General features: G+C 43.0%; 37 protein-coding genes and 1 pseudogene. 24 read left to right on the top strand and 14 right to left on the bottom strand.

The features are described from left to right. Positions 1-679: 679 nt before the first annotated feature. The gene (locus H6H03_RS41815; protein ID WP_390842902.1) at positions 680-2,449 is read left to right on the top strand and encodes an ATP-binding response regulator; all 1,770 of its coding nucleotides are present in this window, start codon (positions 680-682) and stop codon (positions 2,447-2,449) included. A gap of 307 nt (positions 2,450-2,756) precedes the next feature. On the opposite strand, the gene H6H03_RS26575 is transcribed toward H6H03_RS41815, so the two are convergent. Next, on the bottom strand, positions 2,757-3,545 hold the full coding sequence (locus H6H03_RS26575; RefSeq protein WP_190958077.1) for a helix-turn-helix transcriptional regulator: 789 nt from the start codon (positions 3,543-3,545) through the stop codon (positions 2,757-2,759). Positions 3,546-3,665: 120 nt separating this feature from the next. Between H6H03_RS26575 and H6H03_RS26570 the strand changes: the two genes are divergently transcribed. From H6H03_RS26570 to H6H03_RS26550, 5 genes are all read left to right on the top strand, one after another. After that, positions 3,666-4,085 carry a DUF6220 domain-containing protein gene (locus tag H6H03_RS26570; RefSeq protein ID WP_190958053.1) on the top strand — a complete coding sequence of 140 codons (420 nt, stop codon included), beginning with the start codon at positions 3,666-3,668 and terminating at the stop codon, positions 4,083-4,085. Positions 4,086-4,255: 170 nt separating this feature from the next. Continuing rightward, the gene (locus H6H03_RS26565; protein ID WP_190958052.1) at positions 4,256-5,932 is read left to right on the top strand and encodes an eCIS core domain-containing protein; all 1,677 of its coding nucleotides are present in this window, start codon (positions 4,256-4,258) and stop codon (positions 5,930-5,932) included. A 593-nt stretch (positions 5,933-6,525) separates the two neighbouring features. Then, positions 6,526-7,539, top strand: a complete 1,014-nt coding sequence (locus tag H6H03_RS26560) for a formylglycine-generating enzyme family protein (protein ID WP_190958051.1) — start codon at positions 6,526-6,528, stop codon at positions 7,537-7,539. Between the two features lie 3 nt (positions 7,540-7,542). Next, entirely contained in the window at positions 7,543-9,882 is a 2,340-nt protein-coding gene (locus H6H03_RS26555) for an arylsulfatase (protein ID WP_190958050.1), read from the top strand. A gap of 192 nt (positions 9,883-10,074) precedes the next feature. Beyond that, positions 10,075-10,947: a bile acid:sodium symporter family protein gene (locus H6H03_RS26550; protein ID WP_190958049.1), complete on the top strand. Its 873-nt coding sequence runs from the start codon at positions 10,075-10,077 to the stop codon at positions 10,945-10,947. 78 nt (positions 10,948-11,025) lie between these two features. Here H6H03_RS26550 and H6H03_RS26545 read toward each other — a convergent pair whose 3' ends face one another. From H6H03_RS26545 to H6H03_RS26530, 4 genes are all read right to left on the bottom strand, one after another. Further along, complete coding sequence (locus H6H03_RS26545; RefSeq protein ID WP_190958048.1) at positions 11,026-12,225, bottom strand: DUF4159 domain-containing protein; 1,200 nt, start codon at positions 12,223-12,225, stop codon at positions 11,026-11,028. A gap of 79 nt (positions 12,226-12,304) precedes the next feature. Beyond that, the gene (locus H6H03_RS26540; RefSeq protein ID WP_190958047.1) at positions 12,305-13,336 is read right to left on the bottom strand and encodes a phage tail protein; all 1,032 of its coding nucleotides are present in this window, start codon (positions 13,334-13,336) and stop codon (positions 12,305-12,307) included. Between the two features lie 205 nt (positions 13,337-13,541). After that, positions 13,542-15,743 carry a putative baseplate assembly protein gene (locus H6H03_RS26535; protein WP_190958046.1) on the bottom strand — a complete coding sequence of 734 codons (2,202 nt, stop codon included), beginning with the start codon at positions 15,741-15,743 and terminating at the stop codon, positions 13,542-13,544. Positions 15,744-15,839: 96 nt separating this feature from the next. Next, positions 15,840-16,253, bottom strand: coding sequence for a GPW/gp25 family protein (locus tag H6H03_RS26530; RefSeq protein WP_190958045.1), 414 nt, complete (start codon positions 16,251-16,253; stop codon positions 15,840-15,842). A 244-nt stretch (positions 16,254-16,497) separates the two neighbouring features. Here H6H03_RS26530 and H6H03_RS26525 point away from each other — a divergent pair, with 244 nt between their 5' ends. Beyond that, on the top strand, positions 16,498-17,103 hold the full coding sequence (locus tag H6H03_RS26525; protein ID WP_190958044.1) for a PEP-CTERM sorting domain-containing protein: 606 nt from the start codon (positions 16,498-16,500) through the stop codon (positions 17,101-17,103). Between the two features lie 324 nt (positions 17,104-17,427). Here the strand turns inward: H6H03_RS26525 and H6H03_RS26520 are convergent, their stop codons facing one another. The 5 genes from H6H03_RS26520 to H6H03_RS26500 form a co-directional block, all read right to left on the bottom strand. Further along, positions 17,428-19,215: a VgrG-related protein gene (locus tag H6H03_RS26520; protein ID WP_190958043.1), complete on the bottom strand. Its 1,788-nt coding sequence runs from the start codon at positions 19,213-19,215 to the stop codon at positions 17,428-17,430. 237 nt (positions 19,216-19,452) lie between these two features. After that, positions 19,453-20,004: a CIS tube protein gene (locus H6H03_RS26515; protein WP_190958042.1), complete on the bottom strand. Its 552-nt coding sequence runs from the start codon at positions 20,002-20,004 to the stop codon at positions 19,453-19,455. Between the two features lie 33 nt (positions 20,005-20,037). Beyond that, a complete protein-coding gene (locus H6H03_RS26510; RefSeq protein WP_190958041.1) occupies positions 20,038-23,580 on the bottom strand; it encodes a hypothetical protein in 3,543 nt (1,180 codons plus the stop codon). Between the two features lie 23 nt (positions 23,581-23,603). Continuing rightward, positions 23,604-24,128 (bottom strand): phage tail protein, encoded by a 525-nt coding sequence (locus tag H6H03_RS26505; RefSeq protein WP_190958040.1) that lies wholly within the window; start codon positions 24,126-24,128, stop codon positions 23,604-23,606. After that, on the bottom strand, positions 24,128-24,367 hold the full coding sequence (locus H6H03_RS26500; protein ID WP_190958039.1) for a hypothetical protein: 240 nt from the start codon (positions 24,365-24,367) through the stop codon (positions 24,128-24,130). Before H6H03_RS26500 ends, H6H03_RS26505 begins: the two co-directional genes overlap by 1 nt. Before the next feature lie 261 nt (positions 24,368-24,628). On the opposite strand from H6H03_RS26500, the gene H6H03_RS26495 reads away from it, so the two are divergent. Continuing rightward, the gene (locus H6H03_RS26495) at positions 24,629-26,038 is read left to right on the top strand and encodes an eCIS core domain-containing protein (protein ID WP_199339098.1); all 1,410 of its coding nucleotides are present in this window, start codon (positions 24,629-24,631) and stop codon (positions 26,036-26,038) included. A 185-nt stretch (positions 26,039-26,223) separates the two neighbouring features. Here the strand turns inward: H6H03_RS26495 and H6H03_RS40575 are convergent, their stop codons facing one another. Then, positions 26,224-26,421, bottom strand: a complete 198-nt coding sequence (locus H6H03_RS40575; RefSeq protein ID WP_242058002.1) for a hypothetical protein — start codon at positions 26,419-26,421, stop codon at positions 26,224-26,226. Between the two features lie 54 nt (positions 26,422-26,475). On the opposite strand from H6H03_RS40575, the gene H6H03_RS26485 reads away from it, so the two are divergent. The 4 genes from H6H03_RS26485 to nifJ all read left to right on the top strand — a co-directional run bounded on the left by H6H03_RS26485 (position 26,476) and on the right by nifJ (position 38,935). Further along, positions 26,476-32,796 (top strand): eCIS core domain-containing protein, encoded by a 6,321-nt coding sequence (locus H6H03_RS26485; RefSeq protein WP_190958038.1) that lies wholly within the window; start codon positions 26,476-26,478, stop codon positions 32,794-32,796. A gap of 104 nt (positions 32,797-32,900) precedes the next feature. Then, the gene (locus H6H03_RS26480; protein WP_190958037.1) at positions 32,901-33,695 is read left to right on the top strand and encodes a hypothetical protein; all 795 of its coding nucleotides are present in this window, start codon (positions 32,901-32,903) and stop codon (positions 33,693-33,695) included. Between the two features lies 1 nt (position 33,696). Continuing rightward, entirely contained in the window at positions 33,697-34,509 is an 813-nt protein-coding gene (locus H6H03_RS26475; protein ID WP_190958036.1) for a hypothetical protein, read from the top strand. 706 nt (positions 34,510-35,215) lie between these two features. Then, on the top strand, positions 35,216-38,935 hold the full coding sequence (nifJ, locus tag H6H03_RS26470; RefSeq protein ID WP_190958035.1) for a pyruvate:ferredoxin (flavodoxin) oxidoreductase: 3,720 nt from the start codon (positions 35,216-35,218) through the stop codon (positions 38,933-38,935). A gap of 266 nt (positions 38,936-39,201) precedes the next feature. Here nifJ and H6H03_RS26465 read toward each other — a convergent pair whose 3' ends face one another. Then, positions 39,202-39,498 (bottom strand): DUF3288 family protein, encoded by a 297-nt coding sequence (locus H6H03_RS26465; RefSeq protein ID WP_190958034.1) that lies wholly within the window; start codon positions 39,496-39,498, stop codon positions 39,202-39,204. A gap of 385 nt (positions 39,499-39,883) precedes the next feature. Here H6H03_RS26465 and H6H03_RS26460 point away from each other — a divergent pair, with 385 nt between their 5' ends. Further along, the gene (locus H6H03_RS26460) at positions 39,884-42,337 is read left to right on the top strand and encodes an ATP-dependent Clp protease ATP-binding subunit (protein ID WP_190958033.1); all 2,454 of its coding nucleotides are present in this window, start codon (positions 39,884-39,886) and stop codon (positions 42,335-42,337) included. A gap of 290 nt (positions 42,338-42,627) precedes the next feature. Here the strand turns inward: H6H03_RS26460 and H6H03_RS26455 are convergent, their stop codons facing one another. Further along, positions 42,628-44,193: a phytoene desaturase family protein gene (locus H6H03_RS26455; protein WP_190958032.1), complete on the bottom strand. Its 1,566-nt coding sequence runs from the start codon at positions 44,191-44,193 to the stop codon at positions 42,628-42,630. Positions 44,194-44,934: 741 nt separating this feature from the next. Between H6H03_RS26455 and H6H03_RS26450 the strand changes: the two genes are divergently transcribed. The 5 genes from H6H03_RS26450 (at position 44,935) to H6H03_RS26430 (ending at position 48,753) form a co-directional block, all read left to right on the top strand. Then, entirely contained in the window at positions 44,935-45,882 is a 948-nt protein-coding gene (locus H6H03_RS26450) for a DNA polymerase III subunit delta' (protein ID WP_190958031.1), read from the top strand. Positions 45,883-46,413: 531 nt separating this feature from the next. After that, on the top strand, positions 46,414-46,851 hold the full coding sequence (locus H6H03_RS26445) for an RrF2 family transcriptional regulator (RefSeq protein WP_190958030.1): 438 nt from the start codon (positions 46,414-46,416) through the stop codon (positions 46,849-46,851). Positions 46,852-47,088: 237 nt separating this feature from the next. After that, positions 47,089-47,481: a pentapeptide repeat-containing protein gene (locus H6H03_RS26440; RefSeq protein ID WP_190958029.1), complete on the top strand. Its 393-nt coding sequence runs from the start codon at positions 47,089-47,091 to the stop codon at positions 47,479-47,481. Positions 47,482-47,578: 97 nt separating this feature from the next. Next, positions 47,579-48,058: a DUF2243 domain-containing protein gene (locus H6H03_RS26435; protein ID WP_190958028.1), complete on the top strand. Its 480-nt coding sequence runs from the start codon at positions 47,579-47,581 to the stop codon at positions 48,056-48,058. A gap of 92 nt (positions 48,059-48,150) precedes the next feature. After that, positions 48,151-48,753, top strand: a complete 603-nt coding sequence (locus tag H6H03_RS26430) for a DUF4129 domain-containing protein (protein ID WP_190958075.1) — start codon at positions 48,151-48,153, stop codon at positions 48,751-48,753. A 97-nt stretch (positions 48,754-48,850) separates the two neighbouring features. On the opposite strand, the gene H6H03_RS26425 is transcribed toward H6H03_RS26430, so the two are convergent. Next, positions 48,851-49,345, bottom strand: a complete 495-nt coding sequence (locus tag H6H03_RS26425; RefSeq protein ID WP_190958027.1) for a pentapeptide repeat-containing protein — start codon at positions 49,343-49,345, stop codon at positions 48,851-48,853. A 200-nt stretch (positions 49,346-49,545) separates the two neighbouring features. Between H6H03_RS26425 and gcvT the strand changes: the two genes are divergently transcribed. The 6 genes and pseudogenes from gcvT to H6H03_RS26395 form a co-directional block, all read left to right on the top strand. Then, positions 49,546-50,682, top strand: coding sequence for a glycine cleavage system aminomethyltransferase GcvT (gcvT, locus tag H6H03_RS26420; protein WP_190958026.1), 1,137 nt, complete (start codon positions 49,546-49,548; stop codon positions 50,680-50,682). Between the two features lie 203 nt (positions 50,683-50,885). Continuing rightward, on the top strand, positions 50,886-51,275 hold the full coding sequence (gene gcvH / locus H6H03_RS26415) for a glycine cleavage system protein GcvH (RefSeq protein ID WP_190958025.1): 390 nt from the start codon (positions 50,886-50,888) through the stop codon (positions 51,273-51,275). 201 nt (positions 51,276-51,476) lie between these two features. Further along, positions 51,477-54,410 (top strand): aminomethyl-transferring glycine dehydrogenase, encoded by a 2,934-nt coding sequence (gene gcvP / locus H6H03_RS26410; protein ID WP_190958024.1) that lies wholly within the window; start codon positions 51,477-51,479, stop codon positions 54,408-54,410. Positions 54,411-54,779: 369 nt separating this feature from the next. Continuing rightward, a complete protein-coding gene (locus H6H03_RS26405; protein WP_190958023.1) occupies positions 54,780-55,085 on the top strand; it encodes a hypothetical protein in 306 nt (101 codons plus the stop codon). Positions 55,086-55,322: 237 nt separating this feature from the next. Next, positions 55,323-56,885 carry a P-loop NTPase fold protein gene (locus tag H6H03_RS26400; protein WP_190958022.1) on the top strand — a complete coding sequence of 521 codons (1,563 nt, stop codon included), beginning with the start codon at positions 55,323-55,325 and terminating at the stop codon, positions 56,883-56,885. Position 56,886: 1 nt separating this feature from the next. Beyond that, positions 56,887-57,671 (top strand): annotated as a pseudogene (locus H6H03_RS26395) (hypothetical protein); the annotation flags it as partial.

Below are 57,671 nucleotides of genomic sequence, written 5' to 3'. Positions count from 1 at the left end.
ATTAGGGGAAAATATTTCAGGGCTATCACTAGTATTAGATTAATAGGTAGTTATAATCCAATGATTACAGCACACAAATAGCTTGGTGTGCTTTCAGCAAAAGAGCGTGACAAGATCAGATAAAACCAAACTCCCCTCACACTTGGGAGGCGGTTTGCCAAAAAACAGTATAAATGACGACTTGAATGCTGTCGGCGGACGCACGTTGACTCTCAAGTGGCATCTTGTATTACTCGTAGCAGGGGCTTTACTGCCAGTTGTCCTTTTCGCTGTTGTTGTTGTACACAGACTCTCGCTCAACGAGCGTGCGGCATCAGAGCGTCGCTTGGTTCTAGCAGCACGTAATCTTACTCAAGATGTAGAGCGCGAAATCTCTACCACAACCAGGACTCTCCAAGCACTGGCAGCGTCTGAGCGCCTTGACAAAGGTGATTTCAAAGCCTTTTACAATGAGGCATGGCGCACAGTACAAACGCAACCAACTTGGGTAAATGCGATCCTGTTAACGCCAGACGGACAACAAATCGTGAACACCAATTATCCCTTTGGTGTTTCACTACCAAAAGCCAATGAACCTGAAAGTCTACGACGTGTTGTCCAAACACATCAGCCGACAGTAGGCTATCTCGTCCTTGGAGGTTTGAAGCGGAAATTAGCATTCCCTGTCCGCGTTCCAGTAATGCGCTCAAACAAGCTACAGTATGTGCTGACTGCCGTTATGACTCCCCAAGGACTCGCTAGCGTTATCAAGACACAAACACCTGTTGATGGGGAGTGGACACGTACTATTCTTGACGGGCGCGGTGTCGTTGTGGCCCGGACTCGCAATTCTCATCGCTTTGTGGGGAAGCCAGGCACTCCATCTTTTCTAAAACGAATTGCTCAGGCTACCGAGGGTGTCTACCAGGAAATCAATTTGGAGGGAGCGCCAGTCTACGTTGCCTTTAGGCGAGCGAATTTCTCTAACTGGACAACCGCTGTCGTCGTTCCTATTGAGGTCATTGACAGTCCGCCTCGTCGGGCTATGTGGCTTGTCGTTGGCTCTGGCTTGACGTTGCTGCTAATAAGTAGTGTGGGCGCCGCGCTCCTCTCGCACTGGATTTCTCAAAGCATTGCCTCGGCTGCTTGCGCCGCAGAATCCCTCGCTAAAGGTGAATATCCGCGCATCAGTCCCTCACATATTAAGGAAGTAGCCTTATTAGGGGAAGCTTTAAAATTTTCGGCTGGTCTTCTGCAAGAACGCCAGCGAGAGCGGGACGAACACTTAAGGCAGGTTGAAGCAGCGCGGGCTGAAGCAGAGGCGGCTAACCGCCTCAAGGACGAGTTCTTAATTACCGTCTCTCACGAACTGAAAACCCCTCTCAACGGTATCTTAGGCTGGGCCCAGTTGCTACGTGCTGGGAAGCTCGACCAAGAAAAGACACAGCAGGCGATCGCTACCATCGAGCGGAACGCTAAAGCCCAGGCACAACTGGTAAATGACCTCCTCGATACATCGCGGATCGTGAATGGGAAACTCCGCCTGGAACCACAGCTGCTAAACTTAGCCACCGTAATCGTCAGTGCGGCCGATTCGCTACACCACGCCGCCGAAGTTAAAGACATCGATTTACAGCTACAACTTGCCAATGTGGAACCTGTCTTAGGAGATCTAAATCGGCTTCAGCAGGTAGTATGGAACCTCCTCTCGAATGCTGTTAAATTTACGCCCCAAGGTGGGCGGGTTGAAGTGCAGCTTCAGCAGACTAACTCGTTTGTCGAATTGATAGTGCGGGACACTGGTGTGGGTATCAAAGCAGAATTCCTACCACATGTCTTTGAGCGCTTTCGCCAAGCCGACGGCTCAACTACAAGGGAGTTTGGGGGCTTGGGGCTAGGTCTGGCCATCGTCCGTCACTTAGTCGAGCTTCATGGTGGCACGGTGCAGGCCCACAGTGAAGGTAAAGGCAAGGGGGCAACTTTTACTGTTAATCTTCCGGTGGCTGTTCGTCAGCAAAAGATTAGCGCCCTAGCAAAGACACCTGTAGATAGTACCTCTTGGGCGATCGCAAACCTGTACGGGCTTGAGGGTGTAAGAGTGCTTGTGGTTGACGACGAACCCGACGCTAGAGATATTGTCACAGCAGTACTCACGCAGCAGGGAGCAGAAGTACGCGCCTGTAGTTGTGCAGCAGAGGCATTGGCACAAGTGGTCAGCTGGAAACCTGCTCTAATTCTTTGCGACATCGGTATGCCACAAGAGGACGGCTACGATTTTATCCGAAAAGTCAGGGAGTGGGAAATTGAGGTAGGTGGTCACATTCTTGCCGTAGCGGTCACAGCCTTTGCAGGGGAAGAAGATAGGCTCAAGGCGATCGCCTGTGGCTATCAAACACATTTCCCCAAACCAATTGAGCCAAAACAGTTGGTTGCTGTCGTCGCTAGCCTAGTGCAGAAAATTCAGCCGTGAATAGTATAGCTAGAGGCAGGGGGGAAGAGGCAAGAGGCAGGGGGGGCAAGAGGCAGGGGGCAAAAGGCAGGGGGCAAAAGGCAAGAGGCAAGAGGCAAGAGGCAGGGGGCAAAAGGCAAGAGGCAGGGGGCAAAAGGCAAGAGGCAAGAGGCAAGAGGCAAGAGGCAAGAGGCAGGGGGCAAGAGGCAAGAGGCAAAACTATTACCATTCGTAGTATTCACGCTTGTCATTATGTCCTAACCTATGTGGCTACGGCTATAAATTTGGTTGTGGACAGCAGTAAATCACTTCGGTAAAGATATTTTGGCTACTGGTTGGTGTCTAGCATCAAGTTAGATGAAGATAGCTTTGCAACTGGAAAATGATGTTGTGTCGCGCCAATCTGTGCAGTCATTTCTGTACGAGACGAAACGTTTAATTTACGGAACATGCGCTTCAAGGCTTGCTTGACAGAATTTTCAGTAATCCAAAGTTCTTTTCCGATTTCTGCATTGGTTCGCCCCAATGCAACTAAGTCGGCAATTTGCCGTTCGCGAGGCGTTAAGCGTTGGCGTAGCGTCTGTGAAAGAGAATCGGTGGCAAACGGGTAGTACTGTTGTGTTGAAGCTGCGCTCTGCGTCAATCGCAGGGTGGTCGTCCAAACCGATAAGTGTAGACAGACGGCACTCAAATCCGCAAGATTTTGACTGTCAAAAGCAGGCATCGACTTGTCACGCGTGCAGCCCACCGCACCTACTAATTGACTGCGATCGATAATTGGCCCTGCCATCACATGCCAATGGTCAGGACGGGGACAAAGGATTGCCCAAGCTTTCGGCGAGGTGACTAATCCTTCGTGAACCGGAGTATGACGCTCGGCGATATAACGGGCTACAGGATTACGTTCGATCGACAATGCAACATTCAGGATACTTTGCAGCTTGCGATTCTCCAAAGGAGAGGCTGCGCCAACGCCGAAAAGTTGGTCGAAAAAAAAGATTCCCGATCGCTTGGCGGCAAAATACTCGCTCAGCTTTGGTGCGAAGTGCGAACGCATTTCGGATTCATCGTTGACGCGATCGATAGCTTCAAATAAATGCTGTAACGAAATTGTCATCATAGCGAAAAGAGTACTCGATCGAGGACTAGGCGCGACAGGGTGTAATTCCTAGTATAGGGATAGATTTCAGAGTCACCGCTACACCGTTATGTAGTCTCATATAGGCAGTTTGACATAATGATAAACGCAGAAATAGATCGTGCTTTCCCACAATGGATGCAGATTGGTTTTTATGTAACTTCAATTGTTTTTAATCTCTGCTTGATAGCTCAGATATTAACCGTTGGGGTTGCCTACTTCAACGATCCTGGCTGGTGGACGGTGCATATTTGGCTTGTGCGAGGGTACAGTGGACTGTCGTTAGTCCTGCTGGGCGGGTCGTTGAGCCTTCCATTCTCCGGCAAAATTCGTTCCCTCGCCACAAGTCTGCCCGTGCTGCTTGGACTCCAGTTTTGCAGCATTCATCTGGTGACTCCACTTCACTTAGAGGTGCTTCATCCGCTGATTGGATTCACGTTATTCTATGTTTCTTCAACCCTTGTCCATCGCGTATCGCGTGAGGTGTTTAACAAGTCAGATGTTGTAACTAAACCATAGGAGCAGTTTATGTCCTATACAGGCCGAACTACTTAGATCGTAGAAATGAAGCTCCGTAAAGATACATTAAATAAAATTGCCAAATCAGATAATTTATACTTACGTCGATAGCGGTGTAATTAGACAAATTGTATGATCGACTCAAACAATATTTATGGGGGAAAGGTGAGATGAGCGATCGTAAAACTGGCCGGCGAAAAACAGCTACATCGACTTCTACAAATCCGTCGCTTGTCTCACCAGGTATTCCAACATTGGCAAACCCAACGCGCGGTTTTGGTGTAGAAACAAATAAAGTTCAGCGTCCAATAATATCAACAGACCTTGAAGAAGAAGATTTGCTTGATGAGGAATCCTCAGAAGCAACATTTACTCAACAGCCTCTAAATCACGACATTAGCAAAATATCGTTGCATTCACAGGATACATTTAGTAACCAGCCGGGAGAATCTCACCAGCAGCAAGTAGGTATGATGGCTGCACCTGCCGTTCAGCAAAAGGTAACACCAGAACCAGTGGAAACCAAGCAGGCTTCTAACTACCCTATGCAACAAAAGCCGATTCAGCGAGATGGCATGAATATTCCTGGCGGCGCAACCATAGAGACAGTCAACGGAAACACAAGTGCTGTAATCTCTTTATTAGATCAAAAAGCGATAATAGCTCTAGATAATATGCCGGGAGCAAGACCACCAGATTTTAGTCGCTACATTGACAGAATAGATCAAGTACTCTCCGACACTAGCTTATCAGACACAAACATACCCATCGATTTCGTAGAAACCACCGGAGTCAACGTCTACTGGAGAGGGTATATCCGCTTTAGGTTAGGTGAACCGCAACCTCTTTCAGGAGGTGGAAGTGCAGGCACTACTCGCGGCTTCGGTGGTAGTACCACCTCCAGTACAGAAACATCAACCTCAACCACAGATTCCGCTAAAGCAACGGCTAGTGGCGGTAGTACAAGTGGTACGAAATCTGGAGACCCTACAAAAGGTGGCGAAACTTCTACTGGCGGTTCTGGGTCTGTGGGAGGTGAAGCATCAACTACAACTAGCCGTAGTGATAAATTCACTGATGGTACAACCAGCAGTAGAGGCGGAACAACAAACATGACTAATAACATGCAACGCTTTATGGCGCCGCTAATTGCTGAAATATCTTTAAATCCCGAACTAGATGTTCAAGGTAGTGACTATGTAAATCCATTGAAGTGGGGTATGTTTATTGGTGAGGGTATCAGACCGATGAAGAGAGTAAGTGGTACTGTGAGTTGCGGCAATGTCACTTATTATACTTCTAATGGAATCACCCCAACACCAACGCCAACTCCAGCAGCACCTCCAGCACAACGTAAGGGTTGGATGGAAAATCAACTAGGAATTACCGAGCAGTCTCAGGCTAATTTTAGCAACGCGGCGGCTGCTAACAATGTTAATCCACTTCAATTAAGTAATTCTGGTAGTACTCCATTACCCCCAGATGTAGCTGTTGCTGCACAACAACATCATGCAGTTAGCCTGGATAAAGTACACCTCGTACAAGGAGGACAGGCTGATGCTTACTGTGACTCTATGAGTGCAGCGGCATTTACTACGCCAAGTCATGAGGGGGGAACTAATATTTTTATGCATTCCCAGGTTCCTTTAGATTCACCCCAAGGTCAACATACACTTTCGCACGAAGTTTCACATGCAGTACAGCAAATGCATGGTGAAACTGCTGAACTCGATGGTCTTGGCGGTAATCAGTCCCGCCGTGATGCACTGGAGAAAAGTGCTGATTCCCATGCAGATATAATTGTTAACAAAAGTGCTCAACTTCAAAAATTGAAACAATCGGAATGATATTCTTCTATAGCAATCCGATTTGATTCCTGAAATAACTTGCGTGGTGCGCCAAGCGTAGCGCAAGCACGATAAGCAGGTAATAGGCAATAGGCAATAGTAAAAAAGGCAGGTCAACGGGTACTGACTTTTTTCAAAAATCAAATACTAGTCCTATAGCTTGTTAATTAGCCCTCAAAACTTCTTGAGTTTTGAGGGCTATCTTATGACGTTTAACAAAGTTCTTGACTTATTTTTGTCTAAGAGGTAGTTTATCAATATTGTTTTAAATACGTTATGTCTACCGATTTACAGTATTTTAGCTTGATAAAGCCAAAATTGCGTATGAATCAGAGTCTTAGTGGTGGAAAATATCTAAATTTTTCACTTGATTGTTATCTATAAATTATTGTTATTAAAGGTCAATATTTTTTGGTTTTGAATCAATAGATAGTAAATATTTGAGCAGAAGTTATTTTTAATTTTTATGTGTTTGATTGACAGTAAATACCACCTGATGCAAGTGGTTTAAAAGCTTGTATTAATTTTGCATGTTGTTGATGAAAATCATAGCCCAAGCCAGGCATCGCCCGACCAAGGGGGTATTTTTTAACATGTCGAAGTCAGGAAAAAGTTTTTTAAGATTATTGTTCGCTACGGCAGTGGCGATCGCACTTTTATTCATCATTCCTCCTGCCTTTGCTGCTAGTGTAAATCCCTGTCCCCAAGGAATGGTAATGATTCCAGCAGGGACATTCACAATGGGGTCAGATAATTCTGGTTTTTTAGAAGAGCGATCGGCTTTTGATGTCACAGTTAGTTCCTTTTGTATCGATAAATATGAAGTTACGAATGCACAATTTACGGTATTTGTCAAAGCAACAGGATATGTAACAGTTGCAGAGCGCCCTTTATCCAAAGAACAGTTTTCCAACTTACCAGACGAGCAGAGATTACCGGGTTCCTTGGTGTTTGAGATGGCAAAACCAGGAGCGAAGCAACTGAGTTGGTGGCATTGGAAGACTGGGGCGAATTGGCAACATCCCTTCGGCCCAGAAAGTGCGATCGCTGGTAAAGAAAACTACCCAGTTGTTCATATTGCCTATGAAGATGCCGTAGCCTACGCCCGATGGGCAGGAAAATCGTTACCCAGCGAAGCCCAGTGGGAATACGCCGCCCGTGGTGGGTTAGACGGGGCAACTTATACATGGGGCGATCGCTACTCTGAAAAAAAAGCCAACACCTGGCAAGGAATTTTTCCCTTTTTCAACACTAAAAGCGATGGTTACGTAGGTATCGCCCCCGTTGGTTCCTTTCCACCCAACGGTTATGGTCTTTACGACATGGCAGGTAATGTCTGGGAATTGACTTCAGATTTGTTTGGGGTAGGGCATGACCACAAAAACCATAGTGTCGATCCCAGAGGGCCAGAACTCAGCTTTGACCCTAACAAACCCACAGAAAACATCCTACACACCATCAAAGGAGGCTCTTACCTCTGTGCTACTAACTATTGCAGCCGCTTCCGCCCTGCTGCGCGAGAATCTCAAGCCCCCGACACTGGAACTGGCCATATCGGATTTCGCTTAGTTAAGAGCTTGAATCAAGTCCAACCAATTACCAATTAGTTTATGTTGCATTTACTTTGGCGATCGCTCATTGTATCTCTGGTTATTACCATACTGACGGTTACTAGCCCTGCCCTTGCAGCCACATCGAAAGTTTTACCCATTCCCCAACCAGAATTCAAGGGCAAAATTGGCATCACCTACAAAGACTCAAAACCAGATTTTCCCCAACCAATAACCGCCCCAGCTAAAGCCCCCAACGTTCTGCTAGTGATACTAGATGATGTTGGCTTCGGACAAGCCAGTACCTTTGGCGGCCCGGTGGAAACTCCTCACTTGACTCGCCTAGCCGAAACAGGATTGCGTTACAACCAATTCCACACCACAGCCCTTTGCTCGCCTACCAGGGCAGCACTATTAACAGGACGCAATCACCATTCAGTGAATACAGGAGTCGTTGAGGAATTAGCTACAGGTTATCCTGGCTACACAACAATTTTGCCCAAGAGTGCTGCCACCGTTGCCGAAGTGCTGCGGCAAAATGGGTATAATACTGCTGCTTTCGGTAAATGGCACAACACACCAGACTATGAAACCAGTGCTGCCGGGCCCTTCGATCGCTGGCCTACAGGATTAGGATTTGAGTACTTTTACGGTTTCTTGGGTGGCGATACTAACCAGTGGAGTCCGGCGTTGGTAGAAAATACTAAACGAGTTGAGAAACCAGCCAATAACCCCGATTACCACCTGACACCCGACTTAGTAGACCATGCGATCGCCTGGATTCGCAACCAACAATCCATCGCTCCTGACAAACCCTTTTTCACCTATCTCGCCACCGGAGCCACCCATGCACCCCACCACGCCCCCAAAGCTTGGATTGACAAGTACAAAGGTAAATTTGACCAAGGGTGGGATAAATTGCGCGAAGAAATCTTTGCCCGTCAAAAACAACTGGGTGTGATTCCTGCCAATGCCCAACTCACACCCCGCCCCCAAGAACTACCAGCTTGGGATTCCCTTTCGGTAGAGCAAAAGAAACTCTCTGCCCACATGGCAGAAGTATTTGCCGGATTTCTCGCCCACACAGATTATGAAATTGGGCGGTTAATTGATGCAGTTGCCCAACTCGGCGAACTAGACAACACCCTAGTCATCTACGTTGTGGGAGATAACGGTGCCAGTGCAGAAGGCGGTTTAACAGGTACCGTCAACGAGTTGAAATTCTTCAACGGTGTACCCGAAAATTTCCCACAACTGCTTGCTTCCTATGATGACTTGGGCAGTCCCAAGACATTCAACCATTTTCCAGCGGCTTGGGCATGGGCAGTTAACACTCCCTTCCAATGGACAAAGCAAATCGCCTCTCACTTTGGTGGAACTCGCAACCCCTTGGTAATTTCTTGGGGTGAAGGCATTAAAGACCGAGGTGGAATCCGCAGCCAATTCCATCACGTAATTGATATTGCACCCACCATTTTAGAAGTAACTGGAATTACTGCCCCTAAAGAAGTGAATGGGGTCAAGCAACAACAAATCGAAGGTACTAGCCTAGTTTATAGCTTCGATAACCCTGATGCTCCCTCCACCCGTGAAACCCAGTACTTCGAGATGTTGGGCAACCGAGCCATTTACGATCGCGGCTGGGTAGCAGCAGCTCGTCATGGTCGCTTGCCTTGGGAACGTACTGTAAAAGGTGACTTTGATACAGATGCGTGGGAACTGTACAACATTGCAGAAGATTTCAGCGAAGCGAATAACTTGGCTCAAGAAAATCCAGACAAGCTAGAAAAACTACAAAAGCTATTTTTCAAAGAAGCCCGTAACCACCAAGTCTTACCATTAGACGATCGCGTTATAGACCGATTTGATGTCAAAATTCGCCCCAGCGTCACCGCCGGGCGCACAAACTTTACTTATTATCCTGGTGTATTTGGCATCCCAGAAGGTAGCGCCCCAAACCTGAAAAACAGATCCTTCAGCATCACAGCTAACGTAGAAATTCCTGAAACTGGGGCAGAAGGTATCCTCTTAACCCAAGGCGGACGTTTTGCCGGTTGGAGCTTTTTCCTTGAAGATGGCAAACCCACTTATATCTACAACTATGCCAATGCCGTGCGCTACATCATTCAATCCCCCGAAAAACTGCCTGCGGGGAAATCAACATTACGGTTCGACTTTGATTATGACGGTGGCAGCGTAGGTGCAGGCGGAACCGGCAAATTATTCATCAACCAACAGCAGGTAGCCGAAGGTCGAATCGAAAAAACCATTGCTTATCGTTTAGCCCTAGATGAAACCTTTGATGTGGGTAGAGACACAGGTACTCCGGTCGTTGACACCTACCAAGTACCCTTCGCCTTCACCGGCAACTTACAGCAAGTCAGCCTTGAGTTGAAGTAATGGGGACTGGGGATTAGGGACTGGGGACTGGGAACAGGGGAGTGTGGGGAGATTATAAAAAAGCTTTTCACCCTTTCCACTCTTCCCACCCCGGACACACTCCTAATGCCCCCCAATCCTTAATCCCCAATCCCCAATCCCCAGTCCCCAGTCCCCAGTCCCCATGCCCAATGCCCCATTCCTATTAAAATCATGAATGAAATTTTGCCAGTAATCGACAAATTAGCGCTTCTCACATTCATTGTTTTCACTATGTTGGGTGCGGGTTTACGCCTAACCGTACAAGAGATTTGGGAACCACTGCGTAACCGCCGCCTCGTTATCTTGTCTCTGCTGACAAATTTTGTACTAGTACCGCTTTTTGTCTATCTGCTGCTGCAAGTAGTACATCTAAGTGAACCCCTTAGAGATGGTTTACTAATTATGGCAGTGGCATCAGGGCCGCCAGCTTTACCAAAACTTGCTCATATAGTCAAGGGCAATATTGCTTTTTCTGTGGGGTTAATGATGTTGCTGATGTTGGGCACAATCGTTTATATGCCGATTGTATTGCCGTTAGTGGTAGAAGGGGTGCAAATCAACTCTTGGGAGATTGCAAAACCGTTGTTATTAATGATGGTTAGCCCATTGATAATTGGGCTATTTATTAAAGCCAAATTTGGAGCGATCGCTGCAAATCTTCAACCGATTTTATTCAAATTATCTAATGCTGGATTACTTTTAGGTCTAGTAGTTAGATTGGTAGTTCATACTAACGATATCATTGCCTTATTAAAAACAGGTGCAATCTTTGTTTGTGCTGTATTTATTCTCTTCTCTTTTACCGTAGGTTATCTTTTAGGCGGCCCTGGTGTTGATACCCAAAGAGTGTTAGGAGTCGGAACGGCTCAACGCAATTTTGCCGCAGCATTATTAGTGGGTACAAGCAATTTTGAAGATCCCAGCGTGGTGAGCATCATTATGGTGACGAGTATATTAATGATGATTACAGTTCTCATTATTGGGCCAAGGTTTATAGAAATAGACCAACCAACCAATGCAGATATAAAACAGGTAAAGGTTTAATATTACTCCCTTCCCGCCATAAGATTACCTATCTCTTCCTTTGCGTTCTTTGCGTCCTTTGCGGTTCGTTAAAAATATTTACCACTGACCGGAATTATCTTCTTGTTGTAAGCCAATTAACTGTCGTCGCTTCCAAGCATAGTGAAGAATATTAATTCCCAGTTCTTGAGCTGTACGAATGGTTAATCGGGGTAAACTCAAATCTCTATCCAATCCCCAAGCAGTTGCTAAATCACCAATTACTAAAATAATTCCTCCGCCCATTAAGAGTTTAATCTGCTGTTGATTAACCAATGGCAGCGCAGCAAATAAAAAAGGTTTTGTTCTTAAAGGATGACTACGTTGCAATTCTTCTAAAGGTCTTAAAGGACTCTCTAATTGTTGTGCTAATGCTTGAGTACTTTCAATCAAAGCGCTAGCATTTGTTGGTGCATCAACTAGAAGTACGCCACCTAAATTTAAGTAATTTTTGAGGGATTCAAATTCGAGACTATTTAAAGATATGGCTTGTCCGCCAGTGAGATAAAGTAGGTCATAATCTTGAATATTTTCTGATAAAGAAACCTGTCCTGTTTCGTCAGCTCCTCGCAAATTGGGATATAAGGGTTCTACTGCTTGTAACAAGTATGAAAGGCTGAAAAAATTACGCGCACATTCTGGATCGCTATGATTCGCCTGTGCCATCGCTACAAGTGCTTGGGGACGCATTTGTGCTTGGCGGCGATAACGCAAATCAATGTTGTTATATCCAGGGAAAAAGGCATCCGCAGGTTGGGTAATGTCAGTATGTCCTGGTTGGAGGAGGATGCGACATATTTCGATTTCTGAACTGATTGGCGTCGAGTTTCTTTGGTCAATTCGATACGTTTCTTGAACAATATCTCTTTGCTGTGCGCGTCGCAATTCGTCAGGGTCTACATAGCTGACTACTAAGTAGACCATGATTGGTTCTGATGTTGCTACTTCTATATCAATGGGAAAGTCATAGGAGGTGGGTACAACAATTAAATTACCTGCTAAATCAATGGCGATACCGGGTTGAATTTGTACCCAACGTCCATCTCGATATCTAGCTTCTACTTGGCTTGGTGCAGGAATATGTCGCACACCTAAACCGCAGACAATTCCTGGTTGATTTAAACTTTGATATTGGGCATTTTGCCGCAGACGATGATAATCGTGGGCTGCTCGCCAGCGTTCGGCATTGATTAGTAATCCGTCTGTGGCTTGCAGGCGTTCAAAGGATTTTATTGGTGGGGGGGGGAAGGGGTGGGACATAATAATTCAAAATTCAAAATTAAGAAAAGCTCACGCAAAGGCGCAAAGGCGCAAAGAGAATATTGAGTTTTTATAGTTTTTAATTAGGAGGATTTTCGATGGTTAGTTCGTAGGTGCAAAAAGCTGGTTTTTCTTGTTCAATTATTCTTTGAATTAGTTGTTCGTTGATGATGCCGCTAGAAATGTTAGAACGCAAGCGAACTACAAAATGATATGGTTGTCCACCTGCTAAAACTGCACTTCCGAGTTGTGCGTCTCCGATAATGAAACTGGGGCCGAAAGGTTCTGTAATACTAATATGTTTATCTGCTTCATTGGGTAAATGTTCGTCTAGAGGTAAGCCTGTATAAAGATGTAAGTAAAGACGTAATCCTTTACGAGTTCCTCGCCAGCGATAAAGTTCTACTGCACGACGAATTAAACGGCGCTGTTGCTGGAGATCCCAGACGGAATCGACTTGCCAAGCAACCCAATGAGCCATAAAGGGTAGTAGTGCTTGCGGTGCTGTCAGGGGGTCGAGGTTTGCCCACATGACGTTATAACTATCAATTATTGGTTGAAAAGCTTGCTCAAATATTTTCATGAAGCGACCAATAAAGTCTACTTCACGATATAAAATTGGCAAGAATTCCATGTAGGCTGTGTAGGGACGGATGTATAAATCGAAATATTCGCTTCTGTGGATTTGTTCGTTGTCTGTGCCTTGGTCGATGTGTAGAGTAACTAGGCTACGAAAATTAAGAGTTAGTTTATCTTTTTTTCCTGGTTTTATGGCTTCCCGATCTTCAAAAAATGTTTCAGGAATAGAAAAGTAGAGGACTGCATCCATTTGTCCGCGAGGTGGGATCTCACTACCTTCTGTACCAATTTGGCACCACTCACTCGGAAAGTTTCCCTCAACGCTGAAGTTTACCCGCAAAGGACGCGCTTCTAAGTTTTGCACTTGGACAACCATTTCACTTGGGTGTCCAGGATGCAATAGTAAACTACGTCCTGCTGCATCCACGTTTTCCTCATTGGCAAAGGTTAAGCCTCCCACAGGTAAAGCTTCGGGAATTTGCATTGGGGTTAATTGAATCCGTACACCCGGACTAAAGCGACTTTGAACCATAGGATTGGGGAGGTGGGGAGAAAATAACTACTAATTCGTAATTCGTAATTCGTAATTCGTAATTAATGGTACAAGCCTACGCCACTTGCTTCATTTGGACAGCACCAAGAACGCAGTGGCTCATTTATTGATGGAGATAAAAGATATAATTCCTAATTTCTGCGCCCCCGACTTTAGTCGTGGGGTAATAATTACGAATTACGAATTACCGATTAATGATTTGGATGTCGTGACTTGAACGCAGATTTGTATCAGCCCAAGAACATATCAAACCTTCTGGGCCTGGGTCAACTAATTGTTCTGGTGATGATTGTCGTCTCCAAATTTCTCCTTGTTTGCGGATGGGAAAGAGTAAAACGGGGCCTAAATGACGCACGCCTGGGGTTTGTTGCAGTAAGGCGACAATATCTGATGTATAAACGGGTCGCCCAAATGGCCAACCTTGGCCGTCGAGTCCTCCGGTTAATGGATTTAGATATTTATACAGCACTACTCTTAAATTGCGGCGAATTTCTTCTCTGGCGTAAGGGTTGTCGTAGGTGGGTTCTAGGGCAATTTCTGTTTGGACGGAAACACCTACGTAATTTGGTTCTTGGAGTTCTATTTGTACTCCTAATAAGCGCCTTTCGTCTAAGTAACTCAAGATTTGGTCTTGCAGTGCGCGACTCAGACCAAATTCTTCTGGTGTCATGCCGTCACCTTGAGCGATCGCATCTGTGTTTGCAAATGGCACTATCACTAAACTAACTATACCTGCTTGTCTGCGTGAATTTGCTGATAAACATCGGACGCGGGCGATCGCTCCTCTGCCTGCTTGTTGGGTTAAAACTTCAAAATCTTCGGCGGTAACGGCGCGATCGCGGGTGCGGAGAATGCGCGGTGCTTTCATCACAGCTTGTTCTAGTGACTCGGCGTCCGCACCATTCATTGCTGGTATCAGGTTGATTACGCTGTCAATGTATGGATATGCAGACTTTAAAAACTGAATTGCGCCAGCTTGTACATTGCCCTCTCTACCGCCTCCTGTGCGATATGCTACTATTCTAATCTCTGCGCCACGGGGAGGAATGGCCCCATACTGATGTTGAGACTGTCTGTTTTCTAGAGTACTGAGTTGCACAGATGTGTCGTCTAACCGTGGTTGTTGAATCTTGCTTCGCACTTGTGTTTGCTGTTTGAGTTGGCTGGGTTCCCGAATCAACGGGCCAAATTGCACTTCGCCTGTAAGGGAATCAATGGTGTAATGAAAGTGATGCGGCGCAGAATCAGCAAAATCTCTCACCTCAGTCCATCTTTGAGGCAAACCATTGGCAGGGGTGACTAAAATATACTCGTTTTCTTTGCGGTCTAAAATTGGCGAGCTTTGTAACTGGAAACTCTGACCGGGTGTACCATCGCTAATTCCCAAGCGCTCATCGAGAATCAGCGTACTGTGACTGGCCCTGACTGTACCGCCAATTGACCGTACCGCTAAACCAATAATTCGTGGCGGACGATTGTAACCTGATTGATTGGTTTCTGTGATGTTAAAACTACAACGTAGCCAGCGACCCCGGTAAGAAGTAAAGTTAGCTACAGGCCAAATTTGCGGGAGATGCAAACGCACCTCTCCACCTTGAGCCGGGTTTCCACCTTGTTGAGCCATTTCATAAAAACTGAAACCGCGAGTTTTATCATCTGATTCTTTTAATAAAACTGGTTGCCAATTTTCTCCATCCCAAGCTTCCCATTTGCGGGGTGGTTGATTGGGGTTAATGCCAGCGGGGGTAGCCGCAGCTCCTTGGAAAACAATTTCTAAGACATTAGCATCTAAAGGATCGTCAGAATTAATCACTAAATAAAAACAGTTACCAGGCTGGGGTTCCTCTTCAAAAATTGCCTGTTCGTTACCTGTCCAGTAACCGTCAGATTGACGAGTCCAGGAACTTGTGACTCTCTCTCGTAGAGATTGGGGAATATCTTCGGTGGTTTGGGCAGTTAAAAAGTGCTGTATCCGAGGTTTGCCGATGACTAGCGGCAAATCTGTGCTAAAAGTAATAGATTCTGTGGTTTCAGTTTGAATAGTTGAGGCTTCTAATCCTGCTGGAATAGTATAAGCTTCGGGTAGTTCAGCGCTTAAATAAAAAGTTAATTCTGTGTATGCTGGGGCGGGAGGCTGGAGACGAATGCCCAGTAATTCTAGAAACGCTACATAATTTTTTCGGGGTACTTGGTTAAATCTGAGCAACATTTGGTCAGTTAACCAAGCAAATAGCTCAATTAGCGTAATTCCTGGGTCGCTAAGATTGTGGTCTGTCCATTCGGGACAGTAGCGGGGAATACGCATTATACATTCATCCACTAAGTCATCGAAAGCGCGATCGTCTAAGTTGGAAGAAGGTAATTTTGGTAAAAAGTCAAAGTTCATACCAATTTAAAAAAAGAATGTGACAGATTCAATAATTCGTAATTCGTAATTCGTAATTCGTAATTAAATTTCTTAATTTTTAATTTTGAATTGATATCACGATTCCTCCCCAGCTGAAACCAAATAAAAAGGATAAACAAAGCTGTAAATATCGTGACCTTCTTTGAGTCGATAATTAATGGTGATATCTACTCTGCCGCGCACAGGGTCGGGTTCGGTGAGAACTTCCTCGACAATAATGCGTGGTTCCCAAACTTCTAAAGCTTCCAAAACATAAATCCGAATTCGCAGCAGAGTATCGGTATTCAAAGGTGCAAACGCCAACTCTGATAAGCGCGAACCAAAAGTAGGGCGATAAACGCGTTCGCCTACTCCAGTGCGGAGGATAATCCAAATAGATTCTTTAACTTTTTGTTCTTCACGGCTAAGCTGTATTCCACCTTGCACATTCAAGCGCAATGGGTAAGCCCAACCTGTTCCCAAATAGGCTCGCTCACGACCATAAACCATATCTGGCACTTAGACAGCTGTGACAATGTATATCTTCAAAGATATCGGCACAAAGGGGTAAAGCCTATTCGCCAAAGGTCGAGGATAGGGGAAATATACACGAAATTCTAGTAGGGACGTAGCACTGCTACGTCTCTACTATGTGTTTAATGGTAAACTGCCATTGGTTTTGCGTTTGCTGTACCTTAACTCAACTTCCAAGATCTGCGATCGCCTTTGGTGTGCTGTAATACTAACAACCTCTATGAAAAATTTAGCTCTACTATCTGCCACAGCTATTGCCGCTACATCTGGATTAGTTTTCGGGACAATACAAGCTGCCTCTGCTTTAAATTGGAACTGGAATTATTCTGGTATTGGCATAACGGCTGGCGGTACTTTCACCACTAATGACACTCCCGACGATTTGGGTTTTTATCAGATTTTGGGAATTACTGGTACGCGAAATGGTGAAACAATTACTGGCCTTCAAACTACCGGAACTCCAATACCAGGAAACGAACCTTTTGAGGTTGACAATTTAATAAGTCTTAATGCTCAGCAGTTAACGGGTGATGGTTTCGGCTATTCTACTTCTGGGGGAAATTTTTCTAGTCCATTTTTCGCTAGTTTTTTGCCGATACCAAGTTATTTAGAGGTTTTTTCTGCACCGCCATTTGTACCAGGTTCTATAAATTTCGGGCCGGAAGATAGTGAGTTAGCTATTAGTTTTTCTGCAACTATAGTTACCGTCCCTGAACCTGCTTCTATTGTTAGTTTACTCGTCTTCGGTACTTTGGGTGTTGCTTCAGCATTCAAGGGTAAGAAATCATCCAAATTCATTGACAAGAATCTCGAAAAAGTGATTTAGCTAGTAGCAACTGTCTAGGTGCAAAAGATAATTTACCGAAGAAAGGCAGAAGGCAGAGGGCAGAAGGCAGAGGGCAGAAGGAAGAAAATATAATTTTTGCCCTCTGCCAAAAGGGTTTAAAGCCCCTAAATTTATTTATGAAAAAAAGAAAAAATATGTATTTTATCGAGTAGGCGCAAGAAATACTACGTCCCTATTGAATCCCCTAAATTTATTTATGGGGTTTCCCTTCTGCCTTCTGCCTCCTGCCTTCTGCCTTCTCAATAAATTTTATGACTATCGTGTAAACTCAGCCGAGAGGTGGTTATATTTTTTTCGCAAGCCTTAATTCAGGCGAATTATCGCGCCTTTGACTGTAATATTACCGTTGGCGCTAATGTCTATATTGCCATTCGCTTGTAATGAAAGATTCAGCGTTGATTTAACTGAAACAGATTTACTTGCATCGTTCATTTCGATTGAATGACCGCCTGTGGTTTCGATGGAAATAGATTTACTTCTATCGTCCATTTTGATTGTATGACCGCCTGCGGTTTTAATTTCGATATGGCGATCGCTATCATTAAGATACATTTTGTGACCGGCTTTAGTTTCTACACGAATACCTGTTTTACTGCTGGCTTTGTCTTCTTCAACGAACTGTAAAACATGACCAACACGAGTTTTAATAGTGCGTAATCTGACACCACCAGTAACTGAGTCATCTACTTTTTCAGGTGGTGCGTCTTTACCATTCCATACACCGCCAATGACGTAGGGACGGTGAATATCGCCATGTTCAAAACCGACTAATACTTCATCGTTGACTTCTGGTAAACAGTCGAAACCTCTGTTTGGCCCTGCTCCCAAAGCTACAACTCTCGCCCAGTCGCTTTCATGTTCTTCGCTCATGGTGGGGAACTTGACTTTTACTCTACCCCATTTTTCTGGATCTTTGTTATTAGTCACAATTCCGACTAATAAAGTCTCAGATGGCTGTAAATGTTTTTTTGTCGATAGAGTTGTGAATAAGTTACCAGCACGTAAGCCGCGGACGCTAAAATCAGTTTCATAAACTCGCCCGTTGTAGAAATGGCGTGTTTCTGTGACATAATATTGACCACTGTAGCGATCGCCTAATTCTTGAAGACGAATCACCCGCCTCGGTCGAATCTCAGGATTTCCAAATGCTTTCGCATCTGCATAAACAAATTCTCCTCCCAATTCATCACACAAAGCCTGAGCCATCACATCTGCTTGTTTTTTAGTAGCAACAGGTTTATCTACAACAATCATTTTGGGAGATTTAAGATTGCGAAATGCAGTACTGGTACTACTTCCTAGCTTATTACCTGTCTGAGTAATTTGCTTTTCTTTGTTGGCTGTTGAGCTAATCAATCGTTTTTGGGTATAGTCCCAACCGCGTACTTCCACAGAACTTACTTGTTCAGCACTAGTGACACGAGTACTAAATTTACTAATATCAACTAGCCATTTCAAATCTAAAGACGCCTGACTTTCTGGCTTGCAAAAATTTATCTTGTCTTCTGTAATAAATAAATCAAAACCAATACGCGCAGCCCTTTCTTGCAAAAACTCCATATTGGTTTGATTTTCTTGAAATACATACTTGTGGACTTCGCCACTTTCGTCTATTTTTCCAATATTTATACCTACTTCTTTAGCTATTTTTTTGACTATTTTGCTATCAGTTGTATTTAAAAAAGAGCGATTATAACGGCCTCTGTGAAGACGATGAGAAAAATCATAGCCACGAACAATTATATTAGCTTCAGATTTTTCATTGAAGTGAACTTCCAGTCCTGTAACCTCACCTTCAACAAGGATTTTTGTTTTTTCATTTCTAAAATTTTGATCTTGAGTAGTACTCGATTTAAAACCTAACGTTACTTTCTTCCCAATTTGAAAAACCTGTTCGTGCCGCCAAGGTTGATTTTGTTGACGGTCAGATGTGGGAATATAGCTATTATGTATTACTAAGGTAAACATTGCTGGCAAATGCATACTTTCTTCCACAGTCATTTGCAGCAAATCTTTGAGTAATTCAGGAGATGCAGGTTGACCTTCTATCTTAACTAAAGGGTCACTTAAATAAAGGTTAGCGTTAGGCATAAGCTTCAATTTTGAATATTAAATATTGTACTGAAATGGATTAAATTTGTAGGATCTATAATTCTGAATTCTGAATTCTGAATAAATTTAGTGAATTGCTATAATCATATTTCAAACATTATCATGTTTTTGATTTCGACTCCTAACTCCTAACTCCTAACTCCTAACTCCTAACTCCTAACTCCTAACTCCCAACTCCCAACTCCCAACTCCTAACTCCCAACTCCCAACTCCCAACTACGTTTTTGCCACCTTCGGATCTGCTTTGCGGTCTTTCCCTTTAGATTGAGATTCTTTTCCCCCAGGAAGGTTATTTTTATCAACTTCTTGCAAGTCTATATCTACCATTGCTCTAACTGGTGTACCATCACTTAGAAACATATTTAATGTATAAGTTAATTTCGTAATTACACAATAAAAATACTCATTTCCCCATGTTAATATGTAAACAGGTGGACGTTTATCACGCGCTCCTTTAATTGTTTCTACGCCTTTTTTAATCTTATCTACATACTTTTTCATCACCGATTCTTTAGTTTCATAAGTATCAAATAACAACTGTTTGAGTGAAAATGTATAAGGTTTAACTCCAGAAAAGTTAACCTTTGGTAATAGTTCCGTACCTCTATTACCATCATTGCTTTTCCACTCAACAGACCGACTAAAACTAATTTCTGTAGGATTAAACATCAATTCAATATCGTCAGATTCACCGTTATAAGCTACAAGTTTTGCTTTTTCAAGTTGTGGTTTTCGCTTTTGAGTAACAATAATTGCTGGGGTTGCCATTTGATGATTTCTCCTCAATTTATTAAATAAAATTTACCAAGATAAACGACCTAAATAACCACCATGACGTTCTCGTTCAATTTCTAAACGTTGGCGTAATCTACTATAAATTTCACGTGCTAAAGCTTCAAGATCAGCCGTATCATCTTTGTTCTCTTCTTCACGTTTTGCAGAAGTGCTTTCTACTGTTTCGCTTAATGATTCTGTGTTTACAGACGCGGGTGCAGTGACTTCTCCGCCTTCAGCGAAACCTCTAGGTGCAGCACGGTGTTTAGCAAAACTTTGTGAGGATTCTGATGATGGATAAACATCAGAAAATTCGGAATTTTGACTATTAGATTTTCCACCGCTAAAGAAGCTTGTGAATTCATCTTCATCATTATTGCCATTGAATAATTCTTGCACATTTGACCATTGAGAAGGTGTATCTGACCATTGGGAAGGTGTATTAGCGGTAGAATTTGCTTTTCTAAAAATTAAGGGAGGTGATGAATATTGGGGTGAAGTAACAGGTGAGTCAGTCGTTTTGTTTTCAACAGTATTAAGCTGTGGGGAATTGAGTACAGAAAGTTTCTGTTTTCCAACATTGAACCCTAAGGAAGAAGGAATTAAAGAATTAGATTCTTGAGGTTTGAGTTGTAATGAAGTATCTGTAAAAGAATCGACTTTAGTCGAATGTGGAGAAGTTGTTTTTTGTGATTCTTTGGCGTTGGGTATCTCTAAACTTGGAAGAATAATATTGTCTGGTGTCCCACCGCTATTGATGTGCTGTAGTAGAGGTAGATTTTTCTGTGCATCCCTGGTATTGATGACAAATTCACCAGGTGTCAGCATTGCAGGTACGGTATCTGACGGTGCTATGTGCTGATTATTTTCAAGGTGAGAGTCTCTTACTTGACCACCAGTAGCATAACCTTTAGGTGCTGGTAAATTTTCAATGGTGGTGTTTTGTTCAAATTGAGGTGGTGTGCTTAACTGATTTGGTGGAAAAGTTGGTTTTTCTGGGATATCTTGGTACTCTGAGGTATCAATTTCAGAGTTTTCAGAATTGGCGATCGCACCTAACAATTCTGACTCTAATATTTGTTCATTATCACCTATTTTTCGGAAAATACTCGATGTTTCCCCAACATTTGATGACACATCCCTCACTTTTGGTACTTCATCAATTTCAGGCGATATGTTGTTAATTTTTGGTGATTCAATAATTTCAGGCGATACGTTGCTAACTATTGGTGTTTCATCAATCTCAGGTAATACATTGCTAACTTTTTGTGTTTCACCAATCTCAGGCGATACGTTGCTAACTATTGGTGTTTCATCAATCTCAGGTAATACATTGCTAACTTTTTGTGTTTCACCAATCTCAGGCGATACGTTGTTAACTATTGGTGTTTCATCAATCTCAGGTAATACATTGCTAACTTTTTGTGTTTCACCAATCTCAGGCGATATGTTGTTAACTATTGGTGATTCATTAATTTTAGAAGATTCGTTGCTAACTTTTTGTGTTTCACCAATCTCAGGCGATACGTTGCTAACTACTGGTGTTTCACTAATTTCATGTACTGCTAAAGAAAGCTGACTTTCTATAGACTCGCTGCTAGGATTTTCCAGATTGTTGTCCCGTTGTAGTGAAATTAAATTTTTTGGGACATCTGAGACATTAACCGCCACAGTAGATTGTGATTCTGAAGTTGCTAACTTTTCATTACTATCAAAATCGCTCAAAAAATTAGATGTAGCTTCAATATAGGCTGAAGTAGGTGTTAATTGAATAGGTGCAGAAGCTAAAGATTCACTCGTAACGCTAGAATCAATTTCTCGTTCTAGTGCAATAGGATTTTTTTTGACATCTGAGACAGGCGGTAGGTTAGCACTGCTGTCCGTTACTGCGGGATTTTCAACGCTAGATGAAGTAATTACAGAATCATCAATGATAAAATTACTTGAGTCAAAATTAGTAATATAATTTTCTGAAATTAAATCTTGCTCAATGGCTGGAATTGACTCCAAATTATTACTTGTATTTAGTAATTCTTGTTGATTTGATTGATGATTGGATTTTACTAATATTTCTTGTTTTGGGATTACATTTCTTAGAGAACTGGTGTCTTTCTTTTGAACTTTAGAAGACAATTCATCTGTTTCAATAACTTGTTGTTGTGGCGTTGTGCTAACTGAGATATCTGGGATATCGGCTTTTTGTGATAATTGAGTAGTTTCAATAACTTGTTGTTGTGGCGTTGGGCTAACTGAGATATCTGGGATATCAGCTTTTTGTGATAATTGAGTAGTTTCAATAACTTGTTGTTGTGGCGTTGGGCTAACTGAGATATCTGGGATATTAGCTTTTTGTGATAATTGAGTAGTTTCAATAACTTGTTGTTGTGGAGTTGTGCTAACTGAGATATCTGGGATATCAACTTCAAATTTTTGTGAGGATTGAGTAGTTTCAATATTTTGTTGTCGTGGCGTTGGATTTACTTCTGATGTTTCAGCGACTAGTTGTTGATTGTTGGTAATATTATTAGACGGGCTAAATGTTTTTTCAACATGATTAGGCAAAGGAAATTCTCTAGGCGAATTATCTGGTAATTGATTTGTGTTTTCGCCTAATTTATTCTTTTGTTGTAAAGGGGGAATTCTTTCTGAAGTAGACGGTTCTGCACTGGAGAAACTAGATGGTAACTCAGAAAATACTTGCGATTCTTCGTTGGCTATATTTCTAAATAAATTTGGCTGTTCTTGAACATTAGACCAAGTAGATGGCGTGGTATTATTAACAGAGTTATTATCAATTGTAATATTATCTAAAGCAGTATCTTGTTGTGATGTGAGAGGATTATTTTCACTCAGAGGCGTAGAAGCAAAGAGAGGATCGGGAATTTGAGATTTTAATACATGAAATTCATTATTTGTTTGTGAAATCCCCGAATTAGCCTCAGGAAATAAATAATCTTTTGATGGTATAAATACATCTTGATTGGGATTAATAGCAATATTACTTTCATCAACAGCTTGTACAACATTCTTAGCCGCAGATGATTTTGTTGATTTTTTATTTGGAGATTTTGTTTTGGGATTTTGTGCAGATTTATTGGTTTGTTTTGATTTAGATTTAGTTTGACTTTTATTTTTAGTCTGACTTTGCTTTTGCTTTTGAAGATTTATTTCTGGTGAGGCATCATTAATTATATTATTCTCAATGATAGTACGTTGTATTTCTGGAATATCAGTTGTTACTATTTCCGGAGAATTTAAATTATTATCTTCTTCTGAATCGATTGGCTCAAAAGGATCAAAATCAATAAATGGAAATTTAAGATCGATATCTGGATTATCCCAGCTATCCCAACCGATTACTGGTTGTATCGATGGTTCTGCTTCACGAGATAATACAAATTGAGAAGATGTGACTAATGGTGATTTCGTTTGTATTGGGCTGAGAAAATTACTGCGCGAATGCAGAAAATCAGACTCTTTTCTAAATATGAGTTTGTGAGTATTAGATAAAGATGATATTACACCGAGCGGATGAGTATTGTTTGTTAATAGCGGTTTGATGATTTGCATAGTTATAGTTGAAAAATTGCAAATTAACTAGAAACGAAATATCCTGTTTTTTCATTTCGTTCTACAGAATTACCTCCTCCCGTAGTTCTGGCAACTTTTAAGCCTTCATAAGCTAAAGTTAATTCCTCAATAGCAACGGCTTTACCATCGGCTTGGAGTGTCGGTGTTTTCCAAGTTACTGGAATAGCACCAATCAAAGTCCAACTCATCATCGTTTCGCCAGATTGATTAAAAATCAGAATATTAACGTTCCTTCGGGATGTTCTCTTTTGTTCATCAAAAACTGCATTTATCCAATTCCAAAAACCTGGATGGTCGGTAACTCCGCGTTTAAGAGTTATGTCTGCAAATTCTGTATGACCTAAATAAATTCTTTGCTGGTCATTAACGCCACCTTCTTGAAAAATATTTTTCTTAATTTGAACGCTTAAGCCTGTACATTCACTGAAAGATGCAGCAATAGAGCTATCTATTTCTACATAAAAACGATTACTAGTAACATAATTTAATTCGTGAGTAACTTTGCCGTTATTACCATTTCCAGCCATTAAAACCACCTTTGAGAACTATGATTACCGATTCTTTCGCGCTGCGATCGCAAATCATCTTGCAAAAGTTTATACACATGCTCTGCGAGTTCGTTTAGCAACAGTGAATCGTTGAGGTATTTACTCGCAGTTTGAGCTACTTTGCTGGCATCAGAGGTCACTGAAACCCCGGCGTATCCAGCACTACCACCAACGTCTCCATTAAATGTGAAAAAAGTTTGTTCCTGATATGAGTCCATAAATAAAAAAACTCTCCTAGAATCAAGGCTAAAGGTACTGCATCAGAATCAAAAGTAGCCAAAAGTCGAATTAGTCATTATTCATTGGTCATTGGTTATTTGCAAAAGCCTAATGCCCAATGTCTCATAACTAACAAATAACTTGGTTTTACATTGATTTGAAGCGGTTTATTAAGTTGTGTTGTGAAGTGCGATCGCTGTACTCTAGATGTTGTTATCAGCAAAATATTCATCTACAAGCTGGTTGGGCATTAGAAAAACATGAAAGAACGCAAAATTCAGCCCAAGAAAATTACCACAGATTCCTTCTCAATACCTACACTCAGACAACCAACACGCGGTTTTGGTTTACAGTCGTCTGATGCTTCATTTCATCCAGTGCCAGATAACCCTCTAGCACACGACATTAGTCGAATACCGCTACGTCGTCCCCAAACCAAACTCACGGTTAATCAGCCAGGAGATATTTACGAGCAACAAGCTGATACAGTCGCGCAGAAGGTCGTGGGAAGATTGGAACAACTTGGAAATCGTCCGTCTATCCAGCGCCAACAAATGCCACAAGAGGAACAATTGCAAATGAAACCTCTGGCAAATTCCATCACAGCTTTGATGCAAAGACAAGAAATACCAGAGGAAGAAGAAGAATTACAAATGAAATCTCTGGATAATAGCATACTGCAACGAGAGTCAGTGCCAGAAGAAGAAGAGGAAGAATTACAGATGAAGCCGATGTTGCAGCGTCAGGGTGAGGCTGGGATGGCTGTTACCCCAAACTTGGAAGCATCCATCAACCAAGCACGGGGGGGTGGACAAGTGATGGCAGACAACATCCGCGAACCGATGGAACAGGCTTTTGGTGCAGATTTCAGTGGGGTGAAGGTTCATACGGATGCTCAATCTGACCAGTTGAATCAATCAATTCAGGCGCGGGCTTTTACAACGGGACAGGATGTATTCTTTCGACAGGGGGAATATAATCCTGGGAGCCGGGGAGGGCAGGAGTTGTTGGCGCATGAGTTAACTCACGTTGTGCAGCAGAGTGGGGGAATGGTGAGGCGATCGGAGTATTCCTCAATACTGTACAATTCACCTCCCATGCAACAAACCAACTCACAACAGATGGGGGAAATCCAGAGGAAGCCAGTGAAAGCAGAAGGAAAAAATGATGCGACCCATATAGATGATGTAACGGGTGTGGAGTTGCGGCAGGTTAGTGGTGGGGCGTTTATGGTTCTCAATGGTCGGCTGAAGGGAACGGAGGTGCGATATGACTTCGATGAGGGATATTACTACACTGAAGATGAGGACTATAACCCAACACCAGTACAGTTGGGAGAAGGAGGAGGAGCCAAGGAAGAGAAAAAAGAAGAGAAAGTGGAGCTAGTCGATCCGAACATTTTCGGACTGAGAGCCGATCTGGAAGAGTATAGAACAGTCAGTTCAATGGAGAGCTTAAAAGAGATACTAACGGAAAAGGCAAATAATCAAGAGTTGAGACGTTTCGAGAGGGAGCGGGCGCTAGATACGTTGGAAAGGGTTACTAACCTTGGCAAATCAAGTGCTGACTCATGGCCGGCGTTGGAGGTATCTGGACAACAGGTTATTCAAGGAAACCACCGAATTTTGGTGGCGATAATTCGCAAAGAGCAGATAAAGGTCAAGAGATAAATTTTAGGGTGCGTTAGCAAAGTGCGATCGCCCAATCATTTAGCGACAGTCTTAAAACTTGAGCGATCGCTCATTTATGGTGGTTAATGAGTGTGCGATCGCTGAATTTTTTAGGGTGCAATAATATGTATTTAACGCTCCATTTATTGGCTGACTTAGTATTTTTGTAAAAGAGTTAGCCACCCTTAAAAATTAACGCGACGATAGATTTCAGTCAGGGGAATTTCTACGTTTAAACTGTGTATAACGATCGCCCGCTCAAGGTGAGAGTGAACTTGCCATAGCCAGCGATCGTTACTGTAAAGAGAAAAAAGAACTTGATTTCGGATTGATTGTAGACTTTTGATTAATTGTGTGGGAAGGGCGATCGCACTACTGTACATATCTGTATCAGCGAAATACCATCCACCCTACTGCACGGGCATCAGGAGAAGCAAATGAGAGAACGCGTAGCCAAGCCCAAAAAAGCTAGCACCAGTTCCTTCTCAATACCTAAACTCAGACAACCGACGCGCGGTTTTGGTTTAAACTCCTCTGATATCTTGCCTCAAATAACTGCTGAATTACCATCCCTCAACAAACCTCTAGGGCACGACATTAGTCGAATATCGCTACACCAACAAACAATAAGTAAAGCTAACCACCCGGAAGATGTTGAGGAACAAGAAGCCCAGACACTAGCACCACAGGTGATACAGGAAATGAATGAGCCTGAAAATCACCAAACAGTGCAACGGGAAGAACTGCCAGAAGAAGAAGAGGAACCCACAGCAGCAGAATTTCAATCTCAGGAATTAGAAGAAGAATTACAAATGAAGCCTCTTGATTCTTCTACCCAAGCAGTTACCCAAGAGCAACCCGTAAACGAACCCCTTACCCACGACATTAGTCGAATGTCACTGCGGGTGCAAACAAAACTCACAATTAATCAGCCAGGAGACATTTACGAACAGCAAGCTGATACAGTAGCACGCCAGGTGATGCAGAAAATCAGTCAGCCTCAAAATCAGCAGTTTATTCAACACGAGGCTTTGCCAGAGACAGAATTACAAAGGAAATTTCTAGTTGGTTCCGCCACTCCTGTGGTACAGCGCCAGGGTGGTGGGGTGGTAAGTACATCTAACTTAGAAACTTCCATCCAACGGGCACGCCAAAATGGGCAGCCACTCTCAGACGATATTCGGCAACCAATGGAGGAGGCCTTTGGCGCTGACTTCAGCAGTGTCAAAATCCACACAGATGGCCGCTCTCACGAACTCAACCAAACCATCCAAGCTCGTGCTTTCACCACAGGACAGGATATTTTCTTTCGTCAAGGAGAATATAATCCTCAGAGTTATCAAGGCAAGGAATTGCTTGCTCATGAATTAACTCACGTTGTCCAACAAAACGGTAACGCAATTGGGCGGCAAACAGACTTGTCGGCAGCAGCAGTAGTAACGCCAGATATAGAAATTCAGAGGGTTTGTTGCTCACAATGTGAAGAGGAAGAGGATCTTTTGCAAGCTAAAGAACTTCCCGGCCACACTATCCAACTTGCTCCTGATGTAAATACTCAAGTTTCTCAACAAACCACAGAGCCGGATGCTGCTGAAGTCGAGAACGATGTACGTCAGGAACTAGATAACAATCGTGCAAGACAAGCAAGCCTCGGCGTTCAATCTCCCCTTGCGGCGGGAACAACAGAACCACCACCAGACGAAAACCCCAAAACACAACCTGAGTCTGGGAAAAATGCGACTGACAGCAATTCTGTGGAAATGGCTGCACCCGAAGATGAAACTCAACAAGACAAGCCCAAAGAGGATGGGGAAGCAGGCGTGGCTGAAGCTGTCAGTCCAGAAATGAATGCAGATAAGGGTGAAGATAAAGACGTGAAAGCAGGTATGGCTGAAGCTGTCAGTCTGGAAAAGGATGCAGACAAAGGTGATGATGTCAAGGATAAAGACAAAGAAGTAAAAGCGGGCATGGCTAAAGCTGTCAGTCCGGAAAAGGATGCAGATAAGGGTGATGATGCCAAGGATAAAGACAAAGAAGTAAAAGCTGGCATGGCTGAAGCTGTCAGTCAGAAAAAGAAAGATGAAGACGAAGAAAAGGCATCAGAATCAGAAGCAGCTGAAACTGGTGGGGTTAATCCACAAGGTATGGAACAAGCCGCCAGTCCAGAAACGAAAGCAGTTCAAGGCGAACAGATTGCACAGCAAGCTAATGCTGTTCAAGGTGCAGGTTTAGAAAAATTACCGCCGCAGCTTAATAACCAGAATCCGGAAAGCATGGCTCAAGCCGTCACTCCGGAAACTGTGGCAGAGAAGGAACAAGCCACAACAGAGGTTTTGGCAGCACAAGCCCAGCAAAATGCCGTAAATGCTCAAACTTCCCAATTAGCGACAACAGAAGTTAACTTTGCACCTCCCGAACAGGAAACGGCTCAAGGTGAGGATGATGCCATCTTGCAAGAACAGCAAAAAGCTGAGGCAATAAATATTACAAATAGCTTTTTGGCTGAAGCAGCTTTGCGAGTGCAGACAATTACTCAACTGGGACAAGGAATTGAGGCGCGTATTCAAGGTTCGACTGAAAATGCCAAAGCTTCTGTAATGGCGGCAGTTGAGCAACAAAAGGCAACCGTTACCGCCCAAATTGCCCAGCAGCGCGAACAAGTACAAAGTGAAGCACAAGCAATAATAGCCCAGATTCAAACACAATATCAGGCAGCAGCAGCGACAACTTCTCAAACAGCTGCCGCAGAACGCCAAAAGGTTGCAGCAGAATATACAACATCAGTCCAGAAAGTAGATGAAACTGAAAGCAACCAACTGGCTAAAATTGAAGAATTTTATACCCAAGCAAAAGAGAAATATCGTGCTGCTGGCGTTAAAGTTGGCGATGAAGCGATCGCCTTTGGAGAACAAAAGGCCGCTGAATGGGAAGCTCAAATTACTGGTAAAGATGATAACTTCTGGGATGGGCCACTTACAGATAATCGACTCAAAGCTAGAGCCAAAGCAGCTAGAGATGTTGCCCAACAATACAAAGACGGTTTAGTTGAAGAAGGTAATAAACAGGCTGATGCAGTCGAACAAGGCAAACCGAAGGATATTGAAGGAATCCATAATGTTGCTAATCAGTCTCGCCAACAACTACAAACTCTCCAACAACAAAGTTTAGACAATTTAAATTCTGTTGAACAGCAAGTTTTGACGCAATTGGCAGACGCACAAACCCAGTTGACTCAAACAGCTAACCAAACTCTGCAATCTACATTACAAACTTTAGACCAACAGCAAACTGCTCAATTGCAATTGTTGTCAGTTTATGGTAATGGGCAAGTATCGGCAATTGAACGGGATGCCCAAAAGGCGATCGCTTCTATCCAAGATGGCATCAACCAAGCTGCTACCAGTCTGCAAACTGCCATCCAAGATACCCAAGCCCAACTCCAAGGAATGCCAGCACCGAATCCAGAGGAGTTAAGCGCCACTTTAGCAGAAATCTTGGCGCAGTTTGATAGCTCTGTGGCTAAAGTCCAAGAGCAAACCGAACAAGGCATTACAGCATCCCAAGAAGGCATCGCCCAAGGAGGACAGCAAGCGGTTACTGCGGTGAATGGTATTGCCCAAAGTGGATTGGAAGAGTCTGCTGCTGTTTCTCAAGAAGCCAAGACGAGCCTAACTAACCTCAATCAAGGCGCTACAGACACCTTCAATCAAATTCAGCAAGCCTTCACAACCACAGTTACAAATACCACCCAAGCAGCGCTTACAGGTTTTGGTGAAGTCACTCAAGGAACTCAAAGTGCTTTCGACCAGAGTAACCAAAACATGGACACTAATTTCCAAAAGAGTGTCAATGACTTGGAAGAAGGGTTACGCGGTTCAATCCAAGGAGACAAACAGCCAAATCTCGATTCGGATATCCAAAAATACGCTCAAGAAGCAGCAGACCAAGAACAACCGCGCTGGAAAACAGTCCTGAAAATTTTCTTAGTCATTGCTGTAATTGTTGTCGCCATTATCGTTGCGCCAGCTGTGATTGGGGCAGTAGGCGCGTTAGCTGGGGCATTGGGAGCAGGTGCAGCCTTAGCAGGGGGAATCGGTGCAGTTGTTGGTGGGGCGATCGTTGGGGCTGTGGCTGGTGCCGTGATTCAGATTGGCAACAACGCGATCGACGGCAAGAACCTGCTGGATGGCGTGGGTAAAGCAGCCTTGGCTGGGGCGATCGGTGGTGCCTTGGGTGGTGCTGGTGGTGTATTCGGTAACATGTTGGCTCAAGCAGGTAGGCTGGGGACAGGGCTGACTCAATCCTTCTTGAGGTTTGGTATTGATATTGCCTTTGATATTGCTGGTGGTATATTTGGCAACTTAGCAACAGGAGAACCCATCACTTTAGAAGGAGTTCTCATTGGTGCTGGTATCGCTGCGGGTGTCCAAATTTCCACAGCAAATCTGGGTAGACTCGGTAAATTTGGTCGTAGCGTTCAAGGTATGCAAACCAGAACTTTCCAAGCTGGAGAGCGGTTTGGTACTTCGCTAGGAAATGGAATTAAGAGTGGCTTTGGTGGTAAAGTTGATACACCAATAGTCACTGATGCGCCGAATGTTCCGCGCCCTGATACTGGGGTGCGATCGCCTGACGCTGAGGTCACAAATCCTCAGTCTGGGGTAAAATCGCCTGAAGCCGAAACATCCACTGGACGCGGCGTACAGGGAGATGAACCAGAAGTTCAAGGAGGAGTTCCTAAAGATACAACAACAGAATCGTCTGCAACAAAATCCCCAGGCGAACAAGAACAAAATCCCGCAACTACAGACAAAAATCAAGAAATTGTTCGCATTATTCGCCAGGATGACGATTTTGCTAGTCAATTCAATTACAAAGGTAAAACAAAATCTCGTGTTGTTGAAGATGGTTCCCTAGTTCCGGCGAATCCCAACGGCAAAGCAAGTCCTCTAGAACACGTTTATGGTAGCGATCCTGCTAAGGGAGATAGTCCCTACACTTCCTTCCTGACAGAAAGCGGTGGTGTTGCCAAGACATACGGCGGTTCAGAAATCGAACTCGATTTACCAAAATTACGAGCAGATATCGAATCAGGCAATCTCAAGAATGTTGAGGTATTAACCCCTGAGCAGATTTCCAAGATGATTACGGATGAAATTTCTCAAATCGCTACAACTGTTAAAAAAGATATAGATGTCGATGCTGCCATTGCTAAGGGCCCCCAAGGTATTCCTGATTATGTCGCTTCTCTGGGTATCAGTAAAGGACAATCTAGCAAACTTAGCCGTAGGTTGCTGGCATACTACAACACAACACGTGATGGTGAATACCTAATTAAAGGTACTATTCCGGCAGAGTATCTGAAAGGGCCTTATTCCACTAAGGCTGGAGAGCAATCGGGTACTTCGGGAGGAAGTACTAAGACTGACTCTAATCAAGGAGTTGATACTCCCACAGCCAACCGTCCTAATGCAGATATGTCTAATGTTAAGCAATCCGATACTGAGGTGAAACCGCCCGAAACGAATACATCTCATGAACGCAGCACTCACCCGAATGAGCCAGAAATCGAACCACAAGTTGTGGCTAAACAGCAAACGCCTGATGGACACAATATCAAGGTTCTCAAAGATGGGCGCATTATTCGTTGTTCAACTTGTGAACAAATAGGTACGAAATACAAAGACTTACTTGACCAAAACCCCAATCTCAAACAACGTTTACAAGAAATTGAGAAAATACCCGATCCACAACAAAAAAACAAGCAAGCATTTGAGCTTATTAAAGAATTAGACAAAGAAAATGCAATTCGAGCTATTAATCAAAACTCAACCAGTTCCTTAAATCCTAATTCTGGCTTTGATGTTCCGCAGCATTCCATTGAAGCCCAATATTATCGCTACGATTCACAACGAGTTACAGCCAAAAGAACAGAACCTAAATTTGATGTTGAAATAACGACAGATAATTCAGGTAATAGAATCATCAAAAAGTTAGAATACGACAAAAATCGCGATCCTTTTTCCACACAAACTAAGAAAGATGTTCATGAATTGACACAGGGTACTGATTATGAACAATATAGTGCAAGTCCTAAAAAGAACGTCACAGGAAATGATTTCAGGCACATCAAATCTAACGAACACACTAAAGTTGAATTGTCCCGGATGTATGAAGGACAACCAGTGGATGAAGTATTGAATCACCTGAAAGCACGAAAATTCTTGCCTGAGAGCGCAACCGAAAACGATTTGGGTAAGGGTTTATGGCGTCAATATCGAGAAGAAGCCGACCACCCACATAATTTACCACCAGGGCCAGGAGTAGATAATCAGAGAATAGGAAGAATTAGCGATCGCTTGCGTAAGTTGCTTGACATGGGTAAAGAAAATTTCGAGAAAACTGACATGACTATTAAAGATCCAGAATTATTGAGATATTTAAATATTAATGAAAAACAGGGATATCGTGTTGAAAGTTATGATGAACTTATGGGTGTATTCACACAGTTGATACATGATGCACCTCTACATGGAGCAAAAGGCGAGTATTATCAATCTCTACAAGAAGCACGCCCAGAGGTTGACTTTTCTTTCAATAAAACTAGTAATACATCAGACAGCGATGCTATCAGCAATGATGGTAATCAAAGCAATAGTCAAGATATGGACGTAGACCAACAGCAATCAAATAAATCAAATAAACGTAAAAATGAAGATGATGATACAAATGACCACAAAAAACCTAAAATTGGTTAAATATTACTCACATAAATGATGCAAAATTATTCAAGTTACTGGGTTGAGGTTGAGAAGTAAAGCGGACTATTCAACAGCAAGGTAAAACTAAGGAGGGAGTTTGAATGCAATCGTTAAATAATCCCGAAAAATTACTTTTCACCGACCGTGAAGGCAATCAAGGACAACTCCAAGATATCATCGATGATGGTCTGGATGGAGGTTATGAAGACCGCATTCCCGGACTAATAAATTTGCTCAGTTCTGGCGAACCTTATCATCAATTATTAGCAACTGTGATGCTCACTTCCTGGGGGCATCCTGCTGGATTTAAAAAACTTATAGATTGGGCTAATAATTCTCAAAATGTTCCTTGGAAAGCAGCACCTGTAGTTTATGAGCGGATATCACAAACTGACTCGGCATTTGAAATGCTAGCTGATGCTGTGAATACAAGTTATTACGCTGATGAAACTCAAAAAATTCAGCAATGGCAAATAGACGCGATTAAGGCACTGCTTGGTATATATCATCAATATTATTTTGGTCGAAGTTTAGCTTTAGCTATTGTTAGGGATAAAGAAATAGCACAAGCTGTAAAAAACAAAATTATTGCAGCAATCGAAGCCAGTCTGACAATTTTACAAGAACATACTTCTTTAGGATTTGATCTAGCATTTCAAGTTGCTTGCTTACTGATTCCATTAATACGTATTGATGAGGATATAGCTGTTAATTACGCTAATCAATTGATTGCTAACTATTCCCACAAAGAACGAATATTGAGGGAAATTGCAAATGCTTTGGGAGATGGGAAGGGAGAAGCAACTTTAGCAATACTTCAACATCTGAAAACATTTAAAATGCCTGCTTTAGTACGCGATACTGAAAGTGCGATCGCTCGTCGTTCACGTAATTAATATGAATACTAAAAATCAACTAACATTCTGGACTGATTCTAAGCATCAGCGTTATTTTCTGATTCCTGAAAACCACAAATTATCTAGGGGTCGGTTTATCATTTCTACCCTGACTGGCACGCAAAAGAAAGTCACGCAAGTTGCGATCGCTAATTTTGAAATTCCAGAGTCAGCAGCAAAAGCATACCTTGAAAATGAAATTCATCAGGCGATGGCGCAAGCAAAAATCGCTGTCTCTAATCTGATGTTATCCTCAACGGAAACCTCAGAAAAATCTCCTCCAGAATCTAAGCAAACTCCATCAGTTTCAAACATTCTTTCCTCACTTTTGGGTGATAAAATTGAAGATTTACAAAATAATCCTGAAGCTGCCAAAATTGCTTTTGTTAATATATATACCCAATTTCAGGACTTTTTAAGTGAATCTATTTCGGAAAATTGTACTCAAGTTGAAAGTACGCGATCGCATCTACATCACTTAAGAGAAACACTACAAGCCGAAGAACTTGAAGAACTACCTAAGAAGTTACAAGAGGTTTTTTCTTCGGCAAACATGGAAGAATATCTGCAAGAAATTGTTATTAAACTACGGGATTTGACAGAGGAAATCGAACAATCGCCTGGTGGTTTTGAGCAGATAATTGATGAGACGATAAAATCTTTGAGTCAAGATTCATTTAGTGATGAAGATAAGGAACTCGAAGAGAAGAAAAAGGAAGATTATAAACAATCGGCTGAAAATGCGATCGCTCAATCTTTAAAGTCCCGTGGTTTTACTACATTTGGGGGTGGTAACTTTAATCAAATTCGGTAAACCTCTGTCTTGAAAAGCTTTGATCGCCGGAAGCCGGCGCTCAAACTTTTCGCTGTGTACCTCTGCGTTTAACTTTGCGTTCCTTTGCGTTTAAAAACATTTTGTCTATACTTCACTTAGCCAGGAATAGCTTTAGTTGTGAAAAATACTTTTTTAAATAACCAGAGACTTTCCAAGTTATTGCCTGCTATATATACGTTAAGCTGTTACAAGCGCGATCGCAACCTCAAATATCCAATATCCCCGACCCCATACCCCACAAAAAATAATCAACCGCTGGAAAGCCTTATCTCATCACAACTTTGATTATTGAGTACATAATTAATACATATTAATAGATGCAATATTGTAAATGAGATACTAATATTTGCAAGATTTATTGAAAGTTAACTTTCTAGCATAAGCAGACAATAGGCAATAAGCAAACAGCGTGCTAATCTTCAGATTTTTTAAGCGAACTGGATGCCTATAAATGCAGGTGGCACTGTTGATTTTTTTAATAAATCATCCTGAAAACAAGGGGCAAGTCCTACTCATAAATATTTAGGTTTAAAGTTAATGCATTTAATGGGCTAACTTTATAAATCTGACTATTTATAATTTTCTATTTATATCAATTTGAACAATGATTGTCGCAGATGGATTGACAAAACCAAGAGAAAACATCTCAAATCTAAAATTCAACGGCTGAGGAAAAAATCAAATTATGAACAAAACCTTTGCAACTATCGACGGGAATGAAGCTGTTGCCCGTGTTGCTTACAAATTAAATGAAGCGATCGCCATTTATCCTATCACCCCCTCTTCAGCAATGGGTGAATGGGCAGATGCTTGGTCGGCGGAAGGTCGCCCTAACTTGTGGGGAACTGTTCCCAGCGTTGTGCAGATGCAAAGCGAAGGAGGAGCCGCAGCTGCTGTACACGGAGCATTGCAAACGGGTTCCTTGAGTACCACCTTTACGGCATCTCAGGGATTATTGTTGATGATACCCAACCTCTACAAAATTGCTGGCGAATTAACTAGCGCGACAATTCACGTTGCAGCACGCTCCCTGGCTACTCATGCTTTATCAATTTTTGGCGACCATAGCGACGTAATGGCAACTAGGGCTACTGGTTTTGCCTTATTATGTTCTGCTTCGGTGCAAGAAAGTCAAGACTTTGCTCTCATCGCCCATGCTGCTACCCTAGAGGCGCGGGTCTCATTTATGCATTTCTTTGATGGTTTCCGCACCTCCCATGAAGTGCAGAAAGTCAAATTGCTCTCAGATGATGATTTGCGATCGCTCATCGATGATAATCTAATACTCGCCCACCGCAGCCGCGCCCTCACCCCAGACCGCCCAGTATTGCGGGGTACTGCCCAAAATCCCGATGTCTACTTCCAGTCTCGTGAAGGCGCTAACCCTTACTACAACGCCTGTCCCGAAATTGTGCAGCGAATGATGGACAGGTTTGGAGAACGCACAGGCAGGCATTACCAAATCTATGAATATTATGGCGCTAGGGATGCCGATCGCGTCATCGTTCTCATGGGTTCTGGCTGTGAAACTGTCCATGAAACAGTAGACTATCTCAACGCCCGTGGTGAAAAAGTCGGTGTGGTGAAAGTGCGACTTTATCGCCCCTTTGATGTCCACAGATTTGTGGCAGCATTACCTAGTAGTGTACAAGCGATCGCCGTTCTCGACCGCACCAAAGAACCAGGTAGCGCCGGTGAGCCATTGTATCTCGATGTGGTGGCTGCTATTCATGAAGCATGGGGTATGGGGCATGGGGCATGGGGCATTGGGCATTGGGAGAATGAAAAATTACCTCTTTCCCCTCTGCCTCAAGTAGTTGGTGGTCGCTATGGTCTTTCATCTAAAGAATTTACGCCGGCGATGGTGAAGGGGATTTTCGATAACCTTGCCCAAAGTCAACCGAAAAATCATTTTACTATTGGGATTAATGACGACGTTACTCACACTTCTCTGGACTTTGACCCCAATTTCTCTACAGAATCAAATGGTGTTGTGAGGGCAATGTTCTATGGGTTGGGTTCAGATGGTACAGTTGGCGCTAACAAAAACTCCATCAAGATTATTGGTGAAGAAACTGATAATTATGCCCAGGGTTACTTTGTCTATGATTCTAAGAAATCTGGCTCGATGACCGTTTCTCATTTGCGGTTTGGCAAAGAGCCAATTCGCTCCACTTATTTAATTGACCAAGCTAACTTTATCGGTTGTCATCACTGGGGATTTCTGGAACGCATAGATATTTTAAAAGCTGCTACCCACGGGGCAACTTTTTTGCTGAATAGTCCGTATGATGCAGATAGCGTCTGGGAAAATTTACCGCCAAAGGTACAGCAGCAAATTATTGATAAACAGCTGAAGTTATATGTAATTAATGCCAATCAAGTCGCCCGTGAAAGTGGTATGGGTGGCAGAATTAACACTATCATGCAAGTGTGCTTCTTTGCCTTAGCGGGTGTGTTGCCACAAGAAGAAGCGATCGCTAAAATCAAACAAGCGATCGAAAAGACTTACGGTAAAAAAGGTGCAGAAGTTGTCCGCATGAATTTGCAAGCTGTAGACAACACCTTAGACAACTTACATAAAGTAGATGTCCCACAAACAATCAACAATTTAAAATCCAAAATCCAAAATCCAAAATCCCTAGACTCCGCTCCCGAATTTGTGCAGGAAGTTTTAGGTAAAATCATGATTTGGGAAGGTGACGATTTACCTGTCAGCACATTACCAGCTGACGGCACCTTTCCGGTGGGTACTGCTAAGTGGGAAAAACGTAACGTTGCCCAAGAGATACCTGTGTGGGAGCCGGATGTCTGCGTTCAATGTGGTAAGTGTGTGATGGTTTGTCCCCACAGTGCTATCCGTGCGAAGGCTTATCAAAACGATGAGTTAGTGAATGCACCAGAAACCTTCAAGTCAATTAATGCCAAAGATAAAGACTTTGCCAATCAAAAGTTTACCATTCAGGTAGCTCCAGAAGATTGTACTGGGTGTGCAATTTGTGTAGAAATTTGCCCTGCCAAAAATAAATCTGACCCATTGCGTAAAGCGATTAATATGGCACAACAATTGCCATTGCGGGAACAAGAACAAAAAAATTGGGATTTCTTTTTAAGTTTACCCAATCCTGATAGACGGCAGTTGAAATTAAACCAAATTCGCCAACAACAATTGCAAGAACCTTTATTTGAATTTTCTGGTGCTTGTGCGGGTTGTGGGGAGACACCTTACTTAAAATTATTAACACAATTGTTTGGCGATCGCGCCGTCATCGCCAATGCTACAGGATGTTCCTCAATTTATGGCGGTAACCTCCCCACAACTCCCTGGACAACTAACGCCCAAGGACGCGGTCCTGCATGGTCTAATAATTTATTTGAAGATAACGCCGAATTCGGTTTTGGTTTTCGTTTATCTGTGGATAAACAAGCTGAATTTGCGGCAGAACTGTTGCAACAATTGGAGAGTGGAGCATGGGGCACTTTTACTGAGCGTAGCCGAAGTATAGGGCATGGGGAATTGGGAATACCTCAGGAGTTGATACAGTCTATTCTCAACGCCAAACAAAACACTGAAGCTGACATTTGGGAACAACGAGAACGGGTAGCACTATTAAAACAAAAGCTAGATGAACTATTATCCCATGCCCCATCCCCAATGACGCCACTTGCTCCACTTGGGGAGACCCCAAGACCGCAGTGGCTCCCCCATGCCCAAATCCAAAATCTCAAATCCCTTGCAGATTACTTAGTGAAAAAAAGCGTTTGGATTGTTGGCGGTGACGGTTGGGCTTATGATATTGACTTTGGTGGTATCGACCATGTGTTAGCGAGTGGTCGCAATGTCAATATTTTAGTGATGGATACAGAAGTGTATTCTAATACAGGCGGTCAATCTTCCAAAGCTACGCCACGAGCCGCAGTTGCCAAATTTGCCGCCAGTGGCAAGCCTGCACCAAAGAAAGATTTGGGTATGATTGCCATGACCTACGGAAATGTCTACGTAGCGAGTGTAGCCTTGGGTGCTAGAGATGAACATACCCTCAAGGCATTTTTAGAAGCAGAAGCTTATGATGGGCCATCGTTGATTATTGCTTACAGCCATTGCATCGCCCACGGCATTAATATGACTACAGGGATGAATCATCAAAAAGCTTTGGTAGAATCAGGTCGTTGGTTGTTGTATCGGCATAATCCAGAGTTGCAAAAACAAGGTAAAAATCCCTTGCAATTGGATATGCGATCGCCAACACAATCGGTAGAACATTCCATGTATCAAGAAAATCGCTTCAAAATCCTCGCTAAGAGCAAACCCGAACTTGCCAAGCACTTATTACAACAAGCCCAAGCCGAGGTAAATGCACGTTGGCAGATGTACCAATATCTGGCAAAACGCGAGGTTCTTTGAATATCTGTCCTGATTTTCCTGACAAACAACATTAGTTTTTTCAGAAGGCAGAAGGCAGGAGGCAGAAGGCAGCTATGCAGAAGGCAGCTATGTTACCCACGCTCAAAAGCATGAGATTGAAACAAGGACACCATTAGTCTGTCTGGCGCTGCGCGTCTCGACATAAATCTTTTTTCTTGCTGGGCTTTAAACCCACCCCTGAAGGATTTTTTGTCATCAGGCCTCCTGCCCCCTGCCCCCTGCCCCCTGCCCCCTGCCCCTCTGCCCTAATTCCAATCCTGTTCTTCTTTCTTGCCGCGACTTTTATAAATACCGCCCAAGTCATGTAGTTGACGAGTTTTTTCAAAAAGCTGAGCTTCCGTCAAACCCCACTGCTGCAAGACTTTATCTAAATCTTGTTGAATGTCTCTCGCCCCTGGAAAGCCTTGATAACGAATTCGCAATCTAGCTAATTCTGCTAAATTATATTCTGTCGCTTGTTGAGCGAGTAAAATATCAATAAGGGGGCGATCGCGATTATAAAGAGGGTGCTGTTGATCTTTACCGCCCGTTGCTTCACTCATCGTAATTCCTGAATAATTAAGTTAGGAGTTAGGAGTTAGGAGTTAGGAGTTAGGAGTTAGGAGTTAGGAGTTAGGAGTGCTGAGTCTTAGTTTTTAAGTTTAGCCCAGAGCAGAGGAGCAGAAAAGGCAAAAGAAATCATCTTCTGCACTGAAAAATCAATTGTAAAATTGATGACTCATTACTTAGTCCTAACTCCTAACTCCTCACTCCTAACTCCTCACTTAATTATTAGACGGCAACTACACCTGAGGTCTTACGGCTCTCACCACTGCCAGTCAAATTTAAATAAAGTTACATTAGTCCATAAGAAAATACAAAAATCTTTAGATGAGGGTGAATTTTATATCACCCAAAGTCGAAGCAGCAAGGGAGCAATAACCCGCTATGTTTGAACACTTCACTTCCGAAGCCATTAGAGTAATTATGCTAGCTCAGGAGGAGGCCCGTCGCCTGGGACACAACTTCGTAGGAACTGAACAAATTCTCCTGGGTTTGATGGGAGAAGGAACTGGGGTTGCTGCTAAAGTGTTGGCCGAATTAGGCGTTACTCTAAAAGACGCACGCCGCGAGGTAGAAAAAATTATTGGTAGGGGTTCTGGCTTTGTACCGCCAGAAATTCCTTTTACTCCTAAGGTGAAAAGCCTCTTTGAGCAATCGTTTAAAGAAGCTCATAGTTTGGGACAGAATTACATTAATACTGAACACTTACTTTTAGGATTAACAGAGGCGGGCGAAGGTGTCGCCGCCAAAGTACTCCAAAATCTAGGGGTTGATTTCAAAACTGTCCGCAGTGCGATTATTCGCCGTTTGGGTGAAAATTCACCGGCTTTCGCTGGTGGTGGTAATCAAAAGCGTGCCCAAACGCTAACAATGGAAGAGTTTGGCAGAAATCTGACCAAATTAGCACAAGCAGGTCAACTCGACCCTGTAGTCGGTCGCGAGAAGGAAATTGAGCGTGCTGTCCAAATTCTCGGTCGCCGCACTAAGAATAACCCCGTGTTGATTGGGGAACCAGGAGTTGGTAAAACTGCGATCGCTGAAGGTCTAGCTCAACGTATTGTTAATCAAGATATCCCCGAATCGTTACAAGATAAGCAAGTCATCAGCCTGGATATGGGTTTATTAGTGGCTGGAACTCGCTTCCGTGGCGATTTTGAAGAACGGATCAAAAAAGTAGTAGAAGAAGTCCGTTCTGTAGGCAATATCATCTTGGTGATTGACGAAATTCACACCTTAGTCGGCGCCGGTGGTACAGAAGGCGGCTTGGATGCAGCTAACATCCTCAAACCCGCTTTAGCACGGGGCGAACTCCAGTGCATCGGCGCAACTACCCTCGATGAATATCGTAAGCATATCGAACGCGATGCCGCCCTAGAACGTCGTTTCCAACCGATTATGGTCGGCGAACCATCAGTTGAAGAAACCGTACAAATTCTTTACGGTTTGCGCGGCGCTTACGAACAGCACCACAAAGTCACAATTTCTGACGCGGCAGTGGTAGCAGCAGCCAAGTTGTCAGACCGCTATATTAGCGATCGCTTTTTGCCAGATAAAGCAATAGACTTAATTGATGAAGCTGGCTCCCGCGTTCGCCTGCGGAACTCCCAAAGTTCTACCAATAGAGAACTCAAGCGCGAACTCGCTGGGGTGACCAAAGCCAAAGAAACAGCAGTTAAAGCCCAAGATTTTGATAAAGCTGGACAACTGCGCGACCAAGAATTAGAACTCACAGCAAAACTGCAAAGTGAAATAGCAGAAAGTGAGAAAAATCTCAATACTGCTGTAGTTGACGAAGAAGACATCGCCCAAATCGTGGCTTCTTGGACTGGTGTACCAGTCAACAAGCTGACTGAATCTGAATCAGAGTTGCTTCTGCACTTAGAAGACACTCTCCACCAGCGCCTCATCGGCCAAGAGCAAGCAGTCACATCTGTGTCTCGTGCCATTCGTCGCGCCCGCGTCGGCTTAAAAAATCCCAATCGTCCCATCGCTAGCTTTATCTTTTCTGGCCCCACTGGCGTTGGTAAAACAGAATTAGCTAAGGCGTTGGCTGCCTATTTCTTTGGTTCGGAAGAATCGATGATTCGCTTAGACATGTCCGAATACATGGAAAGCCACACCGTATCCAAATTAATTGGCTCACCTCCTGGTTATGTAGGATACGACGAAGGCGGACAGCTAACTGAGATGGTGCGGCGCAAACCATACACAGTGCTGCTTTTCGACGAAATTGAAAAAGCACACCCCGATGTATTCAATATGCTGCTGCAAATCTTGGATGACGGACAACTAACCGATGCCAAAGGTCGCAAAGTCGATTTCAAGAACACGCTGATCATTTTGACTTCTAACATCGGTTCCAAGGTGATTGAAAAAGGTGGTAATGGTTTAGGCTTTGATTTTGACACCCAAGCCGACGCTAGTTACAACCGCATTCGCAACTTGGTAAATGAAGAACTCAAAGGTTATTTCCGTCCTGAGTTCCTCAACCGTCTTGATGAAATTATCGTCTTCACCCAGCTTTCTAAGGATGAAGTCAAGCAAATTGCTGAGATCATGCTCCGTGATGTTGCTAAGCGCTTAACGGAAAAAGGAATTACTTTAGAAGTTAGCGATCGCTTCAAAGAACGCGTGGTACAAGAAGGCTATAATCCCAGCTATGGCGCTAGACCATTACGCCGAGCAATTATGCGGCTTTTGGAAGATTCTCTCGCCGAAGCCCTGTTGTCAGGTGAAATTGTAGATGGAGACAGAGCGATTGTTGATGTTGATGATGACTCTCAAGTCAGAGTCCAAAAATCAGCAAAAAGAGAGTTGCTATTGGCAAATGTTGGCTAATGTGTTGGCTAATATTTATACCTAATCACTTTTTGCGGTAATATTTTAGGAACACTCTAGCCTCTTGTTTAGGCAGAGGCAAAAACAGGGGCATCTCAGACAAACATCAAGTGAAATGGTATTATATGTTTCACCTCTGGTAGAAATACCAGGGGCTTTTTTTTAGGCATTAATCATAGGGCTTATTGTTTTATTCTCCCTGTTTCCCAGAACTGAAACTGACCGCACAGCAGATTTTTGATTCGGCTTTGTAGCTGTGACACCAAAAGACTTTCTTTGCCTATTGCCTGCTATATACCAACTCCCACCAAAGGCGGGGTTATTTCAAGTTTCCGACGTGGCGATCGCCCTGTCAACAGTTCCACTACATCCATTCCATTACCAATTACACCCGGTACACTCGGATATCCAGCACTCGCCCCTACCAAAAACAAGTTCGGTAATTCCGTGACATATCCCAAACGATTTAAACCAACTTGTTTTGGCACTAATTTTGCACCATAAATATTACCTTGGGGTTGTCCGAGATAAAATTCGCTGGTGGTGGGGGTACCGTAAACTTTCATGCGGGCGTAGTTGTCCACATCTGGAATCAAATCTCGCACGCTTGTCATCATCTGCTGATAAACTTCCCGTTTTCTGGCTTTATAGGCTTTTGGGTCGGTTTTATGCAGAGATTCAAATGGTTCATAGGAACAGACAGTAGCAATCTCTAAAACATGATGTCCTTCTGGCCCCATTCCTGGTTCGCTGGATTTCATCGTCGGACACGAGAGAAAAATCCACGGATGGCTGAGGTCTCCCTGCAATTGTTGTCGATATTCTTTGTTGAGGTTGCCTGTAGGATAATACCAAACATTCCAGTTACCGATGCCGTAGCGTTGAGGATCGAAGCGGCTATCTAAACCCAGGTAAATATTAAAAGCACTAGCTGAGTATTCGTAACGGGTGAGGCGTTGACGTTCTTTGTAACTCAAAGCTTCAAAATCGTGCATCAACTCTACTGTTAATTTGGGGTCGAGGTCGCTGATATAAGCTTTGCTGGCGCGATAGGTAATTCCATCGGCAAGTACGCTATGAACACTGCCGTTGCTAACTTGAATATGGTTAACTGGGCTGGAATACTTAATTACACCTCCACCTGCGGTAATTACATCTGCAATGGTGTTAACAAAATGTTTAAAGTGATGTTTTGGATAGTAAGCGCCTTGTGAGTAGTCCCAAACTAGAGAAGTGTGGGTGAGTAGGGCAATTTCTTCAGGTGGTAGTGCATAGTCGCCACTTTGTCCCGCCAACACTGCTTGTAGTTTAGGCGATAATCTCACATCGTTATATAAATCTTGTAGTGTCCACTTCCGCTTGCAAAATAAATTAAAGTATTTTGGTAACTTCAACCAATCAGATAATTTGCGATCGAACCAGTGTACTTCCTGTACCAAATTGCGAATTTCTTGGTGGAGTTGTTGAATTTCATTGCAATAATGGTTAATTGCGTTAGCTTCTTCTGGAAATGTGGAAAGTAAACGCGATCGCAAATTTTCCCATCCCAAAGGTATTTTAAAATCTACCTCTGGTGTAATGACGCGATCAATACAGTTAGGATCGAGGCTATTAAAGGGTATATCTTGGTCAAGATAGTCGAGAAATTGACCTATGGTCTGTTCAGCACCACATTGAGAAATATAATGAACATCAGCACAAAAACTGTATTCTCCATAATCAAAAGTGTGACAACATCCACCAGGTAAATAATGTTGTTCTAAAACTGCTACTCGATAGCCTTGTCGGGTTAAACAAGCTGCGGCAGAAAGTCCACCCAGTCCGGCTCCTAGAATCACATAATCGAAGATTTCCATCTCAGCTTCCTTTGGCAATATTGATTTATCTTGATTTCGGTGTTATGGTTTTTGATCGCTGTTTTTGACTTGTCAAAATGGCAAAATACTCAGTATTTTTTCATCTAGCTTTGCAGTTTTCACGCTTATGAAAATTAGCTATGGCAGCGAACAGGCAATAGGCAACAGGCAACAGGCTTAAATTTCTGTTGGTGTCGAGGTGTGACGATCGGTTTATGTCCTAATCCAGCTGGCAGCTGCTATAGAATAATCATTCAGTAGAGGGTGTAAGGATTTTTCTCGATGACAGTGGTAATTCGATCATCACCAAATGTTTTGATATTTAGTTGCGGCACTTTTTACCAAACAAATAATTGACATTTAGATGCCCTGAAGGGTGTTTAAAGTAGCCGCATAATCCCGCTGCAAATCTTTTTAGAAAACTTGCACATCATTAGGCGGCGATAATTTAATAATCTAAGCTTTTTTGTTCATCGTCTATGTATTCAGATTATCTAACCTGGCAAGAATTGTTTGACAATGTTTGCTTTTCTTTATAAAAGATCTCTTTAGTTGAAATTAGTGAAAATGATACTTGCTAAATAAGTATAGTAACTAATTAAAAGGATATTCTTGCTAACTTAAAGCCTCAAAAATTACCATTAAATTTGAACTAATCGTCTTTATAATTGCAAGAAACTATAATACTGAATTTACTGTTTTACAGATTACAATTGACCTATGCTCAATGCCCAATTCTCAATGCCCAATTACCCATTTGCACCACTTGTAGGACAACAGCAAGCCATAGAATTGCTCACTCAAGCTGTTAGACAAAACCGGGTTGCTCCAGCTTATTTATTTGTCGGCCCAGATGGTGTAGGTAGGAGTTTAGCAGCCAGGTGCTTTGTGGAATTGCTATTTTCTAGTGGGATGGAAATCACTAGCGCTTTACAAAACCGTTTGCGTCAAGGCAACCACCCGGCTTTATTGTGGGTGCAACCAACTTATCAATACCAAGGACAGCGATTTACAGCAGCACAAGCGGCTGAAAAAGGACTCAAGCGTAAAGCACCACCTGTAATTCGACTAGAACAAATTCGGGAAATAACTGAGTTTCTCAGTCGTCCACCTCTAGAAGCACCAAGGAATGTGGTAGTGCTGGAGGAAGCCCAAACAATGGCAGAAGCAGCGGCGAACGCTTTGCTGAAAACTTTAGAAGAACCAGGACAAGCAACGTTAATTTTAATTGCACCTACAGTTGAGTCTGTGTTGCCAACTTTGGTGTCGCGCTGTCAGCGCATTCCTTTTTATCGCTTAGATGCACAGTCTTTAGCTGTTGTACTTACACAAACAGGTCATCAGGAAATTTTGCAACATCAGGCAGTCTTGAATATAGCAGCTGGCAGTGCGGGAAGTGCGATCGCATCTTACGAGCAATTACAAGCTATTCCCTCGGAATTGCTTGAAGACTTGAAAAAAGCCCCCAAATCCTACCGCAATGCTTTGGAGCTAGCCAAGAAAATTGACAAAGATTTAGATACAGAAGCACAACTATGGTTAGTTGATTATCTTCAGCAATTTTACTGGCAGCAGTGGCATCAAACCAAGGCGATCGAGCAGCTAGAACAAGCTCGTAAATACTTACTTGCTTACGCTCAACCACGGCTAGTTTGGGAATGTTTGTTTTTATATATGTGTAAGAATTAACACTCTATTTATGAGAGCGATCGCCCAATATATTCACAGTTATATAAACTCTAATTCCTGATAACTACCATACCAATGCTAATTTTATGATTATTCACAAGGTGAAGAAGGCAGAAGGCAGAAGGTTGCTCTTGCAGTGTAGGCTTCTCTTCTCTACGAGAGGCTGCGCGAACAGACCTACACTGATTGCAGGACACCAAATCAAAAATTTTGGAGTGGAGCTTAAACCCGTGAGAATCCTTGACCCTTAGATAGCTTGGGCAAGGGGAAAGGGAAAAGGAGGGATCATTCTTTGCCCAATGCCCAATGCCCAATCCCCAATCCCCAATGCCCAATACCTCTTTTATTAATCATTTTTATTTATTGAATTAAAAAAATAATATAATTGTTTCTATACTTGAAAGTCTTTAAAGTGGAGTTAGCCGGTCAACAATCAGTTGATTGTCAAGTTTTTCTTAGCAATAGCTTAGGGAAATAGATTCACTGACTTTGTATATTTAGGTGTGAGTTTAAAATATTACTATTAGGCTTGTGGTAATCTCTAACAAATCAGAATACGCACTTCTAGCCCTGTTAGAGTTGGCAACTTGCTACCCTAACGGTGACGCACTGCAAATCAGAGAGATAGCAGCATTACAAGATATACCGAACCGCTACTTAGAACAACTCCTGGCAACATTAAGGCGTGGAGGTTTGATTAAGAGCATACGCGGAGCCAAAGGTGGCTATGTTTTGGCACGAGATCCCAGGACAATCACAGTACTGGATGCTTTTACTTGCATGGAAGGGTCGGATGCTGTTGTCTCTGCTTGTGAACCGCCTCCCAGCACAGTGGAAGGTGAGCTAATTCAGGAAGTTTGGCAGGAAGCACGTCAAGCTGCTAACTCAGTATTGGAAAAATATACACTTCAAGACCTTTGTGAACGGAGAACAATCCGACAACAGAAGGAACTGATGTATTACATTTAACAGAGTTCAACTACCGAAAAACCAGAAGCATCACTCTGTCATACAGAGGAGTGGGGAAGACAAGGGGAAAAGGTTAAAGGAAAAAGGGATAAATTTAACCTTTACCCATTCCCCATGCCCGATAGCCTATTTAAGCTAGAGTTTTGAAAAATTTGTTATCTCAAATGTGTAACTAGGCATTTTTTATGATGTAATCCTTAGTAAAAGTAATAATGATATAGCCTGTGAGGCTGTTATATGTCTCAAATCAATTCTCAACAACCCGTTAATAATGCTGCTAATGTTGTGGAGAGGTATGCAGCAGGAAAACGAGACTTTAGTAAAGCAGAATTGGGTAATGCTGATTTACAAGGTATTAATTTGAGGGGATCTGACCTCAGCTATGCTGACTTGAGTGAAGCTAATTTGAGGGGTGCTAATTTAAGGGGAACTGATTTGAGCTTTGCCGATCTGAGTCAAGCTAATTTGAGAGATGCCGATCTCAGGGGAGCATTGTTAATGTCTGCTAATCTTCATCAAGCCAATCTCGAAGGAGCGAACCTTGAAAAAGCAGATTACGATCGCAATACCCATTTTCCCGAAAATTTTGACCCAGCCCAAGCAGGTATGCAAATTAAAATTCAAGATTGACTAATTTGAAATTGAGCGATCGCACTTGCCTCAAGATAGAAGATATATTTACCAAAACAATTCTATTTTGGTAAAAAATCGATCTATGAGGTTGAACATGGAGGCGAAGAATACAACCCTCAAGCAAAGGACACCCTTGATTATTGCAGGGATTGTTCTTGGTTTGGGTCTTGGAGGGTTTGTTGATGGTATTTTACTGCATCAGTTACTCCAGTGGCATCACATGTTGAGCAACATTCGACCTCTGACAAATGTTGCTAATGAAGATTTAAATATGATATGGGATGGGTTATTCCATGCTTTCGATTGGGTACTAACTGTAGCAGGAATAATCTTACTATGGCGTGCCGGAGGGCGTGATGATGTTCCTTGGTCATCACAGACCTTTCTTGGTTCAATACTTATTGGTGCTGGGTTATTCGATGTAGTTGAAGGATTAATTGACCATCAAATTCTCGGTATCCATCATGTTAAACCAGGCCCAAATCAATTAGCTTGGGATCTAGGATTTCTTGCATTCGGTGGGCTACTTGCCGTTATCGGCTGGATAATGATAAAAAAAGACTCAATTGAATAGGGGACTGGGGACTGATGACTGGAAAGTCAGGATTTATTCCCCTTATCTCCCTTGTTTCCCTTATCTCCTCCCCACCTCCCCACCTTCCCCATATGGATGCTTTTGAAAAAACTAACTGGAATTGGCAGCTTTCTCAATTTCAACAACAAGTAGGAGAATGGTGGGAATACCAGTTTTACCGCTTGGAGAGGTCTTTGCCAGAATTGCCCGATGGATGGTCAATTAGCCCTTGGGTAGGTGAGTTACTGAAATTTCTGTTTTGGGTGATATTAGGCTTATTTGTAGCTTGGGTAGCTTGGCGATTATGGCGAGAATTCAGCCCCTACTTATATTCTTGGCTGAGTAGGGGACGAAATTTTACTGATTTTGGTGTAAAAAATAACTCTAATGAGTCATCCATTGGCGTTTTGTTAGAGCGATCGCAAAAATTTTACCGTCAAGGTAATTACCGTGAAGCTTGCCGTTGTCTTTATTTAGCGATGTTACAGCATTTGCATCAGCAAGCGATCGCACCTCATAAAAAAAGCCGTACAGATGGAGAATATCTACAATTATTGCGATCGTCAGTGAGTCCCATACAGCCCTATGAAACTTTAATTACCACTCACGAACAATTATGTTTTGGTAATGCTGAGATTCTACCAGACAACTACGAGCAGTGTCGGCAAGCTTACCGGGAAATTTCGTCAGAATGAAAATGCATTACTCCCTTCTTTTTTTTATTGGAAGTCCAAAGCGAAAATAATTAAACAACCCCTTCTCCACCAACAAAGAAGAAGGGGTTGTTAACTTCTACCTACATCCTAAAGATTCACGCGTATCCACACCAGTTTTAGAATTGACACCACTCGCCTTTGTACAGAGCTTTTTCACTTGTGTTCCATCTAAAACTGCATTCGTAAAATCAGCGCCAGTAATATCGACATTATCAAATGTAGAGCGCAGCATCATTGCATCGCTCAAGACTGCATCACCTAAATCAGCGTTCTTAAATCTTGCCAAGTAGGCTATGCCATTACTAAAATCTGCACCATGCAGATTCACTCCCTCTAACACAGTACCATTAAACACAACACCGCGTAAGTCGGCATTGCTAAAGTTAGCATTTTCTAAATCGACATTGGTAAATTCAGTGCCAATTAAACTTTGGCCAGAGTAATCTTTGCTCTGAAAGTCCTCTCCAGCAGAACGGGTAATGCTGGAAGAACTTGCAGCTTGCGCCGAGAGGGGAAAAACAAAAAGAGCTATAGCTAAGACAAAGCTAGCTAGTATTTGCGGATACTTCATAATGTTAAATTAACAAATCTCAACATTTCCACCATTAACTATTAAACCTCAGTAGAGAGTGCTGAGTTAGGAGTTGGGAGTGGTGAATTCTGAATTCTATGTTCTGATTGCCGAGGCTTTTGTTACGTTAAACTATTCTCTCAAACAGGAAAGCATCTCGTAGGATAGAGAGATGTTGAGGTGCGATCGCATAAATACCTGTGGTTAATCAAGAAGATAACGCCCAATCATTGGCGCGGACTGTTTTATATCAATTGGGTGTGGAACTCAAAGCACGCTTTACCAGCTTTGGTGGTTGGGAAATGCCCGTACAATTTAGTGGGATTAGCCGCGAACATGAAGCTGTAAGAAATACAGCTGGCATGTTCGATATTTCCCACATGGGTAAATTTACTCTCCAAGGTAAAAACCTCATATCCCAACTCCAGTCTTTGGTACCTTCAGACTTAAGTCGGTTGCAACCTGGTCAAGCACAATACACTGTCTTGTTAAATCCCCAAGGGGGAATTATTGACGACATTATTGTTTATTATCAAGGTGAAGATACCACTGGTACGCAAAAGGCATTCATTATAGTCAATGCGGCAACTACTGGCAAAGACAAAGCATGGCTATTGCAACACCTTGAGCCAAATGAAGTGCAATTCCAAGACCTTTCACCAGAAAAATCCTTAATTGCCGTGCAAGGGCCAAAAGCGATTAAATATCTCCAACCCATAGTAGAGGAAGACTTACAACCAATCAAAGCATTTGGTCACCTCCAAGCAACAGTATTGGGTAAACCAGCCTTCATAGCCCGTACAGGCTACACCGGAGAGGATGGATTTGAGGTGATGGTAGATCTTGATGTGGCAGTAGAATTGTGGCAAAGTCTTTATAATGCTGGCGTTATCCCCTGTGGACTCGGTGCGAGAGATACCCTGCGGCTAGAAGCAGCAATGGCACTTTATGGGCAAGACATCGACGACACCACCACACCTTTAGAAGCAGGTTTGGGCTGGCTAGTTCACCTAGACACCAAAGGCGATTTTATTGGTCGAGCAGTTTTAGAACAGCAAAAAGCTGCTGGAGTGCAGCGCCGCTTGGTAGGTTTGCAAACCCAAGGACGTAACATTGCTCGTCATGGCTACCAAATTCTCTCAGCAGGTAAAGTTGTGGGAGAAGTCACCAGTGGTACTTTGTCGCCTACACTTAGTTATCCCATTGCCTTAGCCTACGTTCCCACCAAGCTAGCAACTGTTGGTCAACAACTAGAAGTTGAGATTCGCGGCAAAGCTTATCCAGCAGTTGTGGTGAAACGTCCCTTCTATCGCTCAAAAAATCGTGTCGCTAACTGATAAGTGCTGAGGTTTTTGAGGAATAATGTGTTTTCAGTGGTGCCGAGTTCCGAGTACCAAGTAAAGAAGTGAAAATCACATTTTTTCACTCATTGCTTGGCACCACTTGTGTGAGTTACTCAATCTACAGCAAGGTTCATTATTGAATATGGCGAGTATGACTGTTAAGGCAAAAAATTGTTCGACAAGGGAGAGGAAGTGATATGTCTTTTGAATATCCTCAAGATTTTAGATACTTAGATTCTCATGAATACGTGCGACTAGATGGCGATATTGCCACCATTGGTATTACAGAGTTTGCCGTCAATGAATTGGGCGATATCGTGTTTTTGGAACTGCCAGAAATTGGTGATTTAGTGACAAAAGGAGATACATTTGGCACTATTGAATCAGTAAAAGCCGTTGAAGAATTAAATTCACCTGTGACTGGCACAGTCGTAGAACGCAACGATCCTTTAATTGAAGACCCCGAACAAGTATCAGATGACCCCTACGGTGAAGGATGGTTTTTAAAAGTGCGTGTCGATGACCTTGATGAAGTAAATGATGCCTTGACTGCCGATGAATACCGCGCTCAGGTAGAAGGGGAGTAGGCAAAGGAGCAGGGGAGCAGGGGAGCAGGGGAGAAGTGACAATAGTATTTCCCCTCTGCCCCTCTGCCTCTTCCCATGCCCGATACCCCACTCTTAGTAAAATTAAGTTATCAAATTTAAATAAATTGATAAATTACACTCACTTGTTATCAGTATTTGTTGCAAAATATTATTAATATACTATCATCTGGAGAGTAATTTGTGGTATCAAATCTCCCTATTTTCAAGTCTAGCGATCGCCATCTGCAAAACGAAACAAGTCAAAAGTTAAGTAATTTTGCACCAAGACACATTGGCCCCAACTTTGATGACATCCAGCAAATGCTTGAAGTCTTGGGGTTTTCTAGTTTAGATGACCTCATCGACCAAACAGTACCCCAGGCAATTCGGGTCAAGCAAGCGCTAAACTTACCAGAAGCAGAAAGTGAATACGCAGCACTGGGATTGTTAAAAAAAGTTGCTAGCAACAACCAAGTTTTCCGTTCATATATTGGTATGGGATATTATGACAGTATTACCCCTCCAGTAATTGCACGTAATATCCTAGAAAACCCCGGTTGGTATACTGCTTACACTCCTTACCAGCCAGAAATTGCCCAAGGAAGATTGGAAGCACTGTTGAATTTTCAAACTCTGATTATCGACCTTACAGGTTTGGAAATTGCCAACGCTTCGTTACTCGATGAAGCCACAGCCGCCGCAGAAGCCATGAGCCTCAGCTATGGCGTTTCTAAAAATAAGGCAAATAGCTATTTTGTTTCTCGTGACTGCCATCCCCAAACCATTGATGTGTTGCAGACTCGCGCTCAACCATTGGGGATTAAAATCATTGTCGGCGACCATCAAACATTTGATTTTGAGGAACCGATTTTTGGTGCCCTTCTGCAATACCCGGCAAGTGATGGCACCATTTACGATTACCGCGCTTTTATTGAAAAAGCCCATGCTCAGGGTGCATTGGTGACGGTAGCAGCAGATCCCTTAAGTTTAACTTTACTTACCCCTCCTGGGGAATTTGGCGCTGATATTGCTGTGGGTAGCACCCAACGTTTTGGTATACCCTTGGGCTTTGGGGGGCCTCACGCGGCGTATTTTGCTACTAAGGAAGAGTATAAGCGATCGGTTCCAGGGCGAATCGTCGGGGTATCAAAAGATGCTCTAGGAAAACCTGCATTGCGTCTGGCTTTACAAACCCGCGAACAACATATCCGCCGTGAAAAAGCGACTAGTAATATCTGCACAGCACAGGTGCTACTAGCGGTGATGGCGAGTATGTACGCTGTCTATCACGGGCCAGAGGGACTCAAGCAAATTGCCGAAAATATCCACTCCTTGACGGTGTTGCTGGCAGAAGGACTCAAGCGTTTAGGTTATAAAATCAGTTCCGAACATTTCTTTGATACGCTGCGAGTAGAACTGGGAAGCCACAATTTAGAAGATATTGTGGCAGCCTCCGAACAACTTCAAATTAACTTGCGGATTTTTGATGAAACTGCTGTTGGTATTTCGCTGAATGAAACTACCACAGTAGATGATGTGCTTGACATCTTGGCAATTTTCGCAGGTAACAAAGAACTACCTTTCACCTTAGAAGAATGGTTTTCTCCCCATCTCCCCATCTCCCCATCTCCCCATCTCCCCTTCCCTCGTCAAAGCAGTTACCTAACTCATCCAGTATTTAACCGCTATCACTCAGAAACAGAGTTATTGCGCTATCTTCACAGGCTAGAAAGCAAGGACTTGTCGCTAACAACATCGATGATTCCTTTGGGTTCCTGCACAATGAAGTTAAATGCAACTGCTGAGATGATTCCGGTAACTTGGGAAGAATTTGGCAAGATTCATCCTTTTGCCCCACCATCCCAAACGCAAGGTTATCAAATCCTGTTTCAACAGCTTGAAGCGTGGTTAGCTGAAATTACTGGTTTTGCCGGAATTTCTCTGCAACCAAACGCGGGTTCCCAAGGTGAATACGCCGGACTTTTAGTAATTCGCCAATATCATCAAAACCGTGGTGAAGAACACCGCAACGTCTGTTTGATTCCCACCTCAGCACACGGAACAAACCCAGCTAGTGCGGTGATGTGCGGCATGAAGGTAGTGGCAGTTGCCTGCGACTCTCAAGGTAACATTGACGTTGACGACCTGAAAGCTAAAGCTGAAAAGCACAAGTCAGAACTCGCCGCCTTAATGGTGACATATCCCTCGACTCACGGTGTTTTTGAGGAGTCAATTAAGGAAATCTGTGCAATTGTTCATACCTACGGCGGACAAGTTTACATGGATGGGGCAAATATGAACGCCCAAGTCGGAATTTGCCGTCCTGGGGATATTGGCGCGGATGTTTGTCACTTAAATTTGCACAAAACTTTCTGTATTCCTCACGGTGGCGGCGGCCCTGGTATGGGGCCTATTGGCGTTGCGTCTCATCTCGTACCGTTCCTACCCGGACATCCTGTTGTCACTATCGACAAGTCAGCCGGAAAATCTCATCTTGGTGCTGTGGCGGCTGCACCTTGGGGTAGTGCGAGTATTTTGGTGATTTCTTGGATGTACATTGCCATGATGGGTACGGCTGGTTTAACCCAAGCAACGAAGGTGGCAATTCTCAATGCTAACTACATCGCCAAGCGACTTGAATCTTACTATCCCGTTTTATATCAAGGGAAAAATGGTTTAGTTGCCCATGAATGTATTTTAGATTTACGATCGCTCAAAAAATCTGCGGCGATCGAAATCGATGATGTTGCCAAGCGTTTAATAGATTATGGTTTCCATGCGCCGACTGTTTCCTGGCCTGTGGGGGGTACAATCATGGTGGAACCAACAGAAAGCGAATCTAAACAAGAGTTAGATCGTTTTTGTGATGCCTTGATTGCTATTCGCCAAGAAATTGCCGAAATAGAATCAGGCAAAGCAGATATCCAAGATAATCTTTTAAAGAACGCACCCCATACTGCTGAAAGTTTGCTTAGTGGAGAATGGGATCATCCTTATTCTCGCGAACAAGCTGCCTACCCTGCGCCTTGGACGCGCGAACATAAATTCTGGCCTGTTGTCAGCCGCATTGATGCAGCCTTTGGCGATAGGAATTTTGTTTGTTCTTGTCTGCCAATGGATGCTTATTCTTCGTAAAATCATACACTTTAGTTAAAATTTGCTCCCCCCAACTTTCGTTTACAGAAAGTTGGGGGGATTTTTTTAGAATAAACTCTCTCGCTGTGGCTGGGCGCTTCTGCTTGAGATAAAAATATTTACATACCACTTTTCGGTTAGTAGAATACAGACCTAACCTCCAGCCCCTTCCCTACTAGCGTTGGGGAGTAACATTCAAAGCCTCTCTGCTTTTAGGAGAGAAGCTTATTAACCAGGATTTTACCCCACCCTAACCCTCCCCTTGGAAAGGGGAGGGAACTAGATTTCTTTTTCCCCCCTTTCCAAGGGGGGATTAAGGGGGGTAATTCGGCTTGTGTCTACACCGTAGCCTTTTAGGAGAAAGTCAAAGTGTATTGCATCCAAACGAGAATCGCTATAGTTGAGCCTCAGAAGGTCAAAGTCGAGCCTCAGAAGGTCAAAGTCGAGCCTCAGAAGGTCAACGTCGAGCTTCAGAAGGTCAACGTCGAGCCTCAGAAGGTCAACGTCGAGCCTCAGAAGGTCAAAGTTGAGCCTCAGAAGGTCAACGTCGAGCCTCAGAAGGTCAACGTTGAGCCTCGGAAGGTCAACGTCGAGCCTCGGAAGGTCAACGTCGAGCCTCGGAAGGTCAAAGTTGAGCCTCGGAAGGTCAAAGTTGAGCTTTGTAACTCGAAATAGCTAGGCAATATCTACAAAGGCTACGTCTACGTGCTTTGGCAATGAGTGTGAGAATTGAAGCGCAAAGGCGCAGTATTTCGACTTCGCTCAATAACCGGGCGCGGAGGAAGAGTTTGAGAGGGTGCGTTAGCGCAGTTTACCAAAGGTATCGCTATTATATGTGTGTATTTGCTTAATTTTGGCATCTGTCGTTAGGATAAGTTACAGGTGTAAAAATTATTTCTACTGCTAGCGAAGATGAATATTGACCCTGTAGTTAATGTACTTAAAAGTATTGCTAAACCTGCGGCTTCTCTAGTTATTAATCAAGCTCAACGCAATGAAACTGTAGTTAGAACTTTAAAACAATTCAATTTTGACCCAGTACAACCGCCTAAAGATGTTGATGGTGTTTATGTTTATTCTTTAATTGAGTATGGTGTAGATAAACCCGAAGTACTGCTGAATCTTTTTCGAGAAAGAGAAATTAAAAATGCTTTTTGGAGTGCTTATACTTCAAACGATCCTTTAGGTTTTTACAACGAAGTACAAAAGTTTTTGCAGGGGAAAGATTCAGAATTTGATATCCGATTGATGAAAATTGAACTGCGATCGGAGTTGGAGGAGTTTGGGGAAATATTTATTAAAGTTGCTAAAAGAAGCAAATCAATAGAGTTTCAGCCTTTCCCTAAATGGAATTTAGACGAGTATCCAACAGAATTTAAGTCGTTAATTAGAGAAAAAATTCGCTCGTTTTGTGGTCGTCAGTTTGTTTTTGACGCATTTAAGCAATTTTGCAATAAAAATCGCAGTGGTTATTTTACAGTAGTGGGTGATGCGGGGATGGGGAAGAGTACCATTGCTGCTAAATACGTCTGGGACAATAAATCGCCATGCTATTTTAATATTCGCCAAACTAGTAGCAATCGAGCCGAGCTATTTCTTGAAAGTATTCGCCAGCAATTAACTAAGCGTTACCAGTTGCAGAATGTCGAGAAGGCTAATTTAGCTGATTTACTAGAACAAGTTAGTAAAAAAATTCCTGTTAGCGAACGTCTGGTAATTGTAGTTGATGCTTTGGATGAAGTGGAGCAAGAAGCTGGGGGAAATCTTTTAGATTTACCAACCGCGCTACCAGAACGTGTCTATTTTCTGCTGACTAGACGACCATATACTATAGATAAAAAACGCTTGTCTGCACCAGATGTCCCGATGGAGGAGCTAGATTTAAGGGCAAATGACTATGTTAATTTGAGCCGTGAAGATATCAAAGAGTATATTAGGTTATTTTTGAAGGTCGATGAAGACCATAAGAAGGCACTTGGACAATGGATTCAAGACCGCAAAATTGATGAGGATGATTTTGTTGAGCAGGTAGCAACTAAGAGTGAAAATAATTTCATGTACCTGCGCTATGTCTTGCCAGGAATTGCTAAAGGTGACTATCAAGACCTGAGTTTAAAGCAATTACCTCATGGTCTGCAAGAATATTATCAAATCCATTGGCAGCGTATGGGGATGGAAGAAAAACCCCAAGAAGCAAAGGTATTTATTCTGTTTATCTTAGTAAGGATTGGGCCAATTTCCGGTGAAATGATTGGTTCAATCGCTAAACAGGAGCAACATGATGTGGAATTAATTTTAAAAGAATGGGTTGAATATTTAAAGGAGCAGAATATAGAGGAACAGATATGCTACGGCATCTATCATGCAAGTTTCCTCGACTTCCTAACAAAGAAAACGCTTTTAGATGAAAAGCGAAAGTTATTTAAAGAAGTTCTTGAAAGTATTAACGCCTACTATGAGCAGGAGACAGCATGAGATGGGCAAACTTGCTGAAAAATTAGCGGCAATGAAGCCCGACTACCGACGCAGTTTTCTAAAAAATTATGCATCACTTCAGGTGGAATTGGAAAACTTAGAGAAGTATTACGCAATACTGACTAATTTTGATTTCATCACTGCCAAGATTAACCATCCTGAATTCGGAGTGCAGCCACTAATTGACGATTATGATTTGATTGATAGTGAAGAGACATTAAATTACTCAGAATACAACTTTGAGAAAGTAAAAATTCTGAAATTGATTCAAGGGGCATTAAGACTGTCAGCGCATGTTTTAGTAACAGATAAGCAACAATTAGCGAGTCAATTGCACGGAAGATTACTAAATCAGCAAATGCCAGAAAAGATTCAGGCATTATTAGCACAAATAAAGCAAAAGACAACTACTTCGTGGCTTTGTCCCTTGACCCCAAGCTTAACACCACCAGGGGGACGCTTACTCCGCACCCTCAAAGGTCATAGTGACTCGGTAAATGCCGTCGCCGTCACCCCCAATGGGCAACAGGTGATTTCTGCCTCATGGGACAAGACCCTCAAAGTCTGGAATCTGGCAACAGGGGAGGAACTATTCACCCTCAAAGGTCATAGTGACTCGGTAAATGCCGTCGCCGTCACCCCCAATGGGCAACAGGTGATTTCTGCCTCATGGGACAAGACCCTCAAAGTCTGGAATCTGGCAACAGGGGAGGAACTATTCACCCTCAAAGGTCATAGTTACTCGGTAAATGCCGTCGCCGTCACCCCCAATGGGCAACAGGTGAT

The organism is Nostoc paludosum FACHB-159, from assembly GCF_014698835.1.
Taxonomy (GTDB): domain Bacteria; phylum Cyanobacteriota; class Cyanobacteriia; order Cyanobacteriales; family Nostocaceae; genus Nostoc; species Nostoc paludosum.
This window is presented reverse-complemented; position numbering and strand designations above follow the sequence as displayed.

Bases quoted from the DNA above. Each gene is read 5' to 3' on its own strand.
- H6H03_RS41815 (WP_390842902.1), top strand. From the start codon at position 680: ATGCGCTCAAACAAGCTACAGTATGTGCTGACTGCCGTTATGACTCCC.
- H6H03_RS26575 (WP_190958077.1), bottom strand. From the start codon at position 3,545: ATGACAATTTCGTTACAGCATTTATTTGAAGCTATCGATCGCGTCAAC.
- H6H03_RS26570 (WP_190958053.1), top strand. From the start codon at position 3,666: ATGATAAACGCAGAAATAGATCGTGCTTTCCCACAATGGATGCAGATT.
- H6H03_RS26565 (WP_190958052.1), top strand. From the start codon at position 4,256: ATGAGCGATCGTAAAACTGGCCGGCGAAAAACAGCTACATCGACTTCT.
- H6H03_RS26560 (WP_190958051.1), top strand. From the start codon at position 6,526: ATGTCGAAGTCAGGAAAAAGTTTTTTAAGATTATTGTTCGCTACGGCA.
- H6H03_RS26555 (WP_190958050.1), top strand. From the start codon at position 7,543: ATGTTGCATTTACTTTGGCGATCGCTCATTGTATCTCTGGTTATTACC.
- H6H03_RS26550 (WP_190958049.1), top strand. From the start codon at position 10,075: ATGAATGAAATTTTGCCAGTAATCGACAAATTAGCGCTTCTCACATTC.
- H6H03_RS26545 (WP_190958048.1), bottom strand. From the start codon at position 12,225: ATGTCCCACCCCTTCCCCCCCCCACCAATAAAATCCTTTGAACGCCTG.
- H6H03_RS26540 (WP_190958047.1), bottom strand. From the start codon at position 13,336: ATGGTTCAAAGTCGCTTTAGTCCGGGTGTACGGATTCAATTAACCCCA.
- H6H03_RS26535 (WP_190958046.1), bottom strand. From the start codon at position 15,743: ATGAACTTTGACTTTTTACCAAAATTACCTTCTTCCAACTTAGACGAT.
- H6H03_RS26530 (WP_190958045.1), bottom strand. From the start codon at position 16,253: ATGGTTTATGGTCGTGAGCGAGCCTATTTGGGAACAGGTTGGGCTTAC.
- H6H03_RS26525 (WP_190958044.1), top strand. From the start codon at position 16,498: ATGAAAAATTTAGCTCTACTATCTGCCACAGCTATTGCCGCTACATCT.
- H6H03_RS26520 (WP_190958043.1), bottom strand. From the start codon at position 19,215: ATGCCTAACGCTAACCTTTATTTAAGTGACCCTTTAGTTAAGATAGAA.
- H6H03_RS26515 (WP_190958042.1), bottom strand. From the start codon at position 20,004: ATGGCAACCCCAGCAATTATTGTTACTCAAAAGCGAAAACCACAACTT.
- H6H03_RS26510 (WP_190958041.1), bottom strand. From the start codon at position 23,580: ATGCAAATCATCAAACCGCTATTAACAAACAATACTCATCCGCTCGGT.
- H6H03_RS26505 (WP_190958040.1), bottom strand. From the start codon at position 24,128: ATGGCTGGAAATGGTAATAACGGCAAAGTTACTCACGAATTAAATTAT.
- H6H03_RS26500 (WP_190958039.1), bottom strand. From the start codon at position 24,367: ATGGACTCATATCAGGAACAAACTTTTTTCACATTTAATGGAGACGTT.
- H6H03_RS26495 (WP_199339098.1), top strand. From the start codon at position 24,629: ATGAAAGAACGCAAAATTCAGCCCAAGAAAATTACCACAGATTCCTTC.
- H6H03_RS40575 (WP_242058002.1), bottom strand. From the start codon at position 26,421: ATGTACAGTAGTGCGATCGCCCTTCCCACACAATTAATCAAAAGTCTA.
- H6H03_RS26485 (WP_190958038.1), top strand. From the start codon at position 26,476: ATGAGAGAACGCGTAGCCAAGCCCAAAAAAGCTAGCACCAGTTCCTTC.
- H6H03_RS26480 (WP_190958037.1), top strand. From the start codon at position 32,901: ATGCAATCGTTAAATAATCCCGAAAAATTACTTTTCACCGACCGTGAA.
- H6H03_RS26475 (WP_190958036.1), top strand. From the start codon at position 33,697: ATGAATACTAAAAATCAACTAACATTCTGGACTGATTCTAAGCATCAG.
- nifJ (WP_190958035.1), top strand. From the start codon at position 35,216: ATGAACAAAACCTTTGCAACTATCGACGGGAATGAAGCTGTTGCCCGT.
- H6H03_RS26465 (WP_190958034.1), bottom strand. From the start codon at position 39,498: ATGAGTGAAGCAACGGGCGGTAAAGATCAACAGCACCCTCTTTATAAT.
- H6H03_RS26460 (WP_190958033.1), top strand. From the start codon at position 39,884: ATGTTTGAACACTTCACTTCCGAAGCCATTAGAGTAATTATGCTAGCT.
- H6H03_RS26455 (WP_190958032.1), bottom strand. From the start codon at position 44,193: ATGGAAATCTTCGATTATGTGATTCTAGGAGCCGGACTGGGTGGACTT.
- H6H03_RS26450 (WP_190958031.1), top strand. From the start codon at position 44,935: ATGCCCAATTACCCATTTGCACCACTTGTAGGACAACAGCAAGCCATA.
- H6H03_RS26440 (WP_190958029.1), top strand. From the start codon at position 47,089: ATGTCTCAAATCAATTCTCAACAACCCGTTAATAATGCTGCTAATGTT.
- H6H03_RS26435 (WP_190958028.1), top strand. From the start codon at position 47,579: ATGGAGGCGAAGAATACAACCCTCAAGCAAAGGACACCCTTGATTATT.
- H6H03_RS26430 (WP_190958075.1), top strand. From the start codon at position 48,151: ATGGATGCTTTTGAAAAAACTAACTGGAATTGGCAGCTTTCTCAATTT.
- H6H03_RS26425 (WP_190958027.1), bottom strand. From the start codon at position 49,345: ATGAAGTATCCGCAAATACTAGCTAGCTTTGTCTTAGCTATAGCTCTT.
- gcvH (WP_190958025.1), top strand. From the start codon at position 50,886: ATGTCTTTTGAATATCCTCAAGATTTTAGATACTTAGATTCTCATGAA.
- H6H03_RS26400 (WP_190958022.1), top strand. From the start codon at position 55,323: ATGAATATTGACCCTGTAGTTAATGTACTTAAAAGTATTGCTAAACCT.